The 56,703-nt window shown below is 65.1% G+C and carries 56 protein-coding genes and 3 pseudogenes (2 of these 59 running past the window's edge); 20 read left to right on the forward strand and 39 right to left on the reverse strand.

Annotated elements, in window-relative coordinates; all coding sequences use genetic code 11:
- Together B133_RS22800 and B133_RS0113710 are read left to right on the forward strand one after the other, a co-directional pair.
- On the forward strand, positions 1-41 hold the final stretch of the coding sequence (locus B133_RS22800; protein WP_157625871.1) for a LuxR C-terminal-related transcriptional regulator. Its footprint begins 2,638 nt before the window's first position; only the last 41 of its 2,679 coding nucleotides appear in the window; the start codon falls outside the window, past its left edge; the stop codon is at positions 39-41.
- A gap of 240 nt (positions 42-281) precedes the next feature.
- The gene (locus B133_RS0113710; RefSeq protein ID WP_018601832.1) at positions 282-2,609 is read left to right on the forward strand and encodes an arylsulfatase; all 2,328 of its coding nucleotides are present in this window, start codon (positions 282-284) and stop codon (positions 2,607-2,609) included.
- A 106-nt stretch (positions 2,610-2,715) separates the two neighbouring features.
- On the opposite strand, the gene rpsQ is transcribed toward B133_RS0113710, so the two are convergent.
- Genes rpsQ through rpsJ form a run of 11 tightly spaced genes read right to left on the reverse strand, consistent with a single transcriptional unit; the run spans position 2,716 to position 8,104 of the window.
- Positions 2,716-3,012, reverse strand: coding sequence for a 30S ribosomal protein S17 (gene rpsQ, locus B133_RS0113715; RefSeq protein ID WP_018601833.1), 297 nt, complete (start codon positions 3,010-3,012; stop codon positions 2,716-2,718).
- A 2-nt stretch (positions 3,013-3,014) separates the two neighbouring features.
- On the reverse strand, positions 3,015-3,248 hold the full coding sequence (gene rpmC, locus B133_RS0113720) for a 50S ribosomal protein L29 (RefSeq protein WP_019972298.1): 234 nt from the start codon (positions 3,246-3,248) through the stop codon (positions 3,015-3,017).
- Complete coding sequence (gene rplP, locus B133_RS0113725; protein ID WP_018601835.1) at positions 3,248-3,664, reverse strand: 50S ribosomal protein L16; 417 nt, start codon at positions 3,662-3,664, stop codon at positions 3,248-3,250. Before rplP ends, rpmC begins: the two co-directional genes overlap by 1 nt.
- A 2-nt stretch (positions 3,665-3,666) precedes the next feature.
- Positions 3,667-4,503, reverse strand: a complete 837-nt coding sequence (gene rpsC / locus B133_RS0113730; protein WP_018601836.1) for a 30S ribosomal protein S3 — start codon at positions 4,501-4,503, stop codon at positions 3,667-3,669.
- On the reverse strand, positions 4,503-4,997 hold the full coding sequence (rplV, locus tag B133_RS0113735) for a 50S ribosomal protein L22 (RefSeq protein WP_018601837.1): 495 nt from the start codon (positions 4,995-4,997) through the stop codon (positions 4,503-4,505). Before rplV ends, rpsC begins: the two co-directional genes overlap by 1 nt.
- A 3-nt stretch (positions 4,998-5,000) precedes the next feature.
- Entirely contained in the window at positions 5,001-5,282 is a 282-nt protein-coding gene (gene rpsS / locus B133_RS0113740; protein ID WP_010908582.1) for a 30S ribosomal protein S19, read from the reverse strand.
- Between the two features lie 12 nt (positions 5,283-5,294).
- Positions 5,295-6,131, reverse strand: a complete 837-nt coding sequence (rplB, locus tag B133_RS0113745; RefSeq protein WP_018601838.1) for a 50S ribosomal protein L2 — start codon at positions 6,129-6,131, stop codon at positions 5,295-5,297.
- A 28-nt stretch (positions 6,132-6,159) separates the two neighbouring features.
- Entirely contained in the window at positions 6,160-6,462 is a 303-nt protein-coding gene (gene rplW, locus B133_RS0113750; protein ID WP_018601839.1) for a 50S ribosomal protein L23, read from the reverse strand.
- Positions 6,462-7,118: a 50S ribosomal protein L4 gene (rplD, locus tag B133_RS0113755; protein WP_018601840.1), complete on the reverse strand. Its 657-nt coding sequence runs from the start codon at positions 7,116-7,118 to the stop codon at positions 6,462-6,464. Before rplD ends, rplW begins: the two co-directional genes overlap by 1 nt.
- Positions 7,118-7,771 carry a 50S ribosomal protein L3 gene (gene rplC, locus B133_RS0113760; RefSeq protein WP_026256407.1) on the reverse strand — a complete coding sequence of 218 codons (654 nt, stop codon included), beginning with the start codon at positions 7,769-7,771 and terminating at the stop codon, positions 7,118-7,120. Before rplC ends, rplD begins: the two co-directional genes overlap by 1 nt.
- A gap of 27 nt (positions 7,772-7,798) precedes the next feature.
- Entirely contained in the window at positions 7,799-8,104 is a 306-nt protein-coding gene (gene rpsJ / locus B133_RS0113765; RefSeq protein ID WP_003883485.1) for a 30S ribosomal protein S10, read from the reverse strand.
- A gap of 473 nt (positions 8,105-8,577) precedes the next feature.
- On the opposite strand from rpsJ, the gene B133_RS0113770 reads away from it, so the two are divergent.
- Positions 8,578-9,063, forward strand: coding sequence for a hotdog fold domain-containing protein (locus B133_RS0113770; protein ID WP_018601842.1), 486 nt, complete (start codon positions 8,578-8,580; stop codon positions 9,061-9,063).
- A gap of 30 nt (positions 9,064-9,093) precedes the next feature.
- Here B133_RS0113770 and B133_RS0113775 read toward each other — a convergent pair whose 3' ends face one another.
- Positions 9,094-10,737 (reverse strand): carboxylesterase family protein, encoded by a 1,644-nt coding sequence (locus tag B133_RS0113775; protein WP_051088120.1) that lies wholly within the window; start codon positions 10,735-10,737, stop codon positions 9,094-9,096.
- A gap of 40 nt (positions 10,738-10,777) precedes the next feature.
- Here B133_RS0113775 and B133_RS24440 point away from each other — a divergent pair, with 40 nt between their 5' ends.
- On the forward strand, positions 10,778-10,939 hold the full coding sequence (locus B133_RS24440) for a hypothetical protein (RefSeq protein ID WP_157625873.1): 162 nt from the start codon (positions 10,778-10,780) through the stop codon (positions 10,937-10,939).
- A 46-nt stretch (positions 10,940-10,985) separates the two neighbouring features.
- Here B133_RS24440 and B133_RS0113785 read toward each other — a convergent pair.
- The 5 genes and pseudogenes from B133_RS0113785 to B133_RS0113805 form a co-directional block, all read right to left on the reverse strand.
- Positions 10,986-11,380: pseudogene (locus tag B133_RS0113785) on the reverse strand (GMC family oxidoreductase N-terminal domain-containing protein); the annotation flags it as partial.
- 42 nt (positions 11,381-11,422) lie between these two features.
- On the reverse strand, positions 11,423-12,835 hold the full coding sequence (mftF, locus tag B133_RS0113790; protein WP_018601847.1) for a mycofactocin biosynthesis glycosyltransferase MftF: 1,413 nt from the start codon (positions 12,833-12,835) through the stop codon (positions 11,423-11,425).
- Positions 12,832-13,335, reverse strand: a complete 504-nt coding sequence (locus B133_RS0113795) for a creatininase family protein (protein ID WP_018601849.1) — start codon at positions 13,333-13,335, stop codon at positions 12,832-12,834. Before B133_RS0113795 ends, mftF begins: the two co-directional genes overlap by 4 nt.
- Before the next feature lie 215 nt (positions 13,336-13,550).
- Positions 13,551-14,325, reverse strand: a pseudogene (locus B133_RS23750) (alpha-hydroxy-acid oxidizing protein); the annotation flags it as partial.
- A 15-nt stretch (positions 14,326-14,340) separates the two neighbouring features.
- A complete protein-coding gene (locus B133_RS0113805; protein WP_026256411.1) occupies positions 14,341-14,598 on the reverse strand; it encodes a hypothetical protein in 258 nt (85 codons plus the stop codon).
- Between the two features lie 82 nt (positions 14,599-14,680).
- Here B133_RS0113805 and B133_RS0113810 point away from each other — a divergent pair, with 82 nt between their 5' ends.
- Together B133_RS0113810 and B133_RS0113815 are read left to right on the forward strand one after the other, a co-directional pair.
- A complete protein-coding gene (locus B133_RS0113810; protein WP_018601853.1) occupies positions 14,681-15,196 on the forward strand; it encodes an RNA polymerase sigma factor in 516 nt (171 codons plus the stop codon).
- Complete coding sequence (locus B133_RS0113815) at positions 15,196-16,524, forward strand: VOC family protein (protein ID WP_026256412.1); 1,329 nt, start codon at positions 15,196-15,198, stop codon at positions 16,522-16,524. The genes B133_RS0113810 and B133_RS0113815 overlap by 1 nt, the downstream gene beginning before the upstream one ends.
- A gap of 48 nt (positions 16,525-16,572) precedes the next feature.
- On the opposite strand, the gene B133_RS0113820 is transcribed toward B133_RS0113815, so the two are convergent.
- The gene (locus tag B133_RS0113820) at positions 16,573-17,019 is read right to left on the reverse strand and encodes an Lrp/AsnC family transcriptional regulator (RefSeq protein ID WP_018601857.1); all 447 of its coding nucleotides are present in this window, start codon (positions 17,017-17,019) and stop codon (positions 16,573-16,575) included.
- A 118-nt stretch (positions 17,020-17,137) separates the two neighbouring features.
- On the opposite strand from B133_RS0113820, the gene ddaH reads away from it, so the two are divergent.
- The 3 genes from ddaH to B133_RS0113835 all read left to right on the forward strand — a co-directional run bounded on the left by ddaH (position 17,138) and on the right by B133_RS0113835 (position 19,743).
- Complete coding sequence (gene ddaH, locus B133_RS0113825) at positions 17,138-17,992, forward strand: dimethylargininase (RefSeq protein WP_085974190.1); 855 nt, start codon at positions 17,138-17,140, stop codon at positions 17,990-17,992.
- Positions 17,993-17,994: 2 nt separating this feature from the next.
- The gene (rocD, locus tag B133_RS0113830) at positions 17,995-19,230 is read left to right on the forward strand and encodes an ornithine--oxo-acid transaminase (protein ID WP_036418635.1); all 1,236 of its coding nucleotides are present in this window, start codon (positions 17,995-17,997) and stop codon (positions 19,228-19,230) included.
- 123 nt (positions 19,231-19,353) lie between these two features.
- Complete coding sequence (locus B133_RS0113835; RefSeq protein WP_018601861.1) at positions 19,354-19,743, forward strand: phage holin family protein; 390 nt, start codon at positions 19,354-19,356, stop codon at positions 19,741-19,743.
- A 33-nt stretch (positions 19,744-19,776) separates the two neighbouring features.
- On the opposite strand, the gene B133_RS0113840 is transcribed toward B133_RS0113835, so the two are convergent.
- The 9 genes from B133_RS0113840 to B133_RS0113880 form a co-directional block, all read right to left on the reverse strand.
- Complete coding sequence (locus B133_RS0113840; RefSeq protein ID WP_018601862.1) at positions 19,777-20,580, reverse strand: SHOCT domain-containing protein; 804 nt, start codon at positions 20,578-20,580, stop codon at positions 19,777-19,779.
- Positions 20,581-20,648: 68 nt separating this feature from the next.
- Positions 20,649-21,431 carry a cutinase family protein gene (locus tag B133_RS0113845; RefSeq protein WP_018601863.1) on the reverse strand — a complete coding sequence of 261 codons (783 nt, stop codon included), beginning with the start codon at positions 21,429-21,431 and terminating at the stop codon, positions 20,649-20,651.
- A gap of 268 nt (positions 21,432-21,699) precedes the next feature.
- Positions 21,700-22,890, reverse strand: a complete 1,191-nt coding sequence (gene tuf / locus B133_RS0113850) for an elongation factor Tu (RefSeq protein ID WP_018601864.1) — start codon at positions 22,888-22,890, stop codon at positions 21,700-21,702.
- A 165-nt stretch (positions 22,891-23,055) separates the two neighbouring features.
- The gene (gene fusA, locus B133_RS0113855; protein ID WP_018601865.1) at positions 23,056-25,158 is read right to left on the reverse strand and encodes an elongation factor G; all 2,103 of its coding nucleotides are present in this window, start codon (positions 25,156-25,158) and stop codon (positions 23,056-23,058) included.
- An 86-nt stretch (positions 25,159-25,244) separates the two neighbouring features.
- On the reverse strand, positions 25,245-25,715 hold the full coding sequence (rpsG, locus tag B133_RS0113860; protein WP_018601866.1) for a 30S ribosomal protein S7: 471 nt from the start codon (positions 25,713-25,715) through the stop codon (positions 25,245-25,247).
- The gene (rpsL, locus tag B133_RS0113865; protein ID WP_003881867.1) at positions 25,715-26,089 is read right to left on the reverse strand and encodes a 30S ribosomal protein S12; all 375 of its coding nucleotides are present in this window, start codon (positions 26,087-26,089) and stop codon (positions 25,715-25,717) included. The genes rpsG and rpsL overlap by 1 nt, the downstream gene beginning before the upstream one ends.
- A gap of 287 nt (positions 26,090-26,376) precedes the next feature.
- Positions 26,377-26,976 carry a TetR/AcrR family transcriptional regulator gene (locus B133_RS0113870; RefSeq protein ID WP_018601870.1) on the reverse strand — a complete coding sequence of 200 codons (600 nt, stop codon included), beginning with the start codon at positions 26,974-26,976 and terminating at the stop codon, positions 26,377-26,379.
- Between the two features lie 84 nt (positions 26,977-27,060).
- Complete coding sequence (locus tag B133_RS0113875; RefSeq protein ID WP_018601871.1) at positions 27,061-27,576, reverse strand: DUF3558 family protein; 516 nt, start codon at positions 27,574-27,576, stop codon at positions 27,061-27,063.
- Between the two features lie 2 nt (positions 27,577-27,578).
- On the reverse strand, positions 27,579-28,130 hold the full coding sequence (locus tag B133_RS0113880; RefSeq protein ID WP_026256414.1) for a DUF3558 domain-containing protein: 552 nt from the start codon (positions 28,128-28,130) through the stop codon (positions 27,579-27,581).
- Positions 28,131-28,308: 178 nt separating this feature from the next.
- Here B133_RS0113880 and B133_RS0113885 point away from each other — a divergent pair, with 178 nt between their 5' ends.
- The 5 genes from B133_RS0113885 to B133_RS0113905 all read left to right on the forward strand — a co-directional run bounded on the left by B133_RS0113885 (position 28,309) and on the right by B133_RS0113905 (position 32,545).
- Complete coding sequence (locus B133_RS0113885; RefSeq protein WP_018601874.1) at positions 28,309-28,722, forward strand: DUF3060 domain-containing protein; 414 nt, start codon at positions 28,309-28,311, stop codon at positions 28,720-28,722.
- A gap of 82 nt (positions 28,723-28,804) precedes the next feature.
- Positions 28,805-29,566, forward strand: coding sequence for an SDR family oxidoreductase (locus B133_RS0113890; protein ID WP_018601875.1), 762 nt, complete (start codon positions 28,805-28,807; stop codon positions 29,564-29,566).
- 95 nt (positions 29,567-29,661) lie between these two features.
- Positions 29,662-30,246: a DUF1707 domain-containing protein gene (locus B133_RS0113895; protein ID WP_018601877.1), complete on the forward strand. Its 585-nt coding sequence runs from the start codon at positions 29,662-29,664 to the stop codon at positions 30,244-30,246.
- Positions 30,247-30,722: 476 nt separating this feature from the next.
- Positions 30,723-31,031, forward strand: coding sequence for an SDR family NAD(P)-dependent oxidoreductase (locus tag B133_RS0113900; protein WP_018601879.1), 309 nt, complete (start codon positions 30,723-30,725; stop codon positions 31,029-31,031).
- Between the two features lie 176 nt (positions 31,032-31,207).
- On the forward strand, positions 31,208-32,545 hold the full coding sequence (locus tag B133_RS0113905) for an alpha/beta hydrolase-fold protein (RefSeq protein WP_018601880.1): 1,338 nt from the start codon (positions 31,208-31,210) through the stop codon (positions 32,543-32,545).
- Here B133_RS0113905 and treS read toward each other — a convergent pair.
- The 3 genes from treS to B133_RS0113920 form a co-directional block, all read right to left on the reverse strand.
- Entirely contained in the window at positions 32,517-34,787 is a 2,271-nt protein-coding gene (gene treS, locus B133_RS0113910; protein WP_018601881.1) for a maltose alpha-D-glucosyltransferase, read from the reverse strand. The two genes, B133_RS0113905 and treS, sit on opposite strands and share 29 nt — an antisense overlap.
- A 93-nt stretch (positions 34,788-34,880) precedes the next feature.
- Positions 34,881-36,893 (reverse strand): VWA domain-containing protein, encoded by a 2,013-nt coding sequence (locus B133_RS0113915; RefSeq protein ID WP_018601882.1) that lies wholly within the window; start codon positions 36,891-36,893, stop codon positions 34,881-34,883.
- On the reverse strand, positions 36,886-38,298 hold the full coding sequence (locus B133_RS0113920) for a sigma 54-interacting transcriptional regulator (protein ID WP_198291003.1): 1,413 nt from the start codon (positions 38,296-38,298) through the stop codon (positions 36,886-36,888). The genes B133_RS0113915 and B133_RS0113920 overlap by 8 nt, the downstream gene beginning before the upstream one ends.
- Positions 38,299-38,408: 110 nt before the next feature.
- On the opposite strand from B133_RS0113920, the gene B133_RS0113925 reads away from it, so the two are divergent.
- Entirely contained in the window at positions 38,409-40,211 is a 1,803-nt protein-coding gene (locus B133_RS0113925) for an LpqN/LpqT family lipoprotein (RefSeq protein ID WP_018601884.1), read from the forward strand.
- A gap of 8 nt (positions 40,212-40,219) precedes the next feature.
- Here the strand turns inward: B133_RS0113925 and B133_RS0113930 are convergent, their stop codons facing one another.
- From B133_RS0113930 to sfnG, 6 genes are all read right to left on the reverse strand, one after another.
- Entirely contained in the window at positions 40,220-40,870 is a 651-nt protein-coding gene (locus B133_RS0113930; RefSeq protein ID WP_026256416.1) for an LpqN/LpqT family lipoprotein, read from the reverse strand.
- An 11-nt stretch (positions 40,871-40,881) separates the two neighbouring features.
- A complete protein-coding gene (purH, locus tag B133_RS0113935; RefSeq protein WP_018601886.1) occupies positions 40,882-42,453 on the reverse strand; it encodes a bifunctional phosphoribosylaminoimidazolecarboxamide formyltransferase/IMP cyclohydrolase in 1,572 nt (523 codons plus the stop codon).
- A 10-nt stretch (positions 42,454-42,463) separates the two neighbouring features.
- Positions 42,464-43,096 (reverse strand): phosphoribosylglycinamide formyltransferase, encoded by a 633-nt coding sequence (gene purN, locus B133_RS0113940; RefSeq protein WP_026256417.1) that lies wholly within the window; start codon positions 43,094-43,096, stop codon positions 42,464-42,466.
- Between the two features lie 10 nt (positions 43,097-43,106).
- Positions 43,107-44,570, reverse strand: coding sequence for a DUF6350 family protein (locus B133_RS0113945; protein WP_018601888.1), 1,464 nt, complete (start codon positions 44,568-44,570; stop codon positions 43,107-43,109).
- A 60-nt stretch (positions 44,571-44,630) separates the two neighbouring features.
- On the reverse strand, positions 44,631-45,473 hold the full coding sequence (locus tag B133_RS0113950) for a DUF5336 domain-containing protein (RefSeq protein ID WP_026256418.1): 843 nt from the start codon (positions 45,471-45,473) through the stop codon (positions 44,631-44,633).
- Between the two features lie 134 nt (positions 45,474-45,607).
- A complete protein-coding gene (gene sfnG / locus B133_RS0113955; RefSeq protein WP_026256419.1) occupies positions 45,608-46,738 on the reverse strand; it encodes a dimethylsulfone monooxygenase SfnG in 1,131 nt (376 codons plus the stop codon).
- A 256-nt stretch (positions 46,739-46,994) separates the two neighbouring features.
- On the opposite strand from sfnG, the gene B133_RS0113960 reads away from it, so the two are divergent.
- From B133_RS0113960 to B133_RS0113970, 3 genes and pseudogenes are all read left to right on the forward strand, one after another.
- The gene (locus B133_RS0113960) at positions 46,995-48,107 is read left to right on the forward strand and encodes an AAA family ATPase (protein ID WP_018601891.1); all 1,113 of its coding nucleotides are present in this window, start codon (positions 46,995-46,997) and stop codon (positions 48,105-48,107) included.
- Complete coding sequence (locus B133_RS0113965; RefSeq protein WP_018601892.1) at positions 48,086-49,201, forward strand: MarR family transcriptional regulator; 1,116 nt, start codon at positions 48,086-48,088, stop codon at positions 49,199-49,201. Before B133_RS0113960 ends, B133_RS0113965 begins: the two co-directional genes overlap by 22 nt.
- Positions 49,202-49,528: 327 nt before the next feature.
- Positions 49,529-50,596 (forward strand): annotated as a pseudogene (locus B133_RS0113970) (IS110 family transposase); the annotation flags it as partial.
- Positions 50,597-50,626: 30 nt separating this feature from the next.
- On the opposite strand, the gene sucD reads toward B133_RS0113970, so the two are convergent.
- Both sucD and sucC read right to left on the reverse strand, forming a co-directional pair.
- Positions 50,627-51,526, reverse strand: a complete 900-nt coding sequence (gene sucD / locus B133_RS0113975) for a succinate--CoA ligase subunit alpha (RefSeq protein WP_018601893.1) — start codon at positions 51,524-51,526, stop codon at positions 50,627-50,629.
- Positions 51,527-51,540: 14 nt separating this feature from the next.
- On the reverse strand, positions 51,541-52,704 hold the full coding sequence (gene sucC, locus B133_RS0113980; RefSeq protein ID WP_018601894.1) for an ADP-forming succinate--CoA ligase subunit beta: 1,164 nt from the start codon (positions 52,702-52,704) through the stop codon (positions 51,541-51,543).
- Between the two features lie 270 nt (positions 52,705-52,974).
- Here sucC and B133_RS0113985 point away from each other — a divergent pair, with 270 nt between their 5' ends.
- Positions 52,975-54,054, forward strand: a complete 1,080-nt coding sequence (locus tag B133_RS0113985; protein WP_026256420.1) for a M23 family metallopeptidase — start codon at positions 52,975-52,977, stop codon at positions 54,052-54,054.
- Entirely contained in the window at positions 54,055-54,663 is a 609-nt protein-coding gene (locus tag B133_RS0113990) for a hypothetical protein (RefSeq protein WP_018601898.1), read from the forward strand. It abuts the gene before it with no gap.
- 9 nt (positions 54,664-54,672) lie between these two features.
- Here the strand turns inward: B133_RS0113990 and pcrA are convergent, their stop codons facing one another.
- A protein-coding gene (pcrA, locus tag B133_RS0113995; RefSeq protein ID WP_026256421.1) for a DNA helicase PcrA crosses the window boundary here: on the reverse strand, positions 54,673-56,703 show its 3' portion. 300 nt of this gene lie beyond the right edge of the window; 2,031 of the gene's 2,331 nt are visible here — the last part of the coding sequence; the start codon falls outside the window, past its right edge; the stop codon is at positions 54,673-54,675.

Genomic DNA, 56,703 nt, shown 5'->3' on the forward strand with positions numbered 1-56,703 from the left:
TGGCGAACCGTCGCGAAGCGGTCCAGATCGCCCGCACGTGATCGCACCCGGTGCGCCCGACGCACGGCCTGTGGCACCGGCCCGAATTGAGCACATACCGCTCTCATCCTTTTCGGGTGATGCAGTCGCTGGGCGACAAAACTAGTGTTTCGATTCAGACGCCGAAGTGCGCGTCCACCCACGACCGTCCGGTGAGCGGTATCCGGCACCGGATCACATAGCTAGGCTGCATCACCAATCGCACTACCCGACAACGGATTACCGAACGAAAGGTGCGCCACATGGTCGCTGAGTTCACCGGCGTGATCAACATGGACGTACGGGATTCCAAAGAGGATTGGGGCCCGTTCGCGCCGCCGCAGGCCCGAGACGGCGCACCGAATGTGCTGTACGTGGTGTGGGACGACACCGGCATCGGCGCGTGGGACACCTTCGGAGGCTTGATCGAGATGCCGACGTTGAACCGGATAGCCGAACGAGGTCTGCGGTACTCCAACTGGCACACCACGGCGCTGTGCTCACCTACCCGCTCATCCCTGCTCACCGGCCGCAACGCGCACATGAACGGAATGGCGTGCATCGTAGAGGGTGCGTCCGGATATCCCGGTCAGTCCGCGGTCATCCCGCCCGAATCAGGAACTGTGGCAGAAGTGCTGCGAAACAACGGATACAGCACTTACTGCGTCGGCAAGTGGCACCTCACCCCAGAGAACGAGTCGAACATGGGCGCGTCGCGGCGCACCTGGCCGCTAGGTCGCGGATTCGAGCGCTACTACGGCTTCCTCGGCGGGGAGAGCAACCAGTGGTTCCCCGATCTCGTCTACGACAACCACACTGTCGACCAGCCCTACCTTCCGGACGACGGCTACCACCTGTCCAAGGACCTGGTGGACCGCTCGATCGAATTTATCCGTGACGGCCAACAGGTGAATCCCGACAAGCCCTGGCTCATGTACTTGGCGTTCGGCGCCAACCATGCGCCGCACCACTCACCCAAGGAGTGGATCGACAAGTACCGGGGTGTGTTCGACGAGGGCTACGAGGTGTACCGCGAGAAGACCCTCGAACGGATGAAGCAGTTGGGTGTTGTGCCCGCGGACACCGAGATGGCCCCGATCAACCCGTGGCCGGCACCCGAGGTGATCGCCGAGATCGACTTGGTGCGGCCATGGGACGAACTCAACGACGACGAGAAAAAGCTGTTCTCCAGGATGGCCGAGGTATACGCGGGCTTCTCCAGCTACACCGACCACGAACTCGGCCGGCTGATCGACTACCTGGAACAGACGGACCAGCTGGACAACACCGTCATCGTCGTCGTCTCCGACAACGGTGCCAGCGGCGAAGGCAGCCCCAACGGTTCGGTCAACGAGAACAAGTTCTTCAACAACTGGCCGGATGACCTCAAGGAGAACCTGGAGAAACTCGACCTGCTCGGCGGGCCCGACACCTACAACCACTACCCCACCGGGTGGGCCGTGGCGTTCAACACCCCGTACAAGATGTTCAAGCGTTACACACTGGAAGGCGGCATCGCGGACCCGTTGATCGTGTCATGGCCGGTCGAGACAGCCGCGGTCGGTGGACAGTTCCGCGACCAGTATCACCATGCGGTCGACATCGTGCCCACCGTGTACGACTGCGCTCAGATCACCCCACCGGATGCGATCAACGGCATCACCCAGTACCCCATCCAAGGCGTGTCGATGCGGTACAGCTTCGACCAATCCGATGCCGAAAGCACCCGCACCACACAGTATTACGAGATGCTCGGCACCCGGGCGCTCTACCACGACGGCTGGAAGATCGTCGCCCGCCACGGCGCCCTGTCGGGCGTCGGAAAATTCGGCACCGATACCTGGGAGCTGTACCACACCGAGACCGACCGGGCCGAAATGCACGATGTCGCCACAGATCACCCGGACAAGGTCGCCGAGATGGTCGGCATGTGGTTTGCCATCGCCGGCCGCAACAACGTATTTCCGCTCGATGACCGCACCGCACGCGAACGGCTGACCCTGGAGCGACCCAGCGCCAGCGCACACCGAACCGAGTTCACCTACTACCCGGGGACCGCCGACATTCCCGAGGGTGTGGCGCCGAACATCCGCAATCGTTCGTTCAAGGTCCGCGCCGACATCGACATCGCAGCCGACCCAGCCTCCGGCGTGCTGGTCGCCCAGGGCAGCCGGTTCGGCGGCTACTCGCTGTTCCTCAAGGACAGCCGCCCCCACTACGCCTACAACTTCCTGGGCATCAACGAGACCCTGATATCCGGCGAACAACCGCTGACACCTGGGCAGCATTCGATCGTCGCCGAATTCATCAAAGATTCGGAGGATCCGCCCGGTGTCGCCAACGGCACCCTGCACCTCTCCGTCGACGGCACCGAGGTCGGCAGCGGTGCACTACGTACGCAGCCCGGAAAATTCAGCCTCGCCGGCGAAGGTCTTGCCGTCGGACGCGATACCGCGGACCCGGTCAGCAAGGAGTACGCGGCGGAATTCACGCTGACGGGTATCGCCATCGACCACGTCACCATCACGCTGCAGGGCGATCACTACGTCAACGAAGACATTGAAGCGCACGCAATGCTGGCCCGGGAATAGCATCTGGAATCCACATGCAGTGAACTACCTTGAGGGCGAGCAGACACAAAAAGTGCCCCAAATCTTCGGATTTGGGGCACTTTTTGTGTCTGCTCGCGCAGAGAAATTACTTGGCGCGTTCCAGCACCTCGACCAGCCGCCACCGCTTGGTGGCCGACAGCGGCCGAGTCTCCATCAGCGACACGCGGTCGCCGATGCCGGCATCGCCGTTCTCGTCGTGCGCCTTGACCTTCTTGGTGGTGCGGATGATCTTGCCGTAGAGCGGGTGGCTCTTACGATCTTCCAGCTCGACCACGATGGTCTTCTGCATCTTGTCGCTGACCACGTAGCCGATGGCGGTCTTGCGACGGCCGCGGGGCTTCTCGGTGGCCGGCGTGTGCTTAGGGCCCTTAGTTTCTGCCATCTTTACGATTCCTCACCACTGGGCCCGGAAGCCAGGCCCAACTCACGTTCACGCAGCACGGTGTAAAGCCGTGCAATCTCCTGGCGTACGACGCGCAGCCGCCGATTGTTCGCGAGCTGCCCGGTCGCCATCTGGAAGCGCAGGTTGAACAGCTCTTCCTTGGACTCGCGGAGCTTGTCCTTCAACTCGTCGTCGGTCAGTTCGCGCAGTTCACCAGGCGAAGTTCCCACTGCCATCAGAACTGCTCCTCTCGACTCACGATGCGTGCCTTGATCGGCAACTTGTGGATTGCACGGGTCAGCGCTTCCTTGGCGATCTTCTCATCGGGATAGCTGATCTCGAACAGCACGCGGCCAGGCTTGACGTTGGCGACCCACCACTCCGGCGAACCCTTACCGGAACCCATGCGGGTTTCGGCGGGCTTCTTGGTCAGCGGGCGGTCCGGGAAGATGTTGATCCACACCTTGCCGCCACGTTTGATGTGCCGGTTGATGGCGATACGAGCGGACTCGATCTGCCGGTTGGTGATGTAGGCGTGTTCCAGCGCCTGGATGCCATAGTCGCCGAAGCTCACCGACGTGCCGCCGCTGGCGATGCCACGCTGCTCGGGGTGATGTTGCTTGCGGTGCTTGACCTTACGGGGAATCAGCATGTTCAGCTCTCCGTGCTCTCAGCGGCCGGCGCAGCCTCGACAGCAGCGGCCTCAGTAGCGGCGGGCGCATCTTCGGTCGCAGCGCGGCCGGCCTCGGTACTCGTCGCCGTGGTGCCCGAGGAACCGCTACGACGCGGACGGGTACCCGACGGACGCTCACGACGCGGGCGGTCGGAACCGGCCGGCGCGGCGGCGGTGAGCTCGCGCTTACCACCGACGATGTCGCCCTTGTAGATCCACACCTTCACGCCGATCCGGCCGAAGGTGGTCTTGGCCTCGTAAAGGCCATAGTCGATGTCGGCCCGCAGCGTGTGCAGCGGGACCCGGCCCTCGCGGTAGAACTCCGAGCGACTCATCTCAGCACCGCCGAGGCGGCCCGAGCACTGCACCCGGATGCCCTTGACGTTGGGCTGACGCATCGCCGACTGGATCGCCTTGCGCATGGCACGACGGAACGCGACACGGTTGCTCAGCTGCTCGGCAACGCCCTGGGCGACCAACTGAGCCTGCGACTCAGGGTTTTTCACCTCAAGGATGTTGAGCTGCACCTGCTTGCCGGTCAGCTTCTCCAGGTCGGCGCGAATCCGGTCGGCCTCGGTGCCACGGCGACCGATGACGATGCCGGGGCGCGCGGTGTGGATGTCAACGCGAACCCGGTCCCGGGTGCGCTCGATCTCCACATCGGCGATACCGGCCCGCTCCAGGCCGGTGGCCAGCAGGCGACGGATCGCGACGTCTTCCTTGACGTAATCCTTGTACTGCTTGTCGGCGTACCACCGGGACTTCCAGTCGGTCGTGATACCGAGTCGGAAACCGTGGGGGTTGATCTTCTGGCCCACTACTCCGAGCCTCCCTTCGTCTCGGCGGTGTTCTTCGCGGCCGTGTCTGAGGCTGCCGCCTTCGCGGCAGCGGAAGCCTTGCTTCCCTGAGCACGACGGCTGCGTGCAGAGCCCGCGGAGCCACCCCGTTCGGAACGGCTCGGCCTACTTTCGACGATCACGGTGATGTGGCTGGTGCGCTTGCGAATTCGGAAGGCACGGCCCTGGGCACGCGGGCGGATGCGCTTGGCGGTCGGGCCCTCGTCTGCGTAGACGGTGGCGACAACCAGCGTGGTCGGATCCAACCCCTCGTTGTTCTGCGCGTTGGCGGCAGCGCTCGCGATCACCTTGGCGACCGGCTCGCTGGCGGCCTGAGGCGCCCACCGCAGGATGTCGAGGGCTTCCTCGACGCTCTTGCCGCGGACCAGGTCGATAACGCGACGGGCCTTGGTCGGCGAGATGCGCACAAAGCGCGCCTTCGCCGTCGCGGACGGATATTCAGTCGTAGTCGTCATGGCCTACCGCCGCTTCGCTTTCCGGTCGTCCTTGATGTGACCCTTGAACGTACGGGTCGGTGCAAACTCGCCCAGCTTGTGTCCGACCATCGCCTCGGTGACGAACACCGGCACGTGCTTGCGACCGTCGTGGACGGCGAAGGTGTGCCCGATGAAGTCCGGGATGATGGTGGACCGACGCGACCAGGTCTTGATGACCTGCTTGGTGTTCTTCTCGTTCTGAACGTCGACCTTCTTGAGCAGATGGTCGTCGACGAACGGACCCTTCTTCAGGCTGCGTGGCATCGCTATTTACTCCTAGCGCTTCTTGCCGGTGCGCCGGCGTCGGACGATGAGCTTGTCGCTCGCCTTCTTGGGCTTACGGGTGCGGCCCTCAGGCTTGCCCCACGGGCTCACCGGGTGACGGCCACCGGAGGTCTTACCCTCACCACCACCGTGCGGGTGGTCGACAGGGTTCATCACGACGCCACGGACGGTGGGACGCTTGCCCTTCCACCGCATACGGCCGGCCTTACCCCAGTTGATGTTGGCCTGTTCGGCGTTGCCGACCTCGCCGACGGTGGCACGGCAGCGGACGTCGACACGACGGATCTCACCCGACGGCATACGCAGCGAGGCGTAAGTGCCTTCCTTGCCGAGCAGCTGGATGCTGACACCGGCGGAACGGGCCAGCTTGGCCCCACCACCGGGCCGCAGCTCCACGGCGTGGATCACGGTGCCGGCCGGGATGTTGCGCAGCGGCAGGTTGTTACCCGGCTTGATGTCGGCGTTGGCGCCCGACTCGATCACGTCACCCTGCTTGATGCCCTGCGGCGCGATGATGTAGCGCTTCTCGCCGTCGAGGAAGTGGAGCAGCGCGATGTTCGCGGTCCGGTTCGGGTCGTACTCGATGTGCGCGACCTTGGCGTTGACGCCGTCCTTGTCATGGCGACGGAAGTCGATGACGCGGTAGGCGCGCTTGTGGCCGCCACCCTTGTGTCGGGTGGTGATGCGGCCGTGGGCATTACGCCCACCGGTGCCGCTCAGCGGGCGAACCAGCGACTTCTCCGGAGTCGAACGAGTGATCTCGGCGAAATCGGAGACGCTGGCACCGCGACGACCCGGAGTCGTCGGCTTGTACTTGCGAATTCCCATATCAGTTAAATCCTCTTAGTTCCCGGCTCTAGGCCGGCGCTCCGAACAGATCGATCGGCTTGCTGCCCGCAGCCAACGTGACGATGGCGCGCTTGGTGCTCTTGCGCTGCCCGAAACCAGCGCGAGTGCGCTTGCGCTTGCCCTGCCGGTTGGCGGTGTTCACCGAATCGACCTTGACGTTGAAGATCTTCTCGATAGCGATCTTGATCTGTGTCTTGTTCGAATCCGGGTGCACCACAAAGGTGTACACATTGTCCTCGATCAGCCCGTACGACTTCTCCGAGATGACCGGAGCCAGGATGATGTCGCGGGGGTCGGTCACGGTTGCCATCAGGCCGACACCTCTTCTTTCTGGTCCTTGGTGCTCGAGGCGATGTAGGCGTTCAGCGCCTCGACCGAAAACACCACGTCGTCGGCGTTGAGCACGTCGTAGGTGTTGAGCTGATCCGGCGAGATCACATGCACGCCAGGCAGATTGCGCACGCTCTTGGCGCCCACCTCGTCGGTGCGACCGATGACGACGAGCACCTTCTTGTTCTCCGTCAGCGTGCTCAGGAATGCCTTGGCACCCTTAGTCGACGGGGTTTGGCCCTCGATCAACTCGGTGACTGCGTGGATGCGCTCGTTGCGGGCCCGGTCCGAAAGCGCGCCGCGCAGGGCGGCGGCGATCATCTTCTTCGGGGTCCGCTGGCTGTAGTCGCGCGGCTGCGGGCCGTGAACGACGCCACCACCGGTGAACTGCGGCGCGCGGGTCGAGCCCTGACGGGCGCGGCCGGTGCCCTTCTGCCGGTACGGCTTCTTTCCACCACCGGAGACCGCACCGCGAGTCTTGGTCGCGTGCGTGCCCTGACGCTTGGCGGCCAGCTGCGCGGTGACCACCTGGTGCATCAGCGCGATGTTGGGCTCGACATCGAACAGGGCAGCCGGCAGTTCTACCGTGCCGTCCGTGTTACCTGCCGGAGTCTTGACGTCAACTTTGAGTGTCATTACTTCTCGCCTCGCTTGATTGCGCTGCGGACGACAACCAGTCCACCGTTACGTCCGGGGATGGCGCCCTTGATCAACAGCACGCCGTTCTCGGCATCGACCTTGTGCACCTTGAGATTCTGGGTGGTCACCCGATCGTTGCCCATACGGCCCGACATCCGGGTGCCCTTGAACACGCGGCCCGGGGTGGCGCAGCCACCGATCGAACCGGGGCGGCGGTGCACTGCCTGGGCACCGTGTGCGGCGCCCTGGCCACTGAAACCGTGACGCTTCATGGTGCCGGCGAAGCCCTTGCCCTTGCTGGTGCCGGTCACGTCGACGTAAGCACCGTCGGCGAAGATCTCGGCGGTCAGTTCCTGACCCACCTCGTACTCGGCGGCGGCAGCCTCGTCATCGAGCCGCAACTCGGCCAGGTGCCGGCGCGGGTTCACGCCCGCGGCGGCGTACTGACCGGTGACCGGCTTGTTGACCTTGCGCGGGCTGATCTCGCCGTAAGCGAGCTGCACAGCGCTGTAGCCATCGCGCTCGGGGGTACGGATACGGGTCACCACGTTGGGGCCGGCCTTGACGACCGTCACCGGGACGACTTTGTTGTTCTCGTCGAACACCTGCGTCATGCCCAGCTTGGTGCCCAAAATGCCTTTTCTAGCCATTTGATTCGGGATCTCCTACTGGGATAACTACTGAATATTGACGTCGACACTGGCCGGCAGATCGATGCGCATGAGAGCGTCAACGGTCTTGGGCGTCGGGTCGAGGATGTCGATCAGCCGCTTGTGCGTGCGCATCTCGAAATGCTCCCGCGAGTCCTTGTACTTGTGCGGGGACCGGATAACGCAGTACACGTTCTTCTCGGTCGGCAGCGGCACGGGGCCCACCACACTGGCACCGGTACGGGTGACCGTTTCGACGATCTTGCGCGCCGAGGCGTCAATGGCCTCATGGTCGTAGGCCTTGAGCCTGATGCGGATCTTCTGTCCCGCCACGCTTCTCCTACCTCGCTCCTGCTTCGTACATCGGCCGGCCGTCCCGGGACGAACCCGTCGGGCCTGGTGCCCCGGCGCGGATCGCGCCGAGATTTGCCGCCGCTGTTTACCTGTCTATGGTCCACCGGTCCCCGCGGTCGGGCGTGTCGCCCTCGTGCACACTCGCCCGCTCAGGAAATCCGTCACGATCGAGGCTGGGACCGGATGCGCCCATTTGGGCGCCGGTCGGATGCCCGGCCAGGAAGTACCTGGCGCAGGGCAACCCGAACAGTATGCCTTAGATCCCAGCCCGCTCCAAATCCCTGGTCAAACGGCTTCCTGCAGCATCGGGAGCATGGGCCGAATACTCGTACGCGCCGAGATTCACCTCAGGGACAGATTAGCCGTCGGATTTGTCCCTGACGTGAATCTGGGCGCATCGGGTCGGCGTTCACCAACCGCAACTTATCTTACTTCCCAGTAAGATCGTTGCCATGACCCCCGGATCAGGGACGCCGACCAGCACCTATCGAGCATGGCAGCAATTGGCCGGCAAGCCGCTGGGCACCAGGCTGTTCTCCCTGGCCGCGGCCGCCCGGGTCCCCTATTTCGCCTCAATCGTGCCGCACGTCGTGCGCATGGAGCCCGGCCTGGCCGAGGTGACCGCGCCGAAGTGGTTCTTCGTCTACAACCACCTGCACACCGTGCATGCCATCGCGGCGTGCAATGCCGCCGAGATGGCAATGGGCATGCTGATGGAGGCGACGGTGCCGACCAGCCACCGGTGGATCCCCAAGGCGATGACGGTGAACTACCTCGCCAAGGCCACCACCTCGTTGCGCGCGACGGCACGGCTGGATCCGCCGGACTTCGCGCACATCACCGAAGGCGCCGACGTCGTGGTACCCGTCAGCGTTACCGACCGCCACGGCGTCGAAGTCGTGCACGCCGACATCACCACCTGGGTCACCCCGGCCTGACGCCCACGCCCGACCCAGGTGTCGGCATCGTCAGCGGCCTCTCAATCCGGCCCAGAACGGGCACTGGTGTTCCTGCGCGAATCCGCCGGCCATGTGGCTGCCGTCGGACTGCAACGACATCCGGACCGCCGGGCTGGGCGTGCCGACAGAGGCCGGCCATCCCGGACTGCCGGTGGAGACGAATCGACTCCAGTCGTCGACCATGGCGTCGGACAGCTTCTGCTGAGCCGGATTCAGGGGCGGCGCACCACCGATGTCGAACAGATACCGCAGCTCCAGCGAATGGCTCGCGCCGACAGGGAATGGCAAGGTTCGCAAGGGTTCTGGCGCCGGAGCGTCCCGGTCGTTGAATTCGTAGACGTACACCGGTCCCGGCAGCGTGCCGGCCATCCGGTCGGCCACGCAGGCGAAATCGCTGTCGGTGACTGACGCCGAATATGCTTGCGCCACACCACCATACCGACTTACAGGGTACTGCGCGGCGACCTTGTCGGCGTCGGCGCCGAATGTCTCGGCGAGTAGCCTCGGGTATTCGTCAGGGGTAAAGCGCTCCCCCTCCAGCAGGTACCGCAGCGCCACGAACAACGTGAACTCGTCGCGGGTGGTGCCGATCAGCACCGGCACCCGGGCGGCTTGTCCGGCCGCGAATGCCGTCAGTGGCGCAACCGGCAGCACCTTCGTTCCGGTGATCGGACCGGTCAGTGCGTCACTGCCGATGTTGTAGTACCAGACGGGTTTTCGCAGCTGATCTACCGGAAGCGACCGCAGGCAGGCCGCGGCGGTGACCGGGTCCTGGCAACCGACGGTCGCGGCGTAGTCGAGACTGCGGCGTTGCGCGGTCGCCAAGTCCGCCTGCGCCTGGCACGGCGCGCTCATGAGGATCGCCGCCCGAAACAGTCCCGCAGAGCCGGGAGCCACGAGATGGTCGCACACCGACATGCCGCCGGCGGATTCACCGGCAATGGTCACCTGGTCGGGGTCACCACCGAATTGGGAGATGTTGTCGTGTACCCACTGGAGCGCTGCCTGCTGGTCGGTCATCCCGTAGTTACCGACGTCGCCCGCCGGTCCGAGCGCGGGGTGCGCCAGGAACCCGAGCGTGCCGAGGCGATAGTTGATGGTCACGACGACGATGTCGCCGCGCGCCGCCAGCCAGCGCGCGTCGTAAACCCCACTGTTGCCGTTGACGAAGGCGCCACCGTGGATCCACACCATCACCGGCCGGCGTTCGCCCGACACCGGCGGTGTCCACACGTTGAGGCTCAGACAATCCTCGGAGGTGTTGCGCCCCCGTTCGGGGTCTGCCGACGGGTCCTGGATGCATCGGGGACCGAACCGGGAGGCGTCGCGCACCCCGGCCCAGTCGGGGGCCGGAACTGCCCGCGCGAATCGCAACGGTCCGACAGGCGGTGCCGCGTAAGGAATTCCGGCGAACAACCGGTGGTCAACCGCCACATTGCCGCGCAATATTCCCTGCGCGACGTGAACAAAGGACGGATCACCGGTCGGCACTGGCGAACCCGATACCGTGCGGCTCGCCCCGCGGACGCAACCGGCAAGGACCATCGCCACCATGAAGACGATCACGGCGGCGATGGCCGTCAGACGACGGCTCGAGTGGCACACCTTTGCTGGCTGCACAGTCGCCGAGCCTAGCGGTTTACGATCCGCCATTCCGATACCCGAATTGGCGCCGGTCACATAAAGTGGCTATTTGACATCTGTCAAATATTGTTTGGGGCAGTTTCTGCACAAGCGCGCCCAGGATGGACCGATCATCGCGATGGTCGCGTGCGGCCCACGACTGGTGATCGCCAGCAAGGTGCTGCGGCGCGGACCACGACGGTCCGCCGACTTCTACAGCGCCACTGACTAATTCACGAGCCAGCGCAGTGCGGCACCTCCGCTGGAGCATGACCGGACCCGGTCGCAGCCGATACGAGAGAGGCCGCGGTTTCGATCACTCGGAAGTGCGGCAGCACGTCGCGCCAACTCCGGCCCGCAACCGCCCAAGCCGTCGAAGTCACCGGGCCGCCCCAAGCAGAAGTAGCCCCCGTTGACCGCTCCCGAGCCGCCGACGACCGACCCCCGGATGATCTCAGCGTGGCGGGGCAGGTGTTCGGTCAAAGCCGACCGGTAGTGGCGCACCACCCGGCTCGCGGTGCCGATCGGAAGCCTCAGCCCGTCGCTGATCTGAGCAGCGACGCAAGGATCCGAGGGGGCCGACCCGACCTCCACGACACACACGTGGCAGTAGGGGTCGGTGGAAAGTCGTTCGGCTCAAGACCGATCCGGCGCTGCTGGCGCCGACGATCAGAACATACTGCGGACGTGAGGGGCAAAAATTGCCGAGGCCGCGCTAACTCCGCAGCTGCGGTTTGAGAGCGCCGAGATTGCGCTCGCGGATAACGCCGGCCCACAGGCCCGCCCCGTAGGCGATGTCGTCGAGACGCTTGAGCAGGATGTGGGTCAGCAAGCCGACGGGCTTGGTGTCGTCATCGGCATTGCCGCGCCTGGTCGCCCAGTCAACCACCCCGTCGACCACCGCCGCCAGCAAAACCGCCTGCCGAGCTCGGCGGAACAGCAGCGCGGCGACCAGCGCAATGGGCCAGTAGTGCCGACAGATCGCCGAACACAACTGCAGGGCCGCGGACCACAGTCCGGTGGCGGTCACCACGGCGACGTCCTTGGGCTCCGTGTCCACCGTGCTGAGAGAACGGGCGATACGACGCCCGGTCATGACGGCAACGACCAGCGACGCCAGGTAGCCCACACACGAGCCGATCGCCAGCAACAACCAGACGACCAGACTCCAGCCGGAGATCACCAACGGCGCCGTCTTGCCGGGATGCCGCACTGTCAGCGGAGCCGCCGATGTGCCGTAGAAGGCTTTGCGGCTGAGCCACTCTCGAAGATCGGTACGATGATCGTGGGCAACCAGGGCGATGGGCTCGTACCGCAACCGAGCGCCGGCCTCGACAAAACGCCAGCACAGATCGACATCCTCACCGGACTGCATGGTCTCGTCGAATCCACCGACCGCGACCAGAGCCGACCGCCGGCAGATGATCGCAGCGCTGGGTACATAGGACACCGTTCCGTAGGGCACCACCGGCGCCTCCCGCACACCCAGGTCGAGCGAGGACCGCACAGCCTCGTATCGAGCAACCAGGTTGTCTGTGGTGCACAGCCCGACGATCCTGGGTGCCACGAGCGCGACGGTGGGATCGCAAAAGTGCCCCAGCAAAGCCTCAAGCCAGCCACGGCGCGGGACGACGTCAGAGTCGAGGAATGCCACGAAGTCTGTGTCGCAGGCTGACAGACCGCTGTTGCGGGCGGCGGCAGGTCCTTTGCTGTGAGTGTGCCGCAGCACTTGGACGTCGCAGTGCATAGCGGCGAACTCGTCCTCCGACACGGGGACCACAGAGCCGTCGTCGACCACGATGACCCGCAGCCCGCGCAGCGTTCCGATCAACCGATGCAACCCAGAAACGTTGTCGCGTACTGGAATGACGACAGTGACATCCCGATGCGACGGCCCGCTGGCCGGCCGCGGGTGGGCTACGGTGGCATCGAGCAGGGTCCGTGCCAGTTGGGCACTGACGGCGTCGCGCACCTCGAGGCGGCCGCCGTTGAGCATGGTTTGCGCGTTCGGCGCCAGCCGCAGCAGACGCGTCGGCGAGCCGCCGAGCAGAGCCGCCCCCTCACCGAGCACCTTGACTCGACGATCCACCTGCACGGCAAAGCCGTCGGGCAACCTCGGACCGGTCATGTCAGCATCCCGTTCCGGTCAGGCCGCCACCGCCGGATCCGGCCGGTGCACCCGTTTACCATCTCAGCAAAGATACGTTCCCCCTCGGACCGAAGCAGCCCCGTGGCCGCCGCCAGCACGGTCGCGTTTCCCCGGTGGCCGTTGACGAACACCAGCCGCGACACCCAACTCATGGCTGATCTGCCGTACGCCACCAACGAAAGCCGGACGGCTTCTGCGCCGATCGACACCGTGCCGGCGAGGCCTTCGTGCTCGGCTCCGTAGCGGATGGCTGGCGCCAGGATCCAGTTGGACCCGGCGACTCCGTCGAGGCGCTCCACCGCGGCACCCGCAACTGCCGAGGCGATGCGCGTATCGGTGTCCCGCGGCAAATGCGGTCCGTGCTGTCCGGTAGAACCGACCGGGATTACCAACATGGATGACACGTTGCGTAGCTGCCTCGATGTCGAGTTCCCGAGCTCGCTGGGGGAAGCCACTTGCCGATGGTAGGCCGAATTCACCTGGAGTGCGCGAATTGTTGACGCATCAACAGCAGTCGATCCCCCGGAACTTTTCCGCCGGCCCCCCAAAGCCATCACGTGCGCCTCTCCAGCCACCTTTGTCACGAGGAGGTTACGCGTTACGATCCGCCCCGACCAGTCCCCTGGTCAATTGCCAGTGGCCGGTGGCGCTCCCAGCGTGCGCAGCGCCGAGTCGATCCCGCCCGACAGGATGCTCCACGCCGGCCGCCCGTTGGCCGACCCCACAGCTAGGCCCGCCGATCAAGACGGCGCGGGTGCCCGGTGCCACGGCTTTGACTACGCCGCTGCCCCGGCGTATACCGCCGTCGAGCAAAACCACGGCCTGATCGCCGAAACCCCAGCTTCGACAGCATGTTTGGCGTCGTCGACGCGCACCATGCCCTTGAGCAGGACCGGACCGTCCCACTGCTCACGCAGCCAGGAGATGCCCTCTCAGGTCGGTCGTGGGGTGCCCATCCACCGCCCGTATGGCCTCGAAGAACCGCAGCCCCGGCTCACCACGCCGGCCCTGGTTGGGAACCCGCAGGTCGGGCGGGTTCAGATACTCGCCTAAACTCCACAACCAGCGTGGCTTGGTGAGCACCTCCGGCGACACCTTGACGATGATCCTGAGGCCCACGGCTCCAACTTCCCGGGCACGCAGCACCCGCTCGGCGATCTCGTCGCCGGCAAACGACGGTAGCCCCATGGCGGTACCGCGGGCCGCCGCGGCACGGGCGACGGCAACCTCGCCGGCGGGGCCGACCGTCTGCGCACCGGTCGGTGAGATGACGATAGGCATCGAAATATCTTGGTCCATAACGGTTGTCGACATCTCGCGCTTTCCGGCGCACCGATGACATGTCGGGCGAAGCCCAACTCGGCAAAGGCTTCGACGTTGCCGGAAACTGATACGCCCCTCTCACTGGCCGAGATCAGCGAGGAGTAGACGGCCTTCGGCGAACCTTTCTTCGCTCGCTGTTGAGCGATGGCAACGGTTTCGAATCAGGTATCGCTGGCCGGAGGAGTATGAGGTTCGGTCAGCAGCAGCATGGACGCCAATTCGCCGAACGGCCCGGCACCGGTCAGATCGGCGGTCCAGACCACCGGCTGCTTCCACGACTGTGGCTCTGTAGGCGCCAGACCTATCTGTGCCCACAGCAGATCCCTTGCCTCCTCAGCGATCTCGCAAGGTACCGCCTGTTCCACCTTGACGAACCCGTCCCGGATGAACGCGTCGACATCGATCATGTCGTCCAACATCGCCCACACGCGGCCCCCGCGCGAATGGGTTTCGGCGAGATTGGGGTGTCGGAGTTACGGCCTCAACGGCGACGATAGAGATGTGAGTGCCGAAACAGACGCTCCGCGGGCACTGCTAGCCCTCTACGACGAGGCGCTGCCGGTGGTGTACGGGTACTTCGTCCGGCGCTGCGGTAACCGCGGAACTGCGGAGGATCTGACGTCGGAGACGTTCCTGGCGGCGATGGATGCCGCCCGCAAACCGTCCCCGCCGCAGCTTTCGGTGCCATGGCTGATCGGGGTGGCCCGGCACAAGCTGGCCGACCACTACCGGCGGCGCCACGACCGATTCAGCGTTCCGGTGGCCGAATTGCCCGAACCGGTCGACCCGGTCGACGACTGGGATGCGGAGTTGGACCGCATCGTCGCCGAAAGCATCCTGGCCCGGCTGCCGGAGCAACATCGAACGGTGCTCGCCCTGCGGTACATGGACGACTGCACAGTGCCCGAATGCGCCGAGCTGATCGGTCGCACCGTTCATGCCACCGAAGCCCTGCTGGTGCGGGCCCGCCGGGCATTTCGAATGCAATACCCAGGACCGGAAGGAGGGAAGTCATGATCAACAACAACCGCGACCCGTTGACCGTGCTAAATGACGCCGACCTCCCGGTTGCCCCCGATCCGCAATTCGCCGACCGGCTGCGCGCGCGTCTGGAATCAGCCCTCGCACTTCCGAATCGAACCCAAGGAGTTGTCATGACCGGCACCGATAACGCCATCGCCGCCCTGACCTCTGAACCCGCCGCCACATCATCTCCGCGGCCCGCCGCCACATCATCTCCGCGGCCCGCCGCTACATCATCTCCGCGGCCCGCCGCGGTCCCCTACCTGGCTGTGCCCAACGCCCGTGCCGCCATCGCCTGGTACGTCGAGGCGCTCGGCGCCGTGCAGGTCGGCGAACCGATCGTGACGGATGACGGCCGCATCGGCCACGCCGAACTCACCCTCGCCGGCGGCACACTGTACCTGGCCGATGAGTTTCCCGAGATGGGTTTGAAAGCCCCGGCGCCACAGGAGAATTCAGTAAGCTTGTTGCTACAGGTGACCGACACGGATGCGGCATTGAATCGGGCCCGCCGCCATGGTGCGCAGGTGCAACGGGAGCCGTACGAGAACTATGGATCGCGCAACGCGACCATCATCGACCCGGCTGGTCACCGCTGGATGCTGGTCGGGCCGTCTACCGGTTCGCCGGCGCTGATCCAGCACGGCGATGTCGGGTATGTGTCGGTGTGGGCCCCCGACCCCGACAAGGCCGCGGCGTTCTACGGGCATGTCCTGGACTGGGTCTATGACCCGGTCGCCCGCAAGGTCACCAACACGGTGCAGCACATCGGGATCTATCCGATGCCGGGTGCGCCCACGCTGTTCTGCTGCTACGCCGTCACCGACCTGGACGCGGCCCGGCGGGCCATCACCGCGGGCGGCGGGGTCGCCGGAGAAGCCCAGCCGATGGAATTCGGCACGGTCCTGGACGCCACCGATCCCAGCGGCACGGCCTTCGCCGTGTTCCAGCCGTCCACCGAAGTCCCCCGCCCCGCCCTCAATGGCGCAGGGCCAGGCGAACTTTCGTATCTCACCTACGAAGTGACCGATTCCGCAGCGTTCAAGGAGTTCTACGGCCGAGTGTTCTCCTGGACGTTCGAACCGGGCCATATCGACGACGGCTGGGGCATCCAGGGCAGCCAGCCGATGTCAGGCGTGGCCGGGGGCAGCTCAACCACGACCGCGGTGCCGATGTGGACCGTCGCCGATATCGATGCCGCGGTAGCCCGGGTGCGGGAGGTCGGCGGGACAGTCCTGCAGGAACCGACCCAGCAGCCCTACGGATTGATGGCCGAGTGCGTCGACGATCAGGGCAGCCGGTTCTACCTCGGCCAGTTCTGATCGCAGGCACGCAATCATCGCGCGGTGCACGGCAGCCGATCTGCGCGATTACGGCGTCGTGCGTTCGATGAGGTTCGAGAGCACCACGATACTCTCACTGCGCTCGATGTTGGCGCTCGCCCGAATGCGTTCCAGCGCCTCTTCCAGGTGTCGCATATCCCGCGCGAGTACGTGCAGGATCGCATCCGCAGTCCCGGTTACAGTTGCCGCACTGACGATTTCGGGTATGTCGACCCAGGCCGCGCGCAGCTCCGCGGGCGCGATGGTGCCATGGCAGAAGACCTGGACATAGGCCTCGGTGCGCCACCCCAGCACATTGCGATCGACCACAGTGGTGAAGCCGCGGATCACCCCCGCGGCGACCATGCGGTCCACCCGCCGCTTGACCGCAGGGGCTGACAGGTTCACCTGTTGCCCGATCTCTGCGTAGGTGGCCCTGGCGTGCTCAGTAAGCCCAGCAAGGATCCGTTCGTCGGTCTCGTCCAGATGTTCCATATCAGACCCCGATGCACGCAATAGAACTTCGTATCTGCGTCTATTGTGCAACGTATCGATGGTATACACGCAACAAGCAACAATTGATTGCGTGTCAGCACGTTCATATCGTCGATTCATGACAACTCTTGGCGAGGTCATACCCGTCTCCGATGCCACTACTTCCACGCCGCGCCGAGCCATAACCCGCAGCTATGCCATGACCGAGCCCCGGTACTTCGCCGTGGAGTACGCGATCAATCCGTGGATGGACACGTCGACCCCGGTCGACCCACAGCGGGCGGTGAACCAATGGGACGCCCTGCGTCGGACGTATCTCGATCTCGGCCACGCTGTCGACCTGGTTCCACCGCGCCCCGGGCTACCCGACATGGTCTACGCCGCCAACGGTGGCATCGTCGTGGGCGACGCCGCCGTGGTCGCGAAGTTTGCTTACCCACAGCGCGCCGCCGAGGCCGACGCCTATGCCGACTGGATGACCAGTCGAGGTCTGACGCCAGTCCGCACCGGTCATATCAACGAGGGGCAGGGCGACTTCCTCCTCGTAGGATCAACTCTGTTGGCGGGCTGGGGTTTTCGCACAGAACGCGATGCGCATGAGGAAGTCGCGACCATCACGGGACTGTCGGTGGTCAGCCTGGAACTGGTCGACCCGCGTTTCTACCACCTCGACACCGCCTTGGCCGTCCTCGACAACACCACCATCGCCTACTACCCGGCGGCTTTCACCGACGCCGGCCGGTGTCGGATAACGGAGCTGTTTCCCGACGCCATCGAGGTCACCACCGCCGACGCGAACGTCCTCGGTCTCAACGTCGTCTCCGACGGACGCCATGTCGTGATGCCTTCGACGGCCACAGGTTTCGCGGAACAACTTCGCTCCGCCGGATTCGAGCCGATCGGTGTCGATCTCAGCGAACTGCTGAAAGGCGGCGGATCCGTGAAATGCTGCACCCTGGAGCTACACCCGTGAGCATGCTGCATGGCATGGACTCCGAGGTGATCAGTGCCGCCATCGCACTCGACGAGAGTTACGTCGCACACAATTACGCCCCCTTGCCGGTGGTGGCCGCCAGCGCCGAGGGGGCATGGATCACCGATGTGACCGGCCGGCGATATCTGGACTGCCTGGCGGCATATTCGGCAGTGAACTTCGGCCACCGCAACCCGGAGATCATCGCTGCGGCGCACGCCCAGCTGGACACCCTGACGCTCGTCAGCCGCGCATTCCACGCCGATCGGCTGGCACCGTTCTGCGCCGCGCTCGCCGGGCTGTGCAACAAGGGCATGGTGCTGCCGATGAACAGCGGTGCCGAGGCCGTCGAGAGCGGCATCAAGGTCGCCCGCAAGTGGGGCACCGACGTCAAGGGCGTCACCCCCGGCCAGGGCAATATCGTGGTTGCCCACAACAACTTCCACGGTCGCACCACCACCATCATCAGTTTCTCCGACGACGAGATGGCACGCCGCGGCTTCGGTCCCTACACGCCCGGGTTCCGCTCGATACCGTTCGGCGACGCCGATGCACTGGCCGACGCGGTCGACGACAACACGGTCGCGGTACTCATCGAACCCATCCAGGGCGAGGCCGGCATCATCGTCCCGCCCGCCGACTTCCTGCCGCGGGTACGCCAGATCTGTACCGCGCGCAACGTGCTGATGATCGCCGACGAGATCCAGTCCGGCCTCGGCCGTACCGGCCGCACCTTCGCGTGTGAGCATTGGAACGTCATCCCCGATGTCTATCTGCTGGGCAAGGCACTGGGCGGTGGTGTGCTACCCCTGTCGGCGCTGGTGGCCGACCGCGATGTGCTCGGTGTGCTGCATCCCGGCGAGCACGGTTCGACCTTCGGCGGCAACCCACTGGCCGCCGCGATCGGCAGCACCGTGGTGGCGATGCTGCAGCGTGGTGAATTCCAGTCCCGCTCAGCCGAACTCGGCGCGCACCTGCATGCCCGGCTACAGGCATTGGTCGGCCATGGCGTGCTCGCGGTACGGGGCCTCGGCCTGTGGGCGGGTGTCGACATCGAACCAGAGCTGGGTACCGGCAAACAGCTGTGCCTGGCTCTGGCCCAGCGCGGCGTGCTGGTCAAGGATACCCACGGCTCGACGTTGCGGTTCGCCCCGCCCTTGGTGGTCACGGCTGATGAGATCGACTGGGCCGTCGATCAATTCGCCGACGCCCTCGCCGAAGCTCGCCAGTCACGTTAGCCGCCGAGCAGACACTGCGGCCCAGGAACAACGGCGTGTCGGGTACCGGCGTGTCTGCTCGCGGGAGATGTTCGAGCCTCAGCCTCACACTCACCACGCCCGTCTGGACATACGATCGACCCCATGGTGCGTTTCCTGGTGCGGGTGGCAGTCTTTCTCGGTTCCGCGGCGATCGGACTGCTGGTGGCGTCGCTTCTGATCCCTGGTGTATCCGTGTCGGCTTCAGGCTTTGTAACCACTGTGGTGGTGTTCGCCCTCGCGCAGTCGATACTCGCGCCGTTCATCGCGAAGATGGCCTCCCGCTATGCATCGGCGTTCCTCGGCGGCATCGGGCTGGTTTCCACGCTGGTCGCGCTGTTCTTGGCGACGGTCCTCACCCACGGGCTGTCGATCCGCGGCCTGGGTTCCTGGGTGGGGGCCACTGTGGTGGTATGGCTGGTCACGGCACTGGCTACGCTGCTGCTGCCGCTGCTGGTGGTCCGGCGCAAAGCCGGCGAAGCAACTCCGCGATAGTCACCACTGCAGCGGATCACACATGATCCGCTGCTATAGCTCTGCGATGATCTGCTGCCGTTTGGCTGAGTACTCGGCGTCGGTGATGGCACCGGTGGCGCGCAACGTCTCCAATTCCTGCAACCGTTGCGCGGTCAACGGTTGGGGAGCCTGCATGGTCGGTGCGGGTGGAGCCTGCTGCGCGGTAGTGCGACGCACCACATTTGTGACTTGTTGGCGCACCACAGGATTGGACCTGATGTCGACGGTACCGGTCATCGGTACGTTGTTGGCCTTGAGGATCCGTAAGATCTCCAACAGCGGGCCAGCTTGTCCGGACAGATCATAGGTGCGGTGGTCCTCGTCCACGGTGAACTGGGCCGGCGTCAGTCCGCCAACCAAAGCGCTTCGTTGCCAATCGATTTGATAGTCGTTGGTGGCAGGGTCGACCAGGACGACCAGTTTGCGTCCGGTGATCAGCGGCAGTCGCGTCACGGAGGCGATGACGCGGTCCTGACTCTCGAACGGCGCCAGCCCGGGACCTTCGATGTGCAGGTCGAGCTTCACCAACGGCTGATCATTGATCTGAGTGCCGGTCTCGGCAATACCGATGACTTGGGCCAGCGCGAGAACACCATCCTGCTCCAAGAACTGCGACTTGGCCGCGGACTTGGCGCCGTAGTTCGTGATTGCCAGGGCTATCAGGACATCCGCCGCGGTGACAAGCAGACCGGTCCAGAACATCCACCGCAGCAAGCTCGGCTCGCCGATCGCGAAATACACGACAAGAAAAATCGGCCCGACCAGACCGCCGCAGAGCAATACCCACAGCTGAGCCTTCAGATATCGCCCGATCATCTGGCCTCCTCAGAACACCGACGCGAAATTGTCCGTCAGAGTATCGCCCACTCAGCCGCCAGCATCGATCACATCGACGGTCTGACAGGCGCGAGCTGACTGACCGACATTGCCGGAGCCAACAGTTGATACAGCGGCCAGGTCCACGCGTACCCGCCGGCATGCGAACGCGCGTAACCGGTGTGGATCGCCACGCCCGCCGGCGTCACTTCTTGGTCGTCGGAAATGGCGTCACAGACGGGATCGCCCACGTCGCACACGCTGATCGTGCGGGATCCGACGGACAGTGGCAGCGGGGACGTCGGCGCGTGCGCCATGATCGGCCACTGCTGTGCCATTCCCATCCCTTCCCCGGCCCACGCCGCGGTAGCGCTACCCAGGTTGTACGTCGGGTCGGCCGGCAACCGATCGCCGTCGGCGACCAACAACACGGCCGCCAGATTCGGACTGCTCGCGAGCGTTTGCAGATTTCGGTGCACCACCATCGCGCCTTGGGAGTATCCGGCCAGCACCACCTTGGTGGATGGGCACTGCTGGGTGAAGGCGGCGTACTGATTCGCCAACGCGGTGACCCCGGCATCGACGCTGTTCATGAAACCGGCCCAACCCAGCAGATTGCCGGTATCGGGGACGGCCACCGCCGGATAGTTGACCGCCTCAGCGGTGACGGTGCGACCGTCGCGTTGGACCTGCTGCGAAAGATCCTGCAGGGACCGGTAGATCACCCGGCCCATCCCGCCATTGACCGTCGGGTTGTTCCGCTCACCTGAGCCGGCGGCACCGATCCAGTGCACGTCAGGACATTCCGGGGCGGCATGCGCCGGAGCAGCGGACAAGCCCGCGAGCCCCATGACACCGATAGCGGCACATACCGCCACAATCCGACGACGGAACACAGCGACCCCCTGCTCTTCCACAGACAAAGCTAGCTCACCTAGGTAGTCGCCTCAGAAATCGCAGGCGTTACACCGCCCGCAACCGACAAACAAAAGCGGCGCCCACCCGAAGGTGAGCGCCGCTTTCTGCAGAGCGTCAGATCAACAACTACTTGTTGATCACGTAGGCGAGCCTACTTGTTGATCACGTAGGCGGGCCTACTTGTTGATCACGTAGGCGGGCCTACTTGTTGATCTTCGTAACCCGGCCGGCGCCGACGGTACGGCCACCTTCGCGGATCGCGAAGCGAAGGCCCTCATCCATGGCGACAGGCTGGATCAGCTTGACGGAGATGTCGGTGTTGTCACCGGGCATGACCATCTCGGTGCCCTCCGGCAGCGTCACAACACCGGTCACGTCGGTGGTGCGGAAGTAGAACTGCGGACGGTAGTTGTTGAAGAACGGCGTGTGGCGGCCACCCTCGTCCTTGGACAGGATGTAGACCTGGCCCTCGAAATCGGTATGCGGGGTGGTGGTGCCGGGCTTGACCACAACCTGGCCACGCTCGACGTCCTCACGCTTGATACCACGCAGCAGCAGACCGACGTTGTCACCGGCCTGACCCTGGTCGAGCAGCTTGCGGAACATCTCGACACCGGTGACGGTGGTCTTGGTCGTGGTCGGGCGGATGCCGACGATCTCGACCTCTTCGTTGACGTTGACCACGCCGCGCTCGACGCGGCCGGTGACCACGGTGCCACGACCGGTGATGGTGAAGACGTCCTCGACGGGCATCAGGAACGGCTTGTCGGTCTCACGAACCGGATCCGGGATCGACTCGTCGACGGCATCCATCAGTTCCTCGACGGACTTGACCCACTTCTCGTCGCCTTCCAGCGCCTTGAGCGCCGAAACCCTCACGACGGGGGCGTCCTCGTCGAAGTCCTGCGCGGCCAGCAGCTCGCGGACCTCCATCTCGACGAGCTCGATGAGCTCCTCGTCGTCCACCGCGTCCGACTTGTTCAGCGCGACCAGGATGTAGGGCACACCCACCTGGCGGGCCAGCAGCACGTGCTCGCGGGTCTGCGGCATCGGGCCGTCAGTGGCGGCGACCACCAGGATGGCGCCGTCCATCTGGGCTGCACCGGTGATCATGTTCTTGATGTAGTCGGCGTGACCCGGGGCGTCCACGTGCGCGTAGTGACGCTTCTCGGTCTGGTACTCCACGTGGGAGATGTTGATGGTGATACCGCGCTGACGCTCCTCAGGCGCATTGTCGATCTGGTCGAATGCGCGCGATTCGTTCAACTCCGGGTACTTGTCGTGCAGAACCTTGGTGATTGCTGCAGTAAGCGTGGTCTTGCCGTGGTCAACGTGACCGATGGTCCCGATGTTGACGTGCGGCTTCGTCCGCTCGAACTTCGCCTTCGCCACTGTGGTGTCCTCCTGGACTTGTTGGTGCTTTGTCTTAAAGCAGTATTGATGTGTTCAGTTGTGCGGTCTGCGAGGCTACCGGGTCACTGGCCCGTCGCCTTCGCTCGGATCGACTGCTCGACTCCGGCTCAGTTCGCGCCTCGGCCGCAAGCGGCCTTCAGTGCTTTACTGACCCGTCGCCTTCGCGATGATCTCCTTCGACACGTTCGCCGGAACCTCGGCGTACGAATCGAACACCATGGAGTAGTTCGCCCGGCCCTGGGTCTTCGACCGGAGGTCGCCGACGTAGCCGAACATCTCCGACAGCGGCACCTGCGCCTTGACGACGCGCGCACCACTGCGCTCCTCCATGGCCTGGATCTGACCACGGCGGGAGTTCAAGTCGCCGATCACGTCGCCCATGTAGTCCTCGGGCGTGGTGACCTCGACGGCCATGATGGGCTCGAGAATGACCGGCTGAGCGGCCTGCGCGGCCTTCTTCAGCACCTGCGAGCCGGCAACCTTGAATGCCATTTCCGAGGAGTCGACCTCGTGGTAGGCGCCGTCGAGCAGGGTGACCTTCACGTTCACCAGCGGGTAACCGGCGAGCACGCCGTACTGCATGGCGTCCTGCGCACCGGCATCCACCGACGGGATGTACTCACGCGGGATGCGGCCACCGGTGACCTTGTTCTCGAACTCGTAGGTCGCACCGTCCTCGCCGTGGAACGGCTCCAGGTCGATGAGCACCTTCGCGAACTGGCCCGAGCCACCCGTCTGCTTCTTGTGGGTGTACTCGACCTTCTCCACCTTGCGGCGGATGGTCTCGCGGTAGGCCACCTGCGGCTTGCCGACGTTGGCCTCGACCTTGAACTCGCGGCGCATGCGGTCCACCAGGATGTCCAGGTGAAGCTCGCCCATGCCGCCGATGACGGTCTGGCCGGTCTCCTGGTCCAGGTGCACCTTGAAGGTGGGATCCTCTTCGGCGAGCTTCTGGATCGCGGTGCCCAGCTTCTCCTGGTCGCTCTTGGTCTTGGGCTCGATGGCCACCTCGATAACCGGGTCCGGGAAGGTCATCGACTCCAGCACGACCTGGTTGTTCGCATCGCTCAGGGTGTCGCCCGTGGTGGTGTCCTTGAGACCGATCACCGCGTAGATGTGGCCCGCGGCGGCCGTCTCGACCGGGTTCTCCTTGTTGGCGTGCATCTGGAACAGCTTGCCCAGCCGTTCCTTCTTGCCCTTGGTGGCGTTGATGACCTGCGCGCCGGACTCGACCTTGCCCGAGTACACGCGCACGTAGGTGAGCTTGCCGAAGAACGGGTGCACGGCGATCTTGAACGCCAGCGCGGCGAACGGCTCGTCGGTGGACGGACGACGCAAGATCTCCTCGTCCTCCTTGCCCGGGGCGTGGCCACGGACCGACTCGACGTCCAGCGGCGACGGCAGGTAGTCGATGACCGCGTCGAGCATGGGCTGAACGCCCTTGTTCTTGAACGCGCTGCCACACAGCACCGGGTACAGCTCGCTGGACACCGTCAGTTTGCGGATGGCGCCCTTGATCTCGTCGATGGTCAGCTCTTCGCCGCCCAGGTACTTCTCCAGCAGCGCCTCGTCCGTCTCGGCGACGGTATCCATGAGCTCGGCACGGTACTCGGCGGCCCTCTCGGCCAGGTCCGCGGGAATCTCGACGGTCTCGTAGCTCTCACCGAGCTTGGTCTCGCCACGCCACACCTTGGCGTTCATCTCGACCAGGTCGACGATGCCCTCGAAGTCGTTCTCGGCACCGATCGGCAGCTGGATCACCAGCGGCTTGGCACCGAGGCGGTCCTTGATGGTCTGCACGGTGAAGTAGAAGTCGGCACCCAGCTTGTCCATCTTGTTGACGAAGCAGATACGCGGGACGTCGTACTTGTCGGCCTGCCGCCACACCTGCTCGGACTGCGGCTCGACACCTTCCTTGCCGTCGAAGACGGCGACCGCACCATCGAGCACGCGCAGCGAGCGCTCCACCTCGACGGTGAAATCGACGTGCCCGGGGGTGTCGATGATGTTGATCTGGTTGCCGTTCCAGAAGCACGTCACAGCGGCGGAGGTGATGGTGATACCCCGCTCCTGCTCCTGCTCCATCCAGTCGGTCGTGGAGGCACCGTCGTGCGTCTCGCCGATCTTGTAGTTGACGCCGGTGTAGTAGAGGATGCGCTCGGTCGTCGTCGTCTTGCCGGCGTCGATGTGCGCCATGATGCCGATGTTGCGGACCTTACTCAGGTCAGTCAGCACGTCCTGTGCCACGGAAGTCTTCCCACTCTTTCGCTTGCTTGATTAGGTGTTCGATTACGCGCCCACTGGCACCCGACTCTGGATGCCGGGCGCGGATATCACCAGCGGTAGTGCGCGAAAGCCCGGTTCGCTTCGGCCATCTTGTGGGTGTCCTCGCGACGCTTGACCGCGGCACCCAAGCCGTTGCTGGCGTCGAGGATCTCATTGGCGAGGCGCTCGACCATGGTCTTCTCGCGACGGGCCTTGGAGAAGCTCACCAGCCAGCGCAATGCCAGCGTGGTGGAGCGATCGGGACGCACCTCGACCGGGACCTGGTAGGTCGCGCCACCGACGCGGCGGCTGCGCACCTCGAGGGCGGGCTTGACGTTGTCGAGCGCACGCTTGAGGGTGACGACCGGATCAGTGCCGGTCTTGTCGCGGGCCTGCTCCAGCGCACCGTAGACAATGCGCTCGGCCAGCGACTTCTTACCGTCCAGCAGAACCTTGTTGACCAGCTGGGTGACCAGCTGCGACCCGTAAACCGGATCGTTGACCAACGGACGCTTCGGCGCGGGACCCTTGCGCGGCATCAGCTCTTCTCCTTCTTGGCGCCGTAACGGCTACGGGCCTGCTTGCGGTTCTTGACACCCTGGGTGTCCAGCGACCCGCGGATGATCTTGTAACGGACGCCGGGGAGGTCCTTCACACGACCGCCACGCACCAGCACCATCGAGTGCTCCTGCAGGTTGTGGCCCTCACCCGGGATGTAAGCGGTGACCTCAACCCCGCTGGTCAGCTTCACGCGGGCAACCTTACGAAGCGCCGAGTTCGGCTTCTTCGGGGTGGTGGTGTACACGCGGGTGCACACGCCGCGGCGCTGCGGGCTGCCCTTGAGGGCCGCGGTCTTGACCTTCGCGACCTTGTCGCGGCGACCCTTGCGGACCAGCTGGTTGATGGTTGGCATGTACCGGCTTTCTGTGTGTTGCTTTGTGCTGCTCTGTCGTTCTTCAAGTCTCTGTACTGCGGGTTCCCCCCGGGTACGTACCCCGCACCCGGGCGTGTCGCATGCACCCACGCCGAAAAATTCCGATGCGTGTTAGACATGCAAATTAGCCCGGCGTGCGGGCACGCTTGCGAAAACACTCAGCCGCATGCGCCTTTCCGGCCAGGCACGATCCACCACAATACCAGGGCCGACCGCGCCGAACCAAACTCGTACGCAGTCGACTAATCGCAGGTCAGAGCCTACGCCTACCGCCGCTCCAGACCAGAAGCCAATCGCAGCAGCATATCGGTGAACACCGCATCGGTGTCGATATCGTCCATCACGCCGGTCATCTCCAGCAGGACAAACCCGTGCAGGGCCGACCAGAATTCGAGCGCGGCGTAAAACGCGTCCTCCCCTTCCAGGCCGAACGAGGCGAGGACATCGATCACCGGTGCGGCGGCAGCCTTCGTGGCCGCTGAGTACTGCGGATCATCGCCGCCGAACGGCATCCGGGTGAAGGCCGAATACCGGCCGGGATGGTGGTGGGCATAGCTGCGATACGCGCTGGCCATGGCCACGATGGCGTCCTCGCGGGTACGCCCCTGGGCCACGGTATTCAGCATCGAGACGATGTCGTCGATCACCCGCATCCGGACCGTGCGGCGCAGGTCGTCGAGGCTGTCGACGTGGTTGTACAGCGATGGCCCCTTGGTGCCGAGCTGGCTGGCCAACGCGTTGATGGTCAAGGCGTCCCAACCGTCACGGTCGAGGAACGTCAGGGCTGCGTTGACGATGACATCCCGACTCAGCCTTGCGGTCCGCGGCTGGCTGCGCCGACCGCCGGCCACCTGCCGAGCTGACATGTGCACTCCACACCTATTCGGGTCGACGGGAACGGAACCGGAACTGGGGTCGCCGGGAAACTGTAGCCCGCCCGACTCGTCGTTTCAGTTCACGCGAGCCTGGCTGACTTGGGCGAGTTGCTCGGTGATGGTGCACAGATCCGGCAAGACGGCGGGGTTCATCGACTGGATCGACCAGGTGATGACGTCGGTGCCCTTGCTGACATAGATGCTGCAGACGTTCGCATCGGCCGCTTTGAAGCCCTTGTTCCCGTTGAGGGAAAGCTCGGTCAGCGTGCGCCCGGCGCGTTTTTCCAGCGCCCGCTCGGTGTCCATGTCACTCCCCCGGTACCACCAGGTGGAGATGCCCATGCCAGCGCCGAAGGTGCCCAGCACGGTGTTCTCCTGCCAGAAGCAGCCTGAGTCGTTCACCACGACCTTGGTGAACATCGAACCAGCGGCCTTGGTCACGTCGGCATCGGTGATGCCGTTGCAATCCGTGGCGTGGAAGCCGCTGCCGGCTGCGGCCGCCGGCGGCAAGTCCGGGCGCTCCGACGTTCCGCACGCCGCCAGCACCAGAGCACCGAAAGCGGCACCTGCGATGACGGTGCGCGTAACCATGGTCAGAGCTCCGCCTGCAACGTCTTCGACAGCAGCATCTGAGCGTCCTGGCACGGATCGCCGCCATTCTGGCCGCGGTACTGCACCCACCAGCTGAGCACGCCCGAACCCGCCGCCGCGGTGGCGGAGCACGCCGCGCCCGTAACGTCGCGGCGTGCCAGGAACGCCTCATGGCGTTCGACGACAATATCGGTGATCTGCGCTTTCCGATCCCGAGCCACCGCATGTTCACGCTCAAGGGATCCCGATTCGAACCACGAGAACACCACGTCGAGCATCAGCGGCGCAGCGTTCGGCCCGCCGCTGCGCGACAGCACGTACTGACAGACCGCGCCGCTGTAGGGACGAACGATGTTGTCCGCCTTGAGGAATTCCCGGACCGAGGTGTCGACCAGCAGACCGCATCGGTCATCGACATATCCGTAGCCACGGTCCGAGCCCGCGCTACCGGCGTCGGCGCGCTGCGCCGTCCCGCTGACGGTGTGCGAGCACGCCGCGACAGTCACCATTGCGGTGACCACCACGGCAGCAGCCTCCACAACACGCCGACGCATCGGACAACACGCTACCGAGCACTGTGAACTCACGCGACCGAGCACCCGGGGCACGCCGAACCGGCCAAGAGCTGCCGAAGCGGTGGCACCGCAACGTACGCTTTCCCTGCGTCAGATGTCATCGCACCGGATTAGACCGAAGGGGAAAGACCGTCGCCTGATCGGAAAGTGAGAGAACATGCATAGCTACATCACCGGGATCATCGGCGTTGTTGCGGCGGGTGCCGCGGTTTGCGCGCTGTCCGCGTGCGGCAGCTCGGACAACAAGAACAACTCTTCGCCGTCAGCGACAGCCGGCAGTTCGGGTCTCAACGTCGAAATCGGCAACACGATCAACTACGCGTCCGTCGGGACTACTGCCGACATCGATTGCGCCAACGGCAAATCACTCACCATCGGTGGTACCAACAACACCCTGACCGTTAAGGGCACGTGCGCCAGCGTCAACATCGGCGGTTCGGACAACAAGATCACCTTCGACCAGATCGACAAAGATCTGGCCGTGCTCGGGTTCAACAACACCGTGATCTACAAGGCCGGCGACCCGAAGGTCACGAACACCGGCAGCAACAACACGGTCAACAAGGGCTGACCGAGCTACTGGTCCTCGTCTGGTTCGACGAGGCAGTTCCGCGGGGGTGTCGTTTTTCATCGACGCATCTAGCCTGGGAAGCATGCCTCGGTGCGTATTAGTCACCGGCGCCACCGGAACGCTCGGCCATCACGTGGTGCCGGAGGTGACGGGCGCCGGTCATTCCGTCCGGGCCCTGAGCCGCCATAAGCACATCGGATACACCGGCGTGCATTGGTGTCAGGGCGATCTGAGCGCGGGAACCGGACTGGAGGCCGCGCTCGACGGTGTCGACGTCGTCGTCCACTGCGCGACTCAGCCCACCGGCAACAAGGACGTCAGGGCCACGGAGAACCTGATCGCCGCGGCTCACCGAGCCGGCGTCGAGCATCTCGTGTACATCTCGATCGTCGGGATCGACCGCATCCCGTTGCCCTACTACAAGGCCAAACTGCGGGCCGAGGAGGCGCTGGCAGCCTCGGACATCGGCCACACGGTCGTGCGCGCGACACAGTTCCACGAACTGATCGAGAAGATCTTCGCCGTCCAGCGATTCTCACCGGTGTTGTGTGCCCTGCGCGGTGTGCGGTTCCAACCGATCAGCACCCGGGACGTCGCTGTCAGATTGGTCGAACTGGTCGATTCCGCGCCGGCCGGCCGGGTGGCCGACATCGGCGGTCCCGAAGTACATGACCATGACGAACTTGGTCGTATGTACCTCGCGGCACGGGAAAGCAAGCGTCGTGTGGTCAGACTCACGCTCGGCGGCCGCATTGTCGCAGGTTACAAATCAGGCGCCAATCTGGCCCCCGATAACGCGGTCGGCGCCACAACTTTCCAGGATCACCTCAGTTCAGGCCGATAAAAGTATTGACAGACTCCCGGTTCGCTTTTGAGACCGACGGCACAGTTTGATCAACCGTCTTGCATGTACCGACGTTCGTCGTAGGCTCGTGCCTGATGAGCACTTCAGCGCCGCAGAACCGCTCGACGCGAGCTGCCGACACCGATCGGATTCAGGTGGCGCAGCTGCTCACTGATGCGGCTGCCACAGGCCGGCTGCCCATGACGGAGTACGAGGACCGGTTAACCAAGGCTTACTCCGCGCAGACGTACGACGATCTGGCCCGGTTGAGCAATGATCTGCTCGGCGTTATTCCGTGTCCCTATGGTGCCTGCCATCCCGCACCGTCGACTCTACTGCTGGCCATCATGAGCGGATTCGAACGCCGCGGCCGCTGGAATGTGCCGAAGAGACTCACCACATTCACGCTTTTCGGTGGCGGTGTGGTCGATATGCGCTACGCCGATTTCACCGCGCCCGATGTCGAAATCCGGTCCTATTCGATTTGCGGTGGACAAACCATTCTGGTGCCACCGGAAGTGAATGTGGATGTCGGTGGGCACGCTGTTATGGGAAGCTTCGACCATTCGGTCAAGGGCGAGGGCGCCCCCGGCGCGCCACGGGTACACATTCGCGGCTTCTCACTGTGGGGCAGCGTCGGGATCAAACGCAAGAAGCGACGCAACCAGATCGAAGAATAGCGACACACAAACGGGCGGTCCAATGGGCCGCTCTTTTTGTGGCACCTGCTGATCGGCGATTGCAGGTGGTGGCGACCACCCGCCGGCATATCGGCCACATCCAGCACAAACTTTTCTGATAGCCGCTCGCAAACCGGCCCCTACGACACCACATCGATTTTCCAGCCAACGCCCACCAGCCACTCAGCGAGTACTCGTAGGCTGGATTTTTCACGGCTCGCCATCCGCTTGGAATCCGTTGTCGGACAAGACGTTGTGTCCGGCGCATATCGCGCCATCCACCGCGTTCATTCCGGTGGAAGGCCCTTCCCCCGAGGGCCGGGCGTGCGGCACTCGGCCCGATTCCCCGGGTGCCGCACGTCTAACAACGGGCCGATCATTCTCCCCACAAATTCAGGTGCACATCACATCGGCTTCTCATCGGCCGCCAAGGTGACAGCGGTTGGCTGAAAACATCCGAACGCGAAGGAGAAACGATGTCGACAGAGCCCCGCAACAGCGAAGTCGTCCTGGTCCTCGACGCGGACACGGACACCGGCCGCGACACCGCCCGCCGCCTGCTACAGGCCGGTTGTCGGGTCGCCGTCACGGCCCGCCACCCAGCGCCTCTAACCCGAATCATGCATGGCTACAGTGCATCTCAGATCATGGCGATCACCGCCGATACGTCGGATGCAGCCCAGTTCGGCCATCTCATGGACCGCATCGAGCACCGGTTCGGCCACGCCGTCGACCGAATTGTCGGCACCGACGGCGAGGCAGGCCGGCTGGCGCTGGCGTCCTGACCGCCCGGGGTGTGTTCAACGCCGGCCAGAAATGCATGTCGGTGACCCGGACGCTGGTCAGCGAGAGGATCCACGACACTTTCGTCACAGCGCCGATGCCAGATACCAATTCCATTCCCCGGAAACCGGCGCACAATCGAAGTAGCTGCTGGTTCGACGTGAGGGGAGTGAGACCAATGGTCAGGACACACACGGTGGTTGCCGGAGAAACGCTGTGGGCATTGGCGTTGCGCTTCTACGGCGAAGCCGAGCTGTATCGCCTGGTCGCCGCCGCCAGCGGGATCAGCAACCCCAATGTCCTCAATGTGGGACAACAGCTGGTCTTTCCCGACTTCACCAGATACACCGCCGTCGCGGGAGACACCCTGCCGGCCTTGGCTGCGCGCTTCTACGGGGATGCGGACCTGCACCATTTGATCGGTATTGCCAGCGGCGTCACCGATGCCGACACCATCGGCGCGGGCCAGCGGCTGATCATCCCCGATATCACGAAATACCGGGTCGCACCCGGGGATACGCTGTCGGCCTTGGCGTTGCGCTTCTACGGCAACGCCGCCTTCTACTCCCCGATCGCCGCTGTCAACAACATCGCGAACCCCAACGCGTTGAGCCCCGGGCAGGTCCTGATCATCTTTACCGGCCGCAGTGACGGCTTCGGTCTTCGGATAGTCGATCGAAACGAAAACGACCCGCGGCTGTGGTACTACCGCTTCCAGACCGACGCGATCGGCTGGAACCCCGGCGTAAACGTGCTACTGCCCGACGACTACCGCACCAGCGGGCGCACCTATCCGGTGCTCTACATGTTCCACGGTGGCAACGACGACTTCCGTTCGTTCGACTTCATGGGTATCCGCGACTGGACCGCGGGAAAGCCGATCATCGTCGTGATGCCCGACGGCGGGCACGCGGGCTGGTACTCCAATCCGGTCAGCTCGTTCGTCGGCCCGCGGAACTGGGAGACCTTCCACATCGCCCAGTTGCTGCCCTGGATCGAGGCGAACTTCCGCACGTACGCCGAGTACGACGGCCGAGCGGTCGGTGGATTCTCGATGGGCGGCTTCGGTGCCCTGAAGTACGCCGCCAAGTACTACGGCCACTTCGCGTCGGTGAGCGCCCATTCAGGCCCAGCGAGCCTGCGGCGCGATTTCGGGCTCGTCGTGCACTGGGCCAACATCACGTCGGCGGTTCTGGACCTGGCCGGCGGAACGGTCTACGGCGCACCGCTGTGGGACCAGGCCAGGGTCAGCGCCGATAACCCGGTCGAGCGCATCGAAAGCTACCGCAACAAGCGGATCTTCCTCGTCGCTGGCACCAGTCCAGATCCGATCAACTGGTTCGACAGCGCGAACGAGACCGAAGTGCTCGCCGGCCAACGGGAGTTCCGCGGACTGCTCGATGCCGCAGGCATACCTCAGGATTGGCATGAGGTGCCCGGCGGCCACGTCTTCCGGCCCGAGATGTTCGCCATCGACCTCGACGGCATCATTGCCCGACTTCGCCCCGCCGCATAAGCAATCCGTCCACCAACAGCGACATGCCGTGGTGGGCAGGCATTTCGATGGCGAAACTGTGCAGATCGTCGACGGTGGCCAACGTCTTGCCGGTGAACATGTCCGACACCGACGCCCCGGGCGGCAGCGCCTCCGAGCGCACGGTGCCCGCGATGTCCTCGTTGGCGAAGTTGAGCACCGTGAGTTGGTGGTCACCGTTGGCCAACTCGTGGACGAGCACCAGCATGCCGCGATGGGACACCTCGGGAATGTCGACCTGGCGGCTGGTGGCGATCTCGTAGTGCTTGCGGACCCGGAGGATGGCCTGGAGCTGTCGCAGAAAGCTGGTCTCGTCGACCAGCTGCTCCGGGATTGACCCGTAAAGGCTTCTCCCCCTGGGTATTCCGGCGATCGATCGGGTCGCCGTCGGGTTGTGGCCCATCAGGTCATGCGCGGCCCGGTGAATCCAGCGCGTATCCCCGCTGTGCAGAAGTGCTTCCACGTCGGCCGCCGGAAGCGTCAGCATCCCGCACATATCCCAGCCGGACAGCGCGAACACGCCCGGCTGCAGCGCGTTGAACATCGCCAGCAGCAGGTGCGCGCGCCGGATCTGGTCTACAGATACCCCGTCGCTTCGCTCGCCCCCAGTGTCGTCGATCTCGTCCAGATCCGTGATGCCCAGCGCGGCGGCGATGACGGTCGCCGTGGTACACGCGATACCGTTGGTGGTGAAAACCAAGTTGTATGGCGCGTTTTCACCGGTCAGCTTCTCGGTGAGGTCGCCACGGATGATGTCGCCGAGGGCTTCGCCGGTGACCTCCTCACCCCGGAAGGTGTAGATGTCGTCGCGGTGGCCGGTCGACCAGTGCACGAGCTCATAGGTCAGCTCGTCGTGGTTCTGCAACGCATGCACCAGAGAGGCCGGCTCGACCCCGAGTTCGAGGGTGGTCCGCAGGGTCAGCCGCAGGAACTCGGTGTCGCCCGTCGCCAGCGCATGCTGGTAGGCCGGGCGGTTGATGAAGTCGTACGACAGGTCTGCGCCGGCCTGCCCGATCTCGCGGATGTCATCGATGGTCAGGTTCAGTTCCTGAAAGGTGAACCCGCCGACCTTGCGGACCATGCTCGCGATCAGATGGTTGGCCGCCTCCGAGAGTGGGTGCCCCTCCGACCAGGCCGTACTGTCCTCGGCCGCGGTCTTCTCCGCGCCGAGAAATCCATTCGCATCCAACCGAAGCCCACCGGTACCCAGATCGGTCAGGGAATGCAACGCATCGCCGATCACCAGCCGCATGCCGGCGAACGACGGGTCCAGCCAGTTGATCGACGGTTGCCCATCCTTGAAGTAGTGCAGATACACCCAGCGCCGCTCGACGCCGTCGATGCCCACCACCGGTCGCGTGACACTCCAATTGGTTTCCTTGACACCCTCGGCGTAGAAGATCACTCGCTGCAGCCGCCCGATGATGTACCCGGCCTTATCGAGCCAGTCCTCGGTCACGGTGTCGATGTTGACCGAGTCGCGCCCGTGCGGCACGTCGGGCAGGTGGTCCCAGTCCAGTGGGTCGACCTCGACCATGTGATAGATACCGGGATAGTCGGCGTACTTCATCTCGGCCAGCCGGAAGTCCGCACCCTTGCCGGTGTGGCCGGGCACGATGTCGTCGATGATGGTGCCGCCGTACCAGTTGGCGGTTCCGCACATCTGCCGGAACTCGTCCTCGGTGCCGAAGGCCGGGTCGATCTGAGTGCTGATGCGGTCGAAGTGCCCGTCGACGCTCGGCGTCAGCTGCCAGCCCGCTATGCCACCCGCCCGTTTGACCGGACCCGTGTGGATGGCGTCGACACCGATCTCGGCGAACGCCTTCCACATGTCCTCATCAGCCATGGCCTTGAGAAACGACTGCCCCGGCCGGGTGATCAGCGAAAGCGGATAGGCGGTGAACCACACCGCCGCGGTGTCGACGGCGCCCCGCGGGCTGGGTGTGGCGTACGGGTTCTGCCACATCGAACCCTGGCCGGAGAACTGTTGGCTGATCTCGTTGGCGTCGGCCAGCATCGACTGGCTCAGCAGCCACGACACATACGCCGGGTTGTCACCCGTGGCCGGCCCGTCCTGGGCCACCGAACGACGGATGAACGGCGCCTTGACCCTCGGACGAAACCGCAACGCCCTAGGCCGGGCTGGGTGCAGGTGTTCGTCGAAGGTGATTTCAGTCGGCTCGTTGGTCTGATCGTCGGGTTCCGGCTCGGCAACCTGAGACATGCATCCCCTCTCCAGACTTGGACGCGTCGTGGCTCCAGCCTAGGCATCCCGCCGCGAATTCGACGAAAATGCCGCTGAGCGGGCATGAACCGGCTAGTGCCGGCGGGATCGCAGATAGTCGCCGACGACCGCGGCGCCGAGGCCGTCGAGATCCGGCACAACCACGCGACCTGCGACGCGTCGGGCCACCTGGTCGATGAACCGGGCCAACCCGGGATCACTGCCGAGCCGGAAGATCGTCACTTGGGCGCCCAGCCGCGCGACCTCGTCGAAACCCCGCACGGTGTGGGCAATGGTGCGGGGATGCGGTGGATAGTCGAAGAACACCTCCGGCTGTGAAACCGAATCAGCGCCGTCTCCGAATCCTTCGAGATGCGCGGTCGGCTCACCGTCGGTGACCACAAGCACCACAGGCTGCGCATTGGGGTGACGACGCAGGTGCCGCGATGCCAGGGCCAGCGCGTGATGCAGGTTGGTGCCCTGCTCGTAAACCCCTTCCAGCGCAGTCAATTCGGCGGCACTCAGGGTGCGGGCATAGCGGCCGAACGCGATGATCTGCAGGGCATCCGATCGGAACCGGGTGCTGATCAGATGATTCAACGCCAGCGCGGTGCGCTTCATCGGCAGCCAGCGATTCTCCATCACCATCGAGAACGAGGTGTCCACCAGCAGCGCCACGCATGCTTGGGTGCGCGTCTCGGTCTCGGAGATCTCGACGTCCTGAACCGCGACTTGAATCGGCACCGCTGGGCCGTCCTCGCGCCTGCCGGCTTGGCGCAGCACGGCGTTGGTCACAGTCCTGGTGACGTTCCACGGTTCGGTATCGCCGAACTGCCACGGCCGGGTGGCCCCGGTCAGCTCACCGGCCGCACCGGCGCGGCGCGTGTCACGTTCTCCGTGCCGTCCCGAAAGTTGCTGTGCCACATCCCGCAAAGCTGCCTGACCGAGCTGACGCATGGCCTTGGGCGAGAGCCGCCACTGCCCGTCGGATCCGCGATCCAGGAAGCCCTGATTGACCAGTGCCCGTTCCAGCTCGGCCAGGGTGCGGGCATCGACGGCGGCCTGGTCGCCGAGCTGCCGGGCCAGCGCGTCGAGGTCGACGTCCTCCATCGTGGCCCCGGAATAGCTCTGCGACAACGCGTCGGCCAACTGCTCCAGCTCGGCGATGTCGGCCAGCGCTTGCGCGCCCTCCCCCATGCCCATGGGGTTGTCGCCGGAGAACCGCTGCGCGCCTGTCCAATCCTCGCCGGGGCGGGCTGCCTGCAGATGCGCGTCGAGCCGGTTCAGCGCGTTCATCAGCGACGGCGATCCGAAAGCCTGCTCGGCAAGGGCATCCAGCTCGGCACGCTGCTGCGGCGAGAGGCTGCTGCGGAAACGCTGAGCGGCGGCCGCCCGCCGCGCCAGCGAGTCGAGCAGCTCGTCGACGTTGGACGGGTTCTCCGGGAAGAATTCGCCGTGCTTGCCCATGAAATCTTGAAAGTCCTGCTCGGTGTCCTCGCCGCGAGCGTGCTTGTCCAGCAAGTCATTCAGATCGTCGAGCATGTCGTTGACGCGCTGACGATCCTCGTCGGTGGCGTTCTCCAACGCCTCTTTCATGCCGGCGAAGCGCTGATCGAGCATCTCACGACCGAGCAGATCCTTGATCTGCTCATACTTTTCGCGCGCCTCGGGTGAGCGCCATGAGTACTCCGAGAGCTCTTGCACAGCCTTGGCCGGTGATGGCGACAGAGAATCGAGCTGCAGTTCACCGAACCGCGCGTCGTCGTCCAGAGCGCGAGCGAGTTCCTTACGCTCGGCGAGCACAGCCTCATCGAGGAGCTTCTTGATGTCCTGCAGTGTGCCGTCGAGGTTGTTGCGCTGCAGCAGTTCCCGTCGCCGCCGGTTCGCCTCGGCGGCCAGCCGGTCGGTGCCGCGCATATTGCGCGTGCCGCGGCGCAGCAGCTCCGAGAACGCGCGGCGCGGCGAGCTACCCTCCATCACGTTCTGACCGATCTGCTCAAGCGCGTCGCGCAGATCGATCGGCGGTGCCAGCGGATCCGGCCCGCCGGTGTACCGGGAGTACCTCGAGGTGTGCCCGTGCCCGCCGGCAGCGTGGCCACTACCCATAGACGGTCTCCCCCTCCCCACTCACCTTGTCGATGCGCTTGGCCAGGTACAGCGCTTCCAACGTCAACTCGACCGCTGCGGCCCGTTGCCCTATTGACCGGGCACCCAGGCGGGCGGCCACCGCATCCAGGGCAGGCAGGGCGGGCAGCGCCGCCAACACGTCCTTGGCCGAGACCCGCTCGCCGGTGGTCACCGGGGAACCTTCCTCGACCGCAGCCACCACCGAGCCGACGTCGATGCCGCCGAGCAGCCGTTGCGCCGTATCAGCGGTGGCCCGCCGGAGCAGATGCTCCAACACCGCCTGCTCGCGACCCTCCTCGCCGGTCTCGAACTCCAGCTTGCCGCGTAACACGTCGATCACCGTGGCGAGGTCCACAACGCGCGCCACCGGGTCGTCCTCGCCCAGGATCGCCGCGCGGTGCCGAGCCGACGCCGCGACCGTCTCGGCCGCCGCGATCGCGAACCGCGCCGACACCCCGGAGCGTTGGTCGATCGAACTCGATTCACGCAGATTGCGGGCGAACCGGGCCAGTACGCTCAACAGGTACCCCGGCACCTCGGCCGCCAGGTGTGCCTCCTGGCGGATCACGCCGACCTCGGATTCGATTTCCAGCGGATAGTGCGTGCGGATCTCGGCGCCGAACCGGTCCTTGAGCGGGGTGATGATGCGACCGCGATTGGTGTAGTCCTCCGGGTTGGCACTGGCGACGACGAGTACGTCCAACGGCAGCCGCAAGGTGTAGCCACGCACCTGAATGTCGCGTTCCTCCATGACATTGAGCATCGACACCTGGATCCGCTCGGCCAGGTCGGGCAACTCGTTTACGGCCACGATGCCGCGATGCGCGCGGGGAATCAGGCCGTAGGCGATCGTTTCCGGATCGCCGAGACTCCGGCCCTCGGCGACCTTGATGGGATCGATGTCACCGACCAGGTCAGCGACGCTGGTATCGGGGGTGGCAAGCTTCTCGGTATAGCGCTCGCTGCGGTGCCGCCATTCGATCGGCAGGTCCTCGCCGGAATCGGCAGCGCGGCGGATCGATTCCGGGGTGATCGGGCTGTACGGGTGCTCGCCCAACTCGGCGCCGGCGATCACCGGCGTCCACTCGTCGAGCAGTCCGGTCAGCGCCCGCAGCAGCCGGGTTTTGCCCTGGCCGCGCTCGCCGAGCAGCACCACGTCATGTCCGGCGATCAGCGCCCGTTCCAGTTGCGGAATCACGGTGTCGTCGAAGCCCAGGATTCCGGGCCACACGTCCCGCCGGTCCGCGAGGGCGGCCAGCAGATTCTCCCGGATTTCGGCCTTCACGCCCCGCTCACGATGCCCGGACGCGCGCAGCTCACCGACCGTGCGAGGGAGATCGCCGGAGCCGGGCTGCCGGCGACCATCGGTTCTGGGTTGGCTCACGACTCCACGCTACGACTGCACCCGCGGCTCGGCATGGCTACTTCCTGACTTACGGTCGTCGTAGAGCTACAGAGTCGTGGCGACTGCCGCTGGACCGGTAGTCTGCGCGCATGCCGTTGGCTAGCGGTCAGGTCTTTGCGGGGTTCACCATCGTCAGGTTGGTGGGCACCGGCGGCATGGGCGAGGTGTACCTGGCTGCCCATCCCCGGCTGCCGCGCGAGGACGCCCTCAAGGTGCTTCCTCAGACCGTTAGCGCAGATAACGAGTTTCGTCAGAGGTTTATCCGCGAAGCCGACATGGCGGCCACGCTGTGGCATCCGCACATCGTCGGTGTGCACGACCGGGGTGAGTTCGAGGGCCGGTTGTGGATCTCGATGGACTACGTCGACGGCCACGACGCCGCCCGGTTGCTCCACGATGTCTACCCGTCCGGAATGCCGGCCGACGATGTGGTCGAGATCATAGCCGCGGTGGGCGACGCGCTGGACTACGCGCACCAGCGCAAGCTGCTGCACCGCGACGTCAAGCCGGCCAACATCCTCATCACCGGCAAACAAGGCACCAAGCGCCGCATCATGTTGACCGACTTCGGTATCGCGCGCCGGGCCGACGAGGTCAACGGGCTGACGTCCACCAACATCACGGTCGGCTCGATGTCTTACACCGCGCCCGAACAGCTGCTGGGCCAGATGCTGGACGGCCGGGCCGACCAATACTCGCTGGCCGCCACCGCCTACCGGTTGTTCACCGGGGCACCGCCATATGCGCACAGCAACCCGGCAGTAGTCATCAGCCACCACCTGAGCTCACCGGTTCCCAAACTCGCGGCGACCAAACCTGAACTGGCCGTGTTCGATCCGGTGATGGCCAAAGGGTTGGCCAAAGATCCCAAGGACCGCTACGACAGCTGCCACGACTTCGCCAACGCGCTGGCCGAGGCCGCCGCGAGCACCACCGCGACGCTCAAGATGCCGGCACTCGCACCCCCACCTCCGGTAGGGCCCGTGGCTGCACCGCACGCGTCGCCGATGCCCATGACGCCGCGGCCGATGTCCCCGTCGAATCCGCAGTCTCCGTGGCCGACGCCACCATCAGAGCCCCCCTGGGCGGTTGCCGAGCCGCACCGCAAACCTCCGACAAACTCGATGCCGCCACGGTCGACCACCTTCGGTCCGCCGCCACTGCCTTACATCGGGCCGCCGAAGAAGCCGCGCAGCAAGCGCAAGGTGCTGCTGATCGCGGGCGCAATCGCCGCAGTCGTGCTGATCGTCGGCGGTGTCACCCTGGCTGTGATGTCCGGCGGCGACCAACCGACCCCGGGTCCGAACACCACCTCGGCGGCGTCCTCCACGAGCCTGACGACAGCGTCCACACCGTTGCAACCGCCCGGCCACTCATACACCATCGCCGACTACATCCGCGACAACAAGATCGCCGAAACATCCATCCACCGCGGAGACGCCGGCGCACCGGTGTTCACCATGCCCACCCCGCCGCCGTGGGCCGACGCCGCAACCCGCACTCCGGCATGGGCCTATTCGGCAATCGTCAACGACAGTGTGACCCCGACGGATCCGCCGTCGGCAATCTCGTTGATCTCGAAGCTCGTCGGTAACGTCGACACCGACAAGCTGCTCGAATTCGCGCCCAACGAACTGCAGAATCTCGCCGAGTACGAGCCGGTCGGTAGCGTCACCCGCGGGAACCTCAACGGATTCCCGTCGGTGTCCCTGGGCGGGTCCTATGTCAAAGACGGCCGGCGCCGGGCCATCACGCAGAAGACAGTGACGATACCCATACGAGGCGGCGCGTTCGTGCTGCAGATCAACGCCGACTCCTTGTACCGCGACATGAACTCGCTGACCGACATCAACAAGGTCATCGACGCGCAGGCCACCGTCGTGATGCCCTGAGGCGCGCCCTAGGGATGCGTCACCGGCAGCACCTGAAAGCCTGACACCATCATCTCGGAATCCCGCTTGTAAATGAGGTTGTCAGGTGCCGTCGTCTGCACCGTCAACCCCGCGCAGTACGTTCGCAGCTCGCTGCGATAGGCCACGAACAGCGCGGTCGCCGGATGCGGTTGCAGCACACCCATCTGCGGCAATTGGTAATTCACGGTCTGCGCCGGCAGACCGCAGATCTTGATGTTGTCGACCTCCATGGCACTTTCGGGCACGCCAAGGGTGGAGATCGACTTACGCTGCGCGGCGAACACCTCGTCCGGCGTCATCGCGTCGGCCACACTTTCCAACGCAATCACGATCGTCGGGCTGAAGTTGCCATTCTGCAGGTTCTTGTTGATCATCGTGTACCGCAGCAGGTCGTTGTCGCGGCCCTCGATACGATCCCAGCCCGGGGGCTGCGGAATCTTGATGGTGGGCTCGTCGGCGTCCACCCGCGGCACTGTGACCAGCGGCGCATCGACCGGGTTGCATTTCAGCTCTCCGGTTTTCGCCGCTGCCAACAGATCCTGTGAGGCCACCGGGTGGCCGTCGATCAGATGCGCGCACGACGTCAACACCAGCGCCGCAGCCGCCAACACAACGGCTTTCCTCGACGCAGTCGCCATGGTCGCCAATGTTAGTGGGCGAAATGCCGTGCGCCCGTGAGGTACAGGCTGATCCCCGCTTTGGCGGCCGCATCGGTGACCGCATCGTCGCGCATCGATCCACCGGGGTGCACGATGGCCTTGACCCCCGCCTGCGCCAAAGTCTCGAGCCCGTCGGGGAACGGGAAGAACGCATCAGAGGCCGCGACGGCGCCTACCACGCGGTCCCCCGCGCGCTGTACCGCCAGACGCGCCGCGTCGACCCGGTTGACCTGGCCCATTCCGACACCGACGGTGGCGCCGTCCTTGGCGACCACGATGGCATTGGATTTGACTGCCCGACAGGTCCGCCAGGCGAAAGTCAGATCGGTCAGAGTCTGTTCGTCGGCAGGCTGACCGGTGGCCAGCGTCCAGTTGTTCGGGTCGTCGCCTTCAGCATCGAGCGCGTCGCGTTGCTGTAACAACACGCCGCCGCTGATCTGGCGCATCTCGATGCCTCCGGCCAGCGGCTCCGAGGCAACCAGGATGCGGACATTCTTCTTGCGCGCAAGCACTTCCACCGCACCGGGCTCGTAGGCCGGCGCGATGATCACCTCGGTGAAGATGTCCGCGACTGCCTCCGCCATCTCCACACTGACCTCGGTGTTCGAGGCGATGACGCCGCCGAACGCGCTCAACGGATCGCACTCGTGTGCCTTGCGATGCGCGTCAGCGACCGAAACCGACGAGATCGCGATGCCACACGGGTTGGCGTGCTTGATGATCGCCACGCAGATCTCTTCGTGGTCGAACGCGGCCCGCCATGCTGCGTCGGCATCGGTGTAGTTGTTGTAAGACATCTCTTTACCGTGCAGCTGCTCGGCCTGCGCCAGGCCCGGCCACACGGAATCGTCGCGGTACACGGCGGCTTGCTGATGCGGGTTCTCGCCGTACCGCAGGACCGCGCTGCGGTGCCAGGTGCCGGCGAACCACTGGGGCAAGACGGACGCGGGCCCAGAATCTTCCGCGGGTGCCAGCGTCGACGCCATCCAGCCGGCCACCGCGACGTCGTATTCGGCAGTGTGCCGGAACGCCAACGACGCCAACTTCTTTCGCTCGTCCAGGGTGAAGCCTCCACCGCGTACCGCGGCCAGCACGCCGTCGTAACCCAGCGGGTCTACCACCACCGCCACACTCGGATGGTTCTTGGCTGCCGCCCGCACCATCGACGGGCCGCCGATGTCGATCTGTTCGACGCATTCGTCGACCGATGCACCGGATTCGACGGTCTCGGTGAACGGGTAGAGGTTGACCACCACCAACTCGAACGCCTCGACGTTCAACTCCCGCAGAGCGGCAAGATGTTCCGGCTTACGGGTATCGGCCAGCAGTCCGGCGTGCACGCGCGGGTGCAGAGTCTTCACCCGGCCGTCGAGCACCTCGGGGAAGCCCGTCACCTCTTCGACCGGGGTCACCGGAACACCGGTCGAGGCAATGGTTTTCGCCGTCGAACCGGTGGAGACGATAGTCACGCCGGCCTCGTGCAGACCGCGAGCCAGGTCGGCGAGGCCGGTCTTGTCGTAGACGCTGACCAATGCGCGCCGAATCGGTCGCTTGTCGCTCATCGCTGTGTCCTCAACATCCGAAGGTCGCCTTTCGTCCGGTCCAAGTCACGCCGCGGGTTGCCAGCGCGGCCAGCACGTCCACCAGAAGTCGCCGTTCGACGACCTTGATGCGCTCGTGCAACGTCTCTTCAGTGTCCCCGTCGTGCACCTCCACGGCGCGCTGCGCGAGGATGGGCCCGGTATCCACTCCGGCGTCGACCAGGTGCACCGTGCACCCGGACACGCGCACCCCGTACGCCAGCGCCTCAGGCACCGCATGCGCTCCCGGGAATGCCGGCAGCAACGCCGGATGGGTATTCACCACCCTGCCGTTGAAGCGCGAAAGAAACTGGGGTCCAAGGATCTTCATGAAACCTGCGGAGACCACCAGATCAGGTTCGTGGGCCTCCGTTGCGGCGGTCAGCTCCGCATCCCAGGCGCCCCGATCGGCATGGTCGCCCAGACGAACCGTGTAGGCCGCCACCCCGGCGTCTGCGGCGATATCGAGCGCGGCACACGCGCGGTCCGTTCCGACCGCAACCACCCGGGCTGGATACTCGTCGACAGCGGCAGCCAATAGCGAAGCCAGCAGCGATCCCGTGCCTGAAGCCAATACGACAAGCCGCGCGGGCGCACAGGGGGGCACATGAAGCGGTTGCTGCACGCGCAGCAGCCTAGTCGGCTCTGTCGCGCGGCTCATCGCCGGTCACGTCATGATCGACGATGAAGTGCTCCTCGGGATCTTCCGGGTAGTGGGCGGTCGCGGCGGTATCGCCACTCGACCACGCCACGAGCGGATCGTCGTCGGCGATGTCGACGTCTACTTCCTCGACGTCGAGCGGAGGCTCCTCGTCATCGGGGCGGTGACGGTTCTCGTGCCCGGCTTCGGCTTCTTCCCGATAGTCAGCCGGTTCAGCCTCATACTCATCGGCTTCGTACTCAGCTGCCACCTCGTCGTCGAACGGCTCTGCGACCTGTGGGTCGGGCGCAGGTTCGGCGACCCGCCTGGGCAGGCGGGCAATGCCACCCGACATCGCCACGGTCAGCCCGCCGATCCCGGCGAACCACACGAACACTGCCGGCCCGAACGTGGCCTGGTCGACCCCGACCTCACCGAAGTTGCCGAGCCGACCGCCTGCGGCGTATGCCAACACCACCATCATCACCGCGGCGACCGCCGACGCCACTGCGAGCTTGGCCGCCGCGGGCCCCGGGGTCAGCGGGTGACGCGCACACTGCTGCCCCAGCGCGACGCCGGACGCGGCGCCGACGATCAGCAGCGCCACCCACACCGGCCCGAGTGGCGGCGTCGGCAGGGCGGCCAGCACAGGCAGCGCGGGGATGTCACCACCGAAGACGGTGAACGAGCTGAAGGTCGCCAATCCCACATGGGCGCTGGAGCCAACGGCGATGGCCGTCGTCCCGACGATCACGTTGGGTATGTACAGGATGGCAAGCAGGGTAAGGCTGAACTGGCCGAGGACGGTGTCGGTGATGGCGTACAGGTCGTGCATCGTGCCCCAATGCACGACCAGCGAAGCGGCGGTGACAGCACCGGACAACCCGAAGAGAGCGAGGGCGCCGGCCATGGCCGCGCGCAACGCGTCGGGAAGCCAATTCGGCAGCGGCGACCGCTGCAGGATGCGTCGACCGATCTTCCATCCGACGCCCAGCACCGCACCGACGGCGTGCACGGCGAGTACCCCGGTGAAAGCCCGCAGCGCGCTGGGAGTCTGCAACTCGGTGATCACCGATGACGCGTCGTGGATGACGGCCAGCATGACCGCGGCGATCAGCATCGGGCCACCCAACGCCGAGGCCACCACCCACCGCGTGACGAACCACGACGAGTTGGGCGCGGTTGCGGCCGCCGTGGTGCGCGCCGTCCCCCACACCATCAACAGGACCGGCAACAAAGGCATGACTCCGAGTACCCGGCCACCGATGGACACCGGCACCTGGTGCACGCCGAGCCACATGCTGGCGATCGCGCCGAATGCACCGGTCATGTCGCTGTTGGCGATCAACAACTGCAGCAGCGTGACCGCGGCGATGATCACCAACGCCACGACGGACGGACCGAACGCGACCCGAAGCAGTTCACGCGCCTGGCGTGTGCCGGCTGGCCGGTTGCTCACAGGGTGGGCCGCTCCTCGCAGGTGATCACGCGTGTGCGGGTTGCACACGCGCGGACCAGCTTACGACTGTGAGGGGCCAGATTGCTGTGAGGACGACGGCTGCGTCGGTTGCTGCGTCGGAACCTGGGTGGTCGGCGCAGATGCATTTGAGCTGCTGGACGACGGCTGCTGTTGCGGCTGTCCGAATGCGGGAAAACCGGTCGGCGGGGTCGCCGAGCTGTTGTGGCTACTCTGCAGCCCGCCTTGCTGGCCCTGAACAGAGAATCCACCGGTGTTGGGACCGCCGGTATAGCTACCGTATTGCGACGGGTAGCTCGAGCGCTGCTGCGGCGGCGCCTGTTGATACGGCTGACCGCCGTGCTGGGGCTGACTCTGCTGCCCGTAGTACTGCGACGGACCACCGTACTGGCCGTACTGCGGGACCGGCGCTTCGAACTGCGGCTTGGGTACCGGCGGCGCGATGACGCCCGACTGCAGCAGCAGGGCCCAGACCGCGACGCCAGTCTGAACCAGGGTGAGGGCCAGGACGACATACACCGCCCAGCCGCCGTCACCAGCGGCCACGACTGCGGACAGGGTCAACAGGAAAGCCACGGCGGAGAGCACCGCGGCGACTCCCGCGATATTCTTCTGCTTGGGCAGCACACCCACCCCGGCCAGCAGACCCGCGGTGAGCGCGAGCGTCACGTTCAGCCCGACCCCGTACTTGGCGTCGAGAGCGAAACTCAGCACGTAGGTCACCACACCGAGGCCGGCCACGCCGCCGAGCAGATACGTGGGCAGCGGGCTCTCCGCTGCGGGTGCTGCGGAGGCAGTGGGCCGGCTGGGCTGCTGCGGCGCACCGTACGGCGAGGTCGGCTGTGGGGCAGACGGGTATCCGGGGCTGCTGGGCGGGTAGGACATGAACCTCTCCTGTGCTGGTCGGGCGTCGCGTAGCGCGTTCACGCGGGCATCATCACGACCGCCTGAGCGTTTCAGGCTTCCACGCTAGCGCACCAGGAGGGGTGGGTGGCACACGCTCGGGTGTCATTCCGGTCTCAAGCCGATACCAGAACAGGAGCATTGACCGAATCCTGTTCGGCCGCCTCGATTTCGCGCACCAGCGGCAATACGTTGGCACCGAAATACTCGATTTCTTCTTGGAAATGCAGGAATCCGCCGAGGATCAGGTCGACACCGCGTTTGCGGTACGCGGCAATACGTTCCGCGATCTGCTCGGGGGTACCGATTAGCTGAGTGCGGAATCCGTCGTTGTACTGCACCAGATCCTCGAAGCTGGAATCCGCCCACATCCCCTTGTTGTCGCCGGTCGAATTTCCGGCTTGCTGCACGGCGCTGCGGAACCCTTCCACCGCGGGTCTATTGGCCTTGGCGATGATCTCTTTCAACGTCTCCTTCGCTTCTTTCTGGGTGTCGCGGGCGATGATGAAGCCGTTGAGTCCGAACCGCACTTCCCTGTCGGCAGCACGCGCGTGGTCGCGCACCTCGATCACCTGCTCAGTCAGCCCGTCGAAATCCTTACCGTTGGAGAAGTACCAGTCGGCGTAGTAGCCGCCGTTGCGACGGGCGGCGGTGGAGTTACCACCCTGGAACAACTCCGGGTTGGGACGTTCGGCGGTGTTCAGCGGCTTGGGCTTGAGAGTGAAGTCGTGGATGCGGTAGAAGTCGCCGCGGAAGTCGACATCGTCCTCGGTCCAGATCTTGCGCAGCACCTGCAGGAACTCGGCGCTGCGGCGGTACCGCTCGTCATGTTCGAGCCACGGTTCGCCCAGATGGGTGAACTCGTCCTTGAACCAGCCGGATACCACATTGACCGCGAACCGGCCATTGGACAGGTGGTCGGCGGTCGCACCGAGCTTGGCCAGCACAGCCGGTTGCCACAGACCCGGATGGACCGCCGCGATGACCTTCAGCCGCTCCGTTGCCAGCAACAATGCAAGGCTGAAACTGGTCGATTCGTGCTGGAACTCGGCACCGTAGCTGGCCTCATAGCGAACCTGACTCAACGCGTATTCGAACCCGTTGTTCTCGGCGGTCTGTGCCAGTTTTGCGTTGTACCGATAGTTCCAGTCGGTACGCTGCTCGATATTGCTGGTTACCAGACCACCACTGACATTGGGCACCCAATAGGCAAACTTGACGTGGTCGGCGATGTGTTCAGTCGTCATGGTCTGAGATTCCAGCAAACCTGCCAGCGATGTCACGGGTAACGCTCGCGCTGAACTTTTGTGGCGCCCCGGACTCGAATACGTTCTAACCTGGTTGGAACACAGTCGAACTCACCGATCACAATGCTCCGCGGGGCAACGCCGCACCATACTGTGCGAATTACATTCGCCGTCGCATACCCCATTTGACGTACATCGGAAACGACGTACATCGAATCTGGCGTAGACTTAGGCCATGACCTGGCCAATCCGACCAATGACCCTGGTCGTGGGCGGTATCGTGCCGCCGGCGAACGTCGTCGGCCGGGTCCGTGAGGAGCAGGAGATCCTCACGAGCCTGCCCGACGGTGGCGCGGCGCTGGTCGGAGACCGGCGGCACGGCAAGACGTCGCTGGCGCGGCTCGTCGCGCATACCGCTCGCCAGCAGGGGCTGACAGTCGTCTCGGTCAGCGCCGAACGCCAGACCTACTCCGAGTTCGTCACCGCGTTGGCGGGTGAGTTGGGCCGCGTCGACAACGCGTTGCGTCAGGAAGTCGAACGGTGGAAGGTCGCGTTCGTCACCGGACCTATCCGCTTCGAACGAACCCACGCCGAGGCCGCCCTCGATGATCTGCTGCAGCGCGCCGTGAGCCGCACCGAGCGTGGACCGCTGGTGCTGTTCATCGATGAAGTCACGGTGCTGGCGCGCAACCTGGAACGCGAGAAGCCCGGCGGCGGCGACGCATTCCTGCATCTGCTACGCCGCTTCCGGCAGGACAACACCGGCCGGCTGGCCACCGTTCTTTCGGGATCGATTGGCTTTCATCATGTTTCGGAAGATGCACTCAGTTCGGTGAACGACATCCGCAAAGTCACGGTGGGGCCGATCCGCCATGACCATGCCACCTATCTGGCCGAATGCTTGCTGCTCGGCGCACAGGTCGCCGTCACCGACCGACACCTGGTCGCCGAATCCATTGCGGCCGCAGCTGAGAACGTGCCGTACTACATCCAGCATCTGGTCGCGGCCTCGGCACAGGTCGGACCGGTCGGTCCCGACCAGATACCCGCGCTGCTGCGGGCTGCCATCATCGACCCGCATGACCCGTGGGATCTGCGTCACTATCGGGATCGCCTACGCAGCTACTACGGCGACGACGCCGCAGCCATCGCCAATCTGCTCGACATCTACGCCCACGCCTCACACCCGTTGAGTGTCGATGCCGCAGCGCACCTTCTGCAGTCCGAAGGATCACCGATCCGAGACCGCGAGCAGCTGGTGTCGTTCATCGAACGCCTCGAGCAAGATCACTATCTACGGCGGGTCGGCGATGACGACTGCTTCGCGTCGGGTCTGGTGCAGGCGGCATGGCTGGCCATGCGGCGATGAGCGGTCGCGCGAAGAGCAATAAGCCCGTGAGTCTTCCGCTGTTCACCCCGGCCGCGATCGATCCGGCCGAACTCGACACGCACACCGTCGGCCGGGCCGCATTGCTGTCGCGGCTCACCGACCGGATCACCGGCGCGGTCCGCGACGGCTCCCGTCCGCACACGTTGCTGATCGGTCCGCGTGGCAGCGGCAAGACGCACACGCTGCACGTCATGGTCCACCATGCACTGGCTGACCATGCCGCGGCGAAAAACATGCTGCCACTGATACTTCCGGAAGATTCGCTGGCGATCGGCAACTACGGTGACCTTCTGGTCGAACTTGTCCGGCCGTATCGTCCCGATGCGCGAGAACTGCGCAATGACGTCATCGGGCTGGAACGCGGCATTCTCGATCTGGCTGATGGCCGGATGATCCTCATGGCGGTCGAGAACCTGGACCGCGTTTTCGAAGCCATCGGCGAGGCAGGCCAGGGCAGCCTGCGGGCATGGGTCGAAACATCTACTGCAGTCATGCTTTTCGCAACGGCACCGGCCCTGTTCCCGGCCGTCGCATCGCGCACCCACCCGTGGTACGGCTCGTTCATCGTCGAGGAGCTAGCTGACCTGACAGCCGATGAGGGCGCCGAGATCGTGGCTAGGGCCGGCGATGACGAGCTGGCCGCCTATCTCCGATCCCCAGAGGGGCAGAACCGGATCGCCGCCATCAATCGGCTCGTCGGCGGCTCACCACGGTTGTGGCACATGGTCGCCGACAGCGTCGACGTACCTGCGCTGCAGGCGTTGGAGCCGGTCGTGGCCGCGCTTCTGGACCGGCTCGCACCGTCCTACCAGCAGCGGCTCTGGCAGTTGCCGACCGGCGAGCAGCGTCTGGTGGTCGAGCTTGCACGCGGCGAAGGCCCGCGAACAGTGTCCGATCTCGCTGCAGCGGTGGGGGTTTCGAACCAGACCGCATCGGCCGCGCTGGGCCGGCTTGCCGCCGGCCGGTGGGTGGTCGGTACGAAATCGGACGAGGGCGACCGCCGGGTCACGTGGTACGACCTCAGCGATCCGATGCTCCGCCGTGTCGTGCAGTACCGCGACGGTCGCGTTTAACTGCCGAGCAGACGTGAATGTCCGCGACACGCCGGGCGTGCCGGGACATTCACGTCTCAGTGTCATTGTGAGGGTGCTGTGTTGCGGTGTGTCGAGGTGACAGACCCCGCGTGCGGTGGTTGGTTCCGGATCATCTGGTGTCTGGCTCATTTCGCGTCTGCCGCCCCTTTTTTGGGGGGTTGGCGTTGAGCAGTAGTGCCGGCACCAGATGAGAAGGACCGGACGGCGCGACTTGATAGGAGCGTGGCATCGCCCCGACTGAGAAGTGTCCGCCGCCCGGCCCAACCTCAATACACCCCCTCTTCATGACTGAAGGAGGCAACCACCATGGTTGTTGTTGGAGCCGATGTACACAAGCGCAGCCACACCTTTGTCGCGGTCAACGAGGTTGGACGCAAGCTCGGCGAGAAGACCGTCAAGGCCACCACCGCCGGGCACCACACGGCCATCACGTGGGCGCGCGAGCAGTTCGGCACCGAGCTGATCTGGGGCATCGAGGACTGCCGCAACATGTCCGCGCGCCTGGAACGTGACCTGCTGGGCGCCGGGCAAAAAGTGGTCCGGGTGCCCACCAAGCTGATGGCCCAGACCCGCAAGTCCGCGCGGGTGAGGGGCAAGTCCGATCCGATCGATGCGCTCGCGGTGGCCCGGGCGGTGCTGCGGGAACCCGACCTGCCGGTGGCGTCTCATGACGAGACGTCGCGGGAGTTCAAACTGTTGACCGATCGCCGTGATGTCCTTGTAGCACAACGTACCTCGGCGATCAACCGGTTGCTCTGGCATGCCCATGACCTCGATCCCGAGCGGGCCGCCGCGGTGGGCTCACTCAGTGCCGTCAAGCAGCAGCAGACGCTCATGGCCTGGCTGACGGAGCTGCCGGGTCTGGTCGCCGAAATTGCCCGCGCAGAGCTGACCGACATCATCCGACTCACCAGCGAGATCAACGCCTTAGCCAAGCGTTTGGCGGCCAGCGCGCACCGGTCCGCCCCGGCGCTGCTGGAGATCCCCGGCTGCGCGGAGCTGACTGCGGCCAAGATCGTCGGCGAAGCCGCCGGCGTCACCCGGTTCACCAGTGAGGCGGCGTTCGCCTGTCACGCCGGAGTCGCGCCCATCCCGGCGTGGTCGGGGGCCAGCGCCGGGCAGATGCGGCTCAGCCGCGCCGGTAACCGTCAACTCAACACTGCCCTCCACCGCATCGCCGTCACCCAGATCCGCATGACCGGCAGCGCCGGGCAGATCTACTACCACAAGCTGGTCGATGCCGGGAAAACCAAAGCCGCCGCCCGGCGCTGCGTCAAACGCCGCATCGCCCGCCGCGTCTACCAAGCCCTCCGCCGCGACGCCGGCCACCCCGACCACCAAACCCCCAGTCAGCCGCCACAATCAGCAGCGGCTTGACATAGGAGCTATTGCTCGCGGAAAAAATCAGCCCTCGAGGATGGCCCGGGCCAGTGCGGCGGTCTCCGACGGAGTCTTGCCGACCTTCACGCCGGCGGCCTCCAGAGCCTCCTTCTTGGCGGCGGCGGTCCCCGACGAGCCCGACACGATGGCCCCGGCATGGCCCATGGTCTTGCCCTCCGGCGCAGTGAAACCCGCGACGTAGCCGACGACCGGCTTGGTGACGTTGGCCTTGATGTAGTCGGCCGCACGCTCCTCGGCGTCACCGCCGATCTCGCCGATCATCACGATGACCTTGGTCTCCGGATCCTTCTCGAATCCCTCGATGGCGTCGATGTGGGTGGTGCCGATGACCGGGTCGCCGCCGATACCGATGGCGGTCGAGAAGCCCAGATCGCGCAGCTCGTACATCATCTGGTAGGTCAGCGTGCCCGACTTCGACACCAGCCCGATCGGGCCCTTGCCGGTGATGTTGTTCGGCGTGATGCCGACCAGCGACTCACCGGGGGTGATGATGCCCGGGCAGTTGGGACCGATGATACGGGTCTTCTGACCCTTCGACAGGTTGTAGGCCCACGCATAAGCGCTGTCCTGCACCGGGATTCCCTCGGTGATGACCACCAGCAGTCCGATCTCGGCGTCGATGGCCTCGATGATCGCATCCTTGCAGAAGGCCGGCGGCACGAAGGCGATCGACACGTCGGCGCCGGTCTCCTTCATGGCCTCGGCCACCGATGCGAACACCGGTAACTCGATGTCGTTGCCGTCCTTATCTACGTGCGACACTTGCGTGCCGGCTTTGCGCGCATTCACGCCGCCGACGATTTGGGTGCCAGCCTTGAGCATCAGCGCGGTGTGCTTGGTGCCCTCACCGCCGGTGATGCCCTGGACGATGACCTTGGAATCCTTGTTCAGGAAAATAGACATACGTCATGTCTCCTTTACTTGTTGGCCAGCTCGGCGGCCTTGTCGGCACCGGCGTCCATGGTCTCGGCCTGGATGACCAGGGGGTGGTTGGCCTCGGCCAGAATGCGTCGGCCCTCTTCGACGTTGTTGCCGTCGAGACGGACGACAAGCGGTTTGTTGGCCTCGTCGCCGAGGATCTGCAACGCCTTGACGATGCCGTTGGCGACCGCGTCACACGCGGTGATACCACCGAACACGTTGACGAACACGCTCTTGACCTGGCTGTCGTTCAGGATGACGTCGAGGCCGTTTGCCATCACCTCGGCCGAGGCACCGCCACCGATGTCGAGAAAGTTTGCCGGCTTCACGCCGCCGTGCTTCTCGCCCGCGTAGGCGACCACATCCAGCGTCGACATGACCAGACCTGCGCCGTTGCCGATAATGCCCACCGCGCCGTCGAGCTTGACGTAGTTGAGGCCGCTCGCCTTGGCCTTGAGCTCGAGCGGATCAGTCGCGTCCTTGTCCTCGAACTCGACATGGTCGGGATGGCGGAAGTCGGCGTTGCCGTCGAGAGTGACCTTGCCGTCCAGCGCCAGAATCTGGTCATCCGGCGTCCGGACGAGCGGGTTGACCTCGACCAGGGTGGCATCCTCGGCGACGAAGACCTCCCACAGCTTCTGGATGGTCACTGCGGCCGCGTCGAGCACCTCGGCGGGCAGGTGGCCCTGCTCGGCGATCGACCGGGCGAACGCGAGGTCCACGCCCTTGACGGCGTCGACCGGCACTTTGGCGAGCCGCTCGGGCTTGGTGGCGGCGACTTCCTCGATCTCCATGCCACCCTCGACCGAGCACATGGCCAAGTAGGTGCGGTTGGCGCGGTCCAGCAGGAACGAGATGTAGTACTCCTCGGCGATTTCACTCGCCTCGGCGACCAGCAGTTTCTTGACGATGTGGCCCTTGATGTCCAGGCCGAGGATGTTCTGCGCGTGGGTGAATGCGTCGTCCGGCGTAGCCGCGTACTTGACGCCGCCGGCCTTGCCACGACCACCGACCTTGACCTGCGCCTTGACCATGACGGGCTTGCCGATCTCCTCGGCGATGGCCTTGGCATCGGCGGCGTTGTCGGTGACCCGACCCGGCGAAGTGGGTACGTTGTGCCTGGCGAACAGCTCTTTCGCCTGGTATTCAAAAAGGTCCATGTGCTTCCTCTACGGGGCGGTACCTGTCTACGTTGACTCCGAAGCTGCCCGGTCGAAAATGTGCCCAACGGGTCCCCGGAAACTTTATCCATCGCCCCGGCAGCCGTAACCATCGCCACCACGATGTGGCAGATCTCACCGTCTTTGGCCGGTGATACAGGTCACATTCTGCAGCGGAAAGGCCAGATGGGTTGCCACCATCATTGGGGTTTGGTTAACGTGCCTCTGGTCCAGATAACGTTTATGTCACGACAAGAAGGATTTTCCGGGTTGCCCGAGCATCGTTCGTCTGCGTCTCCCACAGGGGTATCGGTGAACGCGCGCACCCGGAAAATAGTGCCGGCCGACAAACCAGACACTGCGGAAATCACCGACATCATTCCGTTCAACGAGTTCGGAAAACTCTCTGACCTGGATTTTCACAGCTCCAGCGCGTTCGATCGGGAGTCCCGGGTAATTCACGCCCCTGAACTCGACGACCTGCATGACACCGATGATCTGATCTCGGCCCAGCTGACCGTGCCGTCCGAATTCCGCGCCGAGGCCGGTAGCAATCGCAACTCCAGCCACGCCTACCGCGACAGCCACACCGATATGAGCGACGGCAACGCCGCCACTGACGTCATCGATATGAGCCCCCGCCGCGGCGCCCATCGCAAGGAAACCCCGGGCCCGGTCAAGAGTCGCCTGCTGATCGCGGCCATGGCCGCCGGCGCCACCGCCGCGGGGGCCTACTCGTTGACCAGCGGCACTCAGGCAAGCGCCGACGACACCATCGTCGCCTCGGGCCTCAGCACCGCACGCAACGCCACCACCGGCTCGGTGGACGGCATGCAGATCGTGACGGTCGCCGCGAACAACACCTCGACCGTGCATGCCGAGGAAATCACCAAGGCCGCCGCTTTCGCCCAGGAGCGCGCCGAACGTGAGGCCCGGCTGTCCCGCCCGCTGTTCGTGATGCCCACCAAGGGGTTCGTGTGGACCTCGACCTTCGGCTACCGCTGGGGTGTCCTGCACGCCGGCATCGACTTGGCAAGTCCGATCGGTACCCCGATCGTGGCCGTCGCCGACGGTGTGGTGACCGATGTGGGCCCGACAGCCGGTTACGGCGCCTGGGTCAAACTGCGCCACGCGGACGGCACCGTGACGCTGTACGGCCACATCAACACCTGGCTTGTCAGCGTCGGTCAGCGCGTCATGGCCGGCGATCAGATCGCCACCGTCGGCAACCGGGGTAACTCGACCGGTCCACACCTGCACTTCGAAGTTCTGCTCAACGGCACGCAACGCATCGACCCGGTGCCGTGGCTGGCGCAGCGCGGGCTCAGCCCGGGCAACTATGTTGGCTGAGTGAGCGACGCCGCCGAGAGCAGGGCCTCAACCGGCCGGTCCGACGACCACACTCGCATCATCCGGCGCCACCCGACTGGCGCCATCCCCACCGCGGCCGACGCCGAACCCGCCACTAGCCTGATCGGCCGTCCTGCGGGCGCATACGACCCTCGCGCCGCAGGCAATGCGCAGACACAGACCCGCTACATTCCCCGCGCGCGGCCGGTGACGATTCCCCGCAACTCCGCAGGCGCCAATCCCCGATCATCCGTCGCAGCCGCAACGGCGAGCATCCTCAGCGGTTGGGCCACCGCCATGATCGCCACAGACCTGATCGCCGGGTGGTGGCACAGCGACCGGTTGTTCTGCGTGGCGATCGGTTTTCTCACCGCGGTCTCGTCCGCGGCCACCATCAGCGGGCTGATCTCCCTGTTGCTGCGCCGGCGGACGGGCCCGCTGCTGATCGTCGTCGGCTCGATCATCGGGCTGCTCATCTTCGGCAGCCTCTTCATCGCGGGCGCCAAGCTCCATCCCGTGGTGTACGCGATGCCGGTACTGCCGGCCGCCGCGATCGTGCTCACGCTGCTGCCGTCGACCCGGCGATGGGGTGCCGGTCCGCGAAGCTGAGGTGCGCGTCTAGAGCTTTTGCACCGGCGCGTGGTTGTGCATCAACTTGACCCGGCCTGCGCTGCCGAAGTCGATCAACGACATGGCGGTTTCGCCCGTCCCGGAGACCTCCTCGACGCGGCCGAGACCGTACTTGTCGTGGGTGACCCGGTCGCCGGGCTCCAGCACGATCAGCGGGCGGTTACGCGTCGCGGCTCGCGCCGGGGATGGGCGGGCGGTGCTGTAGGCGCCAAAAGAAGCGCCTCCGGGCGCACTCAGGGACGGGGCCTGCTCGACGCGCCGCCAGTTGACCAGCTCCTCCGGGATCTCCCGCAGGAAACGGGATTCCGGGTTGAGCATCGGCTGCCCCCACGACGATCGCACCTTGGCCCGGCTGACGTACAGCCGCTGACGTGCGCGCGTGATGCCCACGTAGGCCAGCCGGCGTTCCTCGGACAGTTCGGTCGGATCGCCCAGGGCCCGCATGTGCGGGAACATACCGTCCTCCCAGCCGGTCACGAACACGGCGGGGAACTCAAGTCCCTTGGCGGTGTGCAGAGTCATCAGCGTCACCACGCCGGCGCCCTCTTCGGGGAGTTCGTCGGCGTCGGCGACCAGCGACACCCGTTCCAGGAACTGGGCCAGCACGCCGGTGTCGGGGATGTCCTCGTCGATCGGTTCGTCTTCGGCCAGTGCCCGAGCATTGGCCAGGTCGATGCTGAATTCGTGTGCGACGCTGACCAATTCGTTGAGGTTGTCGAGCCGGGCCAGATCCTGCGGGTCGCTCGACGCTTCGAGTTCGCGCCGGTAACCGGTGCGCTCGAGCACCGCTTCGACCAGATCGCCGAGCTCGCCGTCGAGTTTGCCGCGTAAGTCGTCGAGCATCTGGACGAACGACGCGATCGCCTTCTCCGAGCGGGTGTTGAGCATCGGCACCCGGCCCTCGGCCGCGGCCTGCAGAGCGTCGTTGAAGCTGCCACCGGTGTTCTCGGCGTAGACGGCAACGCACGCCTCGGCCCGGTCTCCGATCCCGCGGCGCGGCGTGTTGAGGATGCGACGCATGCTCACCGAGTCGCCCGGGTTGTCGAGGACACGAAGGTAGGCGACGACGTCGCGGATCTCCCGGCGCTCATAAAAGCGCACGCCCCCAACCACTTTGTACGGAATGCCGGCCCGGATGAACACTTCCTCCAGGGCACGCGAGGAATTGTTGGTGCGGTAGAACACCGCGACATCCGCGTACTTCAGCCCTTCCCGGTCCGCGAGTGCATCGATCTCTTCGGCAACGAAGCGGGCCTCGTCGTGCTCATTGTCGGCGACGTAGCCGACGATCAGCTCACCCTCGCCGGCGTCGGTCCACAGCCGCTTTTCCCGCCGGCCGGCGTTGCGTGCGATCACCGAGTTCGCGGCGTTCAGGATGGTCTGGGTGGAGCGGTAGTTCTGTTCCAGCAGAATCGTCGTCGCGTCGGGATAGTCCCGTTCGAAGTCCTCGATGTTGCGGATGGTGGCGCCCCGGAAGGCGTAGATCGACTGGTCGGCGTCGCCTACCACGCACAGCTCGGCGGGCGGCACCGTGCCCTCGGTGCCCTCGGTGTCGTGTCCCACCAGTTCCCGCACCAGCATGTACTGGGCATGGTTGGTGTCCTGATACTCGTCGACCAGGATGTGCCGGAAACGTCGCCGGTAGTACTGGGCGATCTGCGGAAAGGCCTGCAGCACAGCGACCGTCTCACCGATCAGATCGTCGAAATCCAGGGCGTTGGCGGCCCGCAGCCGGCGCTGGTACTCGGCATAGACCTGGGCGACGATACGGGCCATCTCCTCTTCGGCCTCGAAGGCCTCGGCCGCGGCCTGCTCCGGGCTGATCAGCTCGTTCTTCAGATTGGAGATGCCGTTGGCGAGCAGCCGCGGCGAGTACCGCTTAGTGTCCAGGCCCATGTCCTTGCCGATCATCATCAGCAGGCGCCGCGAATCGTCGGAATCGTAGATGGAGAAGTTGGAGTTCAGCCCGGGCAGCAGCGAGGCCTGATTACGCAGGATCCGCACGCACGAAGAATGGAA

This window comes from Mycobacterium sp. 155, from assembly GCF_000373905.1.
Taxonomy (GTDB): Bacteria; Actinomycetota; Actinomycetes; order Mycobacteriales; family Mycobacteriaceae; genus Mycobacterium.

Bases quoted from the DNA above. Each gene is read 5' to 3' on its own strand.
- B133_RS0113775 (WP_051088120.1), bottom strand. From the start codon at position 10,737: ATGGCGGATCGTAAACCGCTAGGCTCGGCGACTGTGCAGCCAGCAAAG.
- sfnG (WP_026256419.1), bottom strand. From the start codon at position 46,738: ATGACGACTGAACACATCGCCGACCACGTCAAGTTTGCCTATTGGGTG.
- treS (WP_018601881.1), bottom strand. From the start codon at position 34,787: ATGTCTCAGGTTGCCGAGCCGGAACCCGACGATCAGACCAACGAGCCG.
- B133_RS0113805 (WP_026256411.1), bottom strand. From the start codon at position 14,598: ATGTTGGACGACATGATCGATGTCGACGCGTTCATCCGGGACGGGTTC.
- B133_RS0113885 (WP_018601874.1), top strand. From the start codon at position 28,309: ATGCATAGCTACATCACCGGGATCATCGGCGTTGTTGCGGCGGGTGCC.
- B133_RS0113960 (WP_018601891.1), top strand. From the start codon at position 46,995: ATGACCCTGGTCGTGGGCGGTATCGTGCCGCCGGCGAACGTCGTCGGC.
- B133_RS0113870 (WP_018601870.1), bottom strand. From the start codon at position 26,976: ATGTCAGCTCGGCAGGTGGCCGGCGGTCGGCGCAGCCAGCCGCGGACC.
- B133_RS0113835 (WP_018601861.1), top strand. From the start codon at position 19,354: ATGGTGCGTTTCCTGGTGCGGGTGGCAGTCTTTCTCGGTTCCGCGGCG.
- B133_RS0113915 (WP_018601882.1), bottom strand. From the start codon at position 36,893: ATGGGTAGTGGCCACGCTGCCGGCGGGCACGGGCACACCTCGAGGTAC.
- B133_RS0113770 (WP_018601842.1), top strand. From the start codon at position 8,578: ATGACCCCCGGATCAGGGACGCCGACCAGCACCTATCGAGCATGGCAG.
- B133_RS0113845 (WP_018601863.1), bottom strand. From the start codon at position 21,431: ATGGGGCTCGCGGGCTTGTCCGCTGCTCCGGCGCATGCCGCCCCGGAA.
- rocD (WP_036418635.1), top strand. From the start codon at position 17,995: ATGCTGCATGGCATGGACTCCGAGGTGATCAGTGCCGCCATCGCACTC.
- mftF (WP_018601847.1), bottom strand. From the start codon at position 12,835: ATGACCGGTCCGAGGTTGCCCGACGGCTTTGCCGTGCAGGTGGATCGT.
- rpmC (WP_019972298.1), bottom strand. From the start codon at position 3,248: ATGGCAGTGGGAACTTCGCCTGGTGAACTGCGCGAACTGACCGACGAC.
- B133_RS0113820 (WP_018601857.1), bottom strand. From the start codon at position 17,019: ATGGAACATCTGGACGAGACCGACGAACGGATCCTTGCTGGGCTTACT.
- sucD (WP_018601893.1), bottom strand. From the start codon at position 51,526: ATGTCTATTTTCCTGAACAAGGATTCCAAGGTCATCGTCCAGGGCATC.
- B133_RS0113900 (WP_018601879.1), top strand. From the start codon at position 30,723: ATGTCGACAGAGCCCCGCAACAGCGAAGTCGTCCTGGTCCTCGACGCG.
- rpsQ (WP_018601833.1), bottom strand. From the start codon at position 3,012: ATGGCAGAAACTAAGGGCCCTAAGCACACGCCGGCCACCGAGAAGCCC.
- sucC (WP_018601894.1), bottom strand. From the start codon at position 52,704: ATGGACCTTTTTGAATACCAGGCGAAAGAGCTGTTCGCCAGGCACAAC.
- B133_RS0113950 (WP_026256418.1), bottom strand. From the start codon at position 45,473: ATGTCCTACCCGCCCAGCAGCCCCGGATACCCGTCTGCCCCACAGCCG.
- B133_RS0113840 (WP_018601862.1), bottom strand. From the start codon at position 20,580: ATGATCGGGCGATATCTGAAGGCTCAGCTGTGGGTATTGCTCTGCGGC.
- rpsS (WP_010908582.1), bottom strand. From the start codon at position 5,282: ATGCCACGCAGCCTGAAGAAGGGTCCGTTCGTCGACGACCATCTGCTC.
- rpsG (WP_018601866.1), bottom strand. From the start codon at position 25,715: ATGCCGCGCAAGGGTCCCGCGCCGAAGCGTCCGTTGGTCAACGATCCG.
- rplC (WP_026256407.1), bottom strand. From the start codon at position 7,771: ATGGCTAGAAAAGGCATTTTGGGCACCAAGCTGGGCATGACGCAGGTG.
- B133_RS0113880 (WP_026256414.1), bottom strand. From the start codon at position 28,130: ATGCGTCGGCGTGTTGTGGAGGCTGCTGCCGTGGTGGTCACCGCAATG.
- B133_RS0113930 (WP_026256416.1), bottom strand. From the start codon at position 40,870: ATGGCGACTGCGTCGAGGAAAGCCGTTGTGTTGGCGGCTGCGGCGCTG.
- B133_RS0113905 (WP_018601880.1), top strand. From the start codon at position 31,208: ATGGTCAGGACACACACGGTGGTTGCCGGAGAAACGCTGTGGGCATTG.
- rplP (WP_018601835.1), bottom strand. From the start codon at position 3,664: ATGCTGATTCCCCGTAAGGTCAAGCACCGCAAGCAACATCACCCCGAG.
- B133_RS0113925 (WP_018601884.1), top strand. From the start codon at position 38,409: ATGCCGTTGGCTAGCGGTCAGGTCTTTGCGGGGTTCACCATCGTCAGG.
- B133_RS0113875 (WP_018601871.1), bottom strand. From the start codon at position 27,576: ATGGTTACGCGCACCGTCATCGCAGGTGCCGCTTTCGGTGCTCTGGTG.
- B133_RS0113965 (WP_018601892.1), top strand. From the start codon at position 48,086: ATGGCTGGCCATGCGGCGATGAGCGGTCGCGCGAAGAGCAATAAGCCC.
- B133_RS0113890 (WP_018601875.1), top strand. From the start codon at position 28,805: ATGCCTCGGTGCGTATTAGTCACCGGCGCCACCGGAACGCTCGGCCAT.
- B133_RS0113710 (WP_018601832.1), top strand. From the start codon at position 282: ATGGTCGCTGAGTTCACCGGCGTGATCAACATGGACGTACGGGATTCC.
- ddaH (WP_085974190.1), top strand. From the start codon at position 17,138: ATGACAACTCTTGGCGAGGTCATACCCGTCTCCGATGCCACTACTTCC.
- rpsL (WP_003881867.1), bottom strand. From the start codon at position 26,089: ATGCCAACCATCAACCAGCTGGTCCGCAAGGGTCGCCGCGACAAGGTC.
- purH (WP_018601886.1), bottom strand. From the start codon at position 42,453: ATGAGCGACAAGCGACCGATTCGGCGCGCATTGGTCAGCGTCTACGAC.
- rplD (WP_018601840.1), bottom strand. From the start codon at position 7,118: ATGACACTCAAAGTTGACGTCAAGACTCCGGCAGGTAACACGGACGGC.
- B133_RS0113895 (WP_018601877.1), top strand. From the start codon at position 29,662: ATGAGCACTTCAGCGCCGCAGAACCGCTCGACGCGAGCTGCCGACACC.
- rplW (WP_018601839.1), bottom strand. From the start codon at position 6,462: ATGGCAACCGTGACCGACCCCCGCGACATCATCCTGGCTCCGGTCATC.
- rplB (WP_018601838.1), bottom strand. From the start codon at position 6,131: ATGGGAATTCGCAAGTACAAGCCGACGACTCCGGGTCGTCGCGGTGCC.
- rplV (WP_018601837.1), bottom strand. From the start codon at position 4,997: ATGACGACTACGACTGAATATCCGTCCGCGACGGCGAAGGCGCGCTTT.